We start from the raw sequence: 56,992 nt of genomic DNA, 5'->3' as shown, positions 1-56,992 counted from the left end.
ACCAATGCGACGGAAGTGGCGATGGCCTGTGCAACGTTCGGTCTGGTGCTGGGCGGCTTGATTGGCGGTCCGGTGGCGCGCTATCTGGTGAAACACTCCACCACGCCGAACGGTATTCCGGATGACCAGGAAGTCCCGACGGCGTTTGAAAAGCCGGATGTGGGCCGCATGATCACCTCGCTGGTGCTGATTGAAACTATCGCGCTGATTGCTATCTGCCTGACGGTGGGGAAAATTGTTGCGCAACTTTTGGCTGGCACTGCTTTTGAACTGCCGACCTTCGTCTGTGTACTGTTTGTTGGCGTGATTCTGAGCAACGGTCTGTCAATGATGGGCTTTTACCGCGTCTTTGAGCGTGCGGTATCCGTGCTGGGTAACGTAAGCCTGTCGTTGTTCCTGGCGATGGCGCTGATGGGGCTGAAACTGTGGGAGCTGGCTTCGCTGGCGCTGCCGATGCTGGCGATTCTGGTGGTACAGACCATCTTCATGGCGTTGTATGCCATCTTCGTTACCTGGCGCATGATGGGCAAAAACTACGATGCGGCAGTGCTGGCTGCGGGTCACTGTGGTTTTGGCCTCGGTGCAACGCCAACGGCAATCGCCAACATGCAGGCGATCACTGAACGCTTTGGCCCGTCGCACATGGCGTTTTTGGTGGTGCCGATGGTCGGTGCGTTCTTTATCGATATCGTCAATGCGCTGGTAATTAAGTTGTATTTGATGTTGCCGATTTTTGCCGGTTAACCGATGAAGCGGCGGTAGAAGTGCCGCCGCAACAAAGACAAATGCCTGATACGCTTCGCTTATCAAGCCTGCGTATTGATTCATAATTTATTGAATTTGTAGGGTGATGAATCGCATCCGGCAGGAAGGTAGGGTAACCTGAAATGGCGGTCTTCTCACTGCCGCCTTTTACGCATTCGAGTAACGTTCCGTCTCCGGCATCCAGCGTTCTATCAGGGCTTTTGCCTGTTGTGGGTAACGTTCGTGAATATGGCGTGCCAGGCGCTGAACTTCCGGGATCATCGCCTGATCGCGCAGTAAATCCGCCACTTTAAATTCAGCATTACCCGTCTGACGCGTGCCTAACAATTCGCCAGGGCCGCGAATCTCCAGATCTTTTTGCGCAATCACAAAACCGTCGTTACTGTCGCGCAGCACTTGCAGGCGAATTTGCGCCGTTTTAGAAAGCGGCGTTTTGTAGAGCAGCACGCAGTGAGAAGCCACCGCGCCACGACCTACGCGCCCGCGCAGCTGGTGTAACTGCGCCAGACCCAGACGCTCCGGGTTTTCGATAATCATCAGACTGGCGTTAGGCACATCAACGCCGACTTCAATAACGGTTGTGGCAACCAGCAGGTGTAGCTCACCTTGTTTAAACGACGCCATCACCGCCTGTTTCTCGGCAGGTTTCATCCGCCCGTGTACCAGGCCAACGTTCAACTCTGGTAGCGCCAGTTTCAACTCTTCCCAGGTAGCTTCCGCCGCCTGCGCTTCCAGCAATTCCGACTCTTCAATCAACGTACAAACCCAGTATGCCTGACGACCTTCAGTTATGCAGGCGTGGTGCACGCGGTCAATGATGTCGGTACGGCGGGTATCAGGAATAGCGACCGTAGTCACTGGCGTGCGGCCTGGCGGCAGCTCATCTATCACCGAGGTATCGAGATCGGCATACGCAGTCATTGCCAGCGTGCGGGGGATCGGCGTGGCGGTCATGATCAACTGATGCGGATGGAAGCCCTGCTGCTGGCCTTTCTCCCACAATGCCAGACGCTGATGCACGCCAAAACGATGCTGTTCGTCGATAATCACCAGCGCCAGGCCGTTAAACTGCACCTGTTCCTGGAAGATGGCGTGTGTACCGACAATCATCTGCACCTGACCGCTGGCGATGGCTTCCTGCTGTGCCAGCCGTGCTTTACCTTTCTGCTTACCGGCGAGCCAGCCCACTTCGATACCGAGCGGTGCAAACCAGTTGCGGAAGTTATTGGCGTGCTGCTCGGCGAGTAATTCGGTTGGTGCCATCAATGCTACCTGTTTGCCGTGGGCAATCGCACGCAACGCGGCGAGGGCGGCGACCAGCGTTTTACCGGAACCTACATCGCCCTGCACCAGACGCATCATCGGCACATCCAGCGCCATATCGCGCTCGATCTCCGCCACTACGCGTGCCTGTGCGCCCGTTGGCTTGAACGGTAAGGCGGCGAGGAGTTTATTTTTCAGCGTGTCATTGGCGCTCAGCGGCTGGGCATGAAAACGCTGTGCTCCGGCACGTAAGGCTAACATGCTGAGGTTGTGCGCCAGCAGTTCTTCCAGAATCAGACGACGTTGCGCCGGATGCTGCCCGGTTTCCAGATCGCTAAGCTGTAGCGTCGGTGGCGGGCGGTGCAAAGTGCGCAACGCTTCCGGTAGCGTCATCATTCCTTGTGACAGTTCCGGCGGCAGGAGTTCTTCAATGGCGCAGGTGTCGAGCAGATCCAGCGCCTGGTCGGTTAATTTACGCAGCGTGGCCTGCTTTACGCCTTCCGTTGTTGGATAAACCGGCGTGAGCGTTTCCTGTAATTCTGGCGTGCTGAGATCGCCCTGCACGCGGTATTCCGGGTGGATCATCTCCGCACCATATTTACCGCGCTTTGCTTCGCCATAAGCCAGTACACGGCGGCCCGCCGCCAGGCTATTTTTCATTGCCGCGCTGAAATTGAAAAAGCGCATGGTGAGGATGCCGGAACCGTCGCTGATCTGGCAGGTCATCATCCGCCGACCGCCGAAGGAGATATTGCAGTTCAGCACTTCGCCTTCCACCGTGGCATAAACGCCCGGCAGTAGTTCTCCGATGGGGTAGAGATGGGTGCGATCTTCGTAGCGCAGGGGAAGGTGTAAGAGTAGATCCTGCACGGTATGCAGGTTGATTTTCGCCAGTTTGTTACTAAGTGCTGCGCCAACGCCCGTTAGGGAACTGAGTGGGACAGCATCTAACAGGCGACCTTTCATGGCACTTACCCTGCAGCCTGCATAGTAGCCCACCAGTCGGCATCAGCTTCGATCTCGCCTTGCTGATTGACGTGGGGATAAGGCAGGCCTTTGCGTTTTGCGACTTTCGCCAGCACCGGATAGCCGCCTTCAAACAACAGGCGTTGTTGCTCTGCTTCCGGCAACATGCTGTTTTCACGCAGGTACATGCCTGCATTTTGCCGCTGACGCTGGGCTTCGTAAAGAATGAGGGCTGAGGCAACGGAAACATTCAGCGACTGCACCATGCCGATCATCGGAATGATGATGTCCTGATCCGCCAGGGCCAATGCTTCCTGCGTGATGCCCGTTTTCTCCTGTCCCATCAAAATGCAGGTCGGGCGAGTGTAATCAATTTCGCGGAAATCGACAGCGTTATCAGAAAGATGGGTTGCCAGAATCTGCATGCCCTGGCCTTTGAGATGAGCGACGGCATCGCCAATGGTGCGGTGTGTTTTCACCTGTACCCAGCTGTTACTACCCGCCGCTGCCGAAGCCATGGTGCGCATGCGGCTACCAGGCCAGACGGCGTGAACTTCATGTACGCCAACGGCATCTGCGGTACGAATAATCGCAGAAACGTTATGAGGTTTGTGGACCTGCTCCATGCAGACGGTCAGATCAGGCTGCCGCCTGGCGAGCATTTCGCAGATGCGTGCATAACGTGTTGGGTTCATAAAACATTAATTTCGGTTTCGGGTGACTTTAATCACGTCTGGCATCACGCGGATTTTGCGCATGATATTCGCCAGATGCACACGGTCACGAGCGGTCAGACGAATAAAGGCGCTGTAGACGCGACCATCTTTCTCTTCCGTATTCAAACTTTGAATATTCGAAGTCGTGGTGTTAATTGCCGCCGTCAGGTTTGCCAGCGCACCCTGATGATTGAACATCTCCACCTTGATTTCGGTGATGAACTCCTGCGCCGTCTCTTTATCCCATTCCACAGCCATAAACTTCTCTGGCTCTTTCTGGTAGCCACGGATATTACGGCAGGATTCATGGTGGATCACCAGACCTTTACCGGGGCTGACGTGGGCGATAATCGGGTCGCCAGGAATAGGGCGGCAGCATTTCGCAAAGGTGATCAGCACGCCATCGGCACCTTTAATGGGCAGATGTCCGTGGCTTTGGGTTGCCGGTGGAATGGAGGCGTCCCCATGTTGCAGATTTTTCGCGACCACCACGCTCATTGCGTTACCAAGTCCGATTTCTGCCAGCAGATCGTCAAGCGTTGCCAGCTTCATGCGATCCAGCTCGCGCTGAATATTTTCCTGCGGGATTTCATTCAGCTTACGGCTACCACCCAAAGCATGGTTGAGCAGACGACGGCCCAGGCTTACAGAATCATCACGCTTGAGGTTTTTCAGCAACTGACGAATTTTGGCGCGCGCTTTCGAGCTAACGACAAAGTTCAGCCACGCGGCATTCGGGCGAGCGCCCGGAGCGGTAATGATTTCAACGGTTTGACCGCTGGTAAGCGGCTGCGACAGCGGGTAAGGCTGGCGGTCAACGCGTGCGCCCACGCAGGCATGGCCGATATCGGTATGCACTGCATAAGCGAAGTCGACGGGCGTTGCACCGGCAGGCAGCTCGACAATGCGCCCTTCCGGTGTGAAAACGTAAATCTCATCCGGGAAGAGATCGGATTTAACGCTCTCGATAAATTCAAACGAACTACCGGCGCTCTGTTGCAGCTCCAGCAGGCTTTGCATCCAGCGCTGGGCGCGGATTTGTGCGGTAGTACTGGTTTCGCCGTGCTCTTTATAAGCCCAGTGCGCGGCAACACCCATCTCCGCCATCTGGTCCATATCTTCGGTACGGATCTGGACCTCAACCGGCACACCGTGCGGGCCGATCATCGAGGTGTGCAAAGACTGATAGCCGTTCGCTTTTGGAATGGCGATATAGTCTTTCACGCGGCCCGGACGCGGCTTGTACAGGCTGTGCATCTGGCCCAGCACGCGATAACAGGTGTCAGAATCATTGACGATCACGCGGAAAGCGTAGATGTCCATGATCGAGTGAAAACGCTGCTCTTTGAGCACCATTTTGCAGTAAATCGAATAAAGATGCTTCTCGCGACCACTGACGCGGCACGGTATTCCCGCTTCCTGCAAACGCCCTTCGATTTCAGAAAGAATCTTCTGGATCATCTCTTTACGGTTGCCGCGCGCGGCTTTCACCACTTCTTTGATTACGCGATAACGGTTGGGATACAGCGCCTCAAAACCCAGCTCTTCGAGTTCGGTTTTAATGTGGTGGATACCTAAACGGTGCGCCAGCGGGCTATAAATTTCGAGAGTTTCACGGGCGATGCGGCGACGTTTGTCCGGGCGAAGTGAGCCCAGCGTGCGCATGTTGTGGGTACGGTCGGCAAGTTTGATGAGGATGACGCGGATATCCTGCACCATCGCCATAATCATCTTGCGAAAGTTTTCGGCCTGCGCCTCTTTCTTATCGCGGAACTTGAGTTTATCAAGTTTCGACACCCCCTCTACCAGCTCGGCGACGCTTTTACCAAAAAGCTGTTCCATATCCTGGTAGGTGGCGGGAGTATCTTCAATCACGTCATGCAGCAGCGCCGCCATCAGCGTTTCATAGTCGAGTTTCATCTCGGCCAGAATGCAGGCAACCGCTACCGGGTGCGTGATATAGGGTTCACCGCTTGAACGTGTTTGCCCCTCGTGAGCATCACGTGCAACGAGATACGCCTGCCGCAGACGCTTGATTTGGTCTTCCGGCAGGTAGGTTTGAATCAGTTGATTCAGGCTTTCAAACAGATACAAGGGCGACCCGCTTTGTGATTAACGACGACCTTCAGCAATAGCGGTAACGGCTTGTAATTCAGCGGCTTCCTGCTCTTGCTGTTCCTGGCGTTCGCGAACGTCGAGGATCTGGTTGTTGATCAGACCTTCTTCGATTTCGCGCAGCGCGATTACAGTGGTTTTATCGTTTTCTTCCGGTACCAGCGGATCCTTTCCGCCTACCTGCATCTGACGAGCGCGACGCGCGGCGACCAGTACCAGGTCAAAACGGTTACCAATTTTCTCTACAGCGTCCTGAACAGTTACGCGTGCCATACTTAAAAAGCTCCACAGGTGAAGAAATGACTGGGCATGATACTGAAATCAGGTTCAGTCTGCCAACAATTTGCTGATTAAAGCGTCATGACGCTGCTTTTGGCGGCTCATGCGCAGACGTTCGGCGCGAATAATGGTCTTCAAATCGGTCAACGCGGTATCGAAGTCATCATTCACAATCAGGTAATCATATTCGGCGTAATGGCTCATTTCTGCAACAGCTTGCGCCATACGCTTTGCAATGACCTCTTCGCTGTCCTGACCGCGACCGCGTAGACGGCGGTCCAGTTCAATTTTAGACGGCGGTAAAATAAAGATACTCCGCGCGTGCGGCATCTTCTGGCGAATTTGCTGCGCGCCCTGCCAGTCGATATCGAGAAAAACATCGACACCGGTCGCCAGTACTTGCTCAATGGCCTCACGCGAAGTGCCATAGTAATTACCAAAAACTTCTGCGTGTTCGAGGAACGCATCTCTGCTAATCATTTCTTTAAATTCATCATGATTAACAAAGAAATAATGTTCACCGTGGACTTCACCAGGACGCGGTTGGCGTGTGGTGTGTGAAACAGAAACCTGGGTGTCATACAACGGTTGGGTTTTTAATAAAGCCTGAATCAGGCTGGATTTACCCGCGCCACTGGGGGCAGAAACAATATAAAGCGTGCCTTGAGCCATGAGTATCTTTCGTATGTGATTAGCGAAATAAAGCCTACATACGAGCTTATTATACACGGCGCGGCCATGTGACGTAGCCCTTGCTCACACTTTTTGCGCAAAGTTGTTGCGTTTTGCGTAGCTGCTTCCGCATTTGCCTGTCATTCACTGCAATAAAGACGATTTTCAGGAAGCGTCCTCGCAGACTCCGTTTTTGCCACTCGGCTTTGCTTTCATCACGTTGTATATCTGCCTGACTACCTACAGCGGAGGTGATGATGAAAGTATGGATGGCGATATTAATAAGTATCTTGTGCTGGCAATCATCTGTGTGGGCGGTCTGTCCGGCCTGGTCGCCAGCCAGAGCACAGGAAGAAATTTCCCGCCTGCAACAGCAAATAAAACAGTGGGACGATGACTACTGGAAGGAAGGAAAAAGTGAGGTGGAAGACGGTGTTTACGATCAGTTAAGCGCCCGTCTTACGCAGTGGCAACGCTGCTTTGGGAGCGAGCCCCGCGACGTGATGATGCCGCCTTTAAATGGTGCGGTTATGCATCCGGTTGCCCATACGGGTGTACGCAAAATGGTGGATAAAAACGCATTAAGTCTGTGGATGCGAGAACGTAGCGATCTTTGGGTGCAGCCAAAAGTTGATGGCGTTGCGGTAACCCTGGTTTATCGGGACGGGAAACTGAACAAAGCAATCAGTCGCGGTAATGGCCTGAAAGGCGAGGACTGGACGCAGAAAGTTAGCTTAATTTCCGCTGTGCCGCAAACCGTTAGCGGGCCTTTAGCCAACAGTACGCTTCAGGGGGAAATATTTCTCCAGCGCGAGGGGCATATCCAACAACAAATGGGGGGAATAAATGCCCGCGCAAAAGTTGCTGGCTTGATGATGCGCCAGGACGATAGCGACACGCTGAATTCTCTGGGCGTTTTTGTCTGGGCATGGCCGGATGGACCGCAGTTAATGTCTGATCGTTTAAAAGAGCTGGCTACCGCAGGTTTTACTCTAACGCAGACGTATACCCGTGCGGTGAAAAATGCTGATGAAGTTGCGCGCGTACGCAATGAGTGGTGGAAAGCGGAATTACCCTTCGTCACCGATGGCGTAGTTGTACGAGCGGCGAAAGAGCCAGAATCCCGCCATTGGCTACCGGGCCAGGCAGAGTGGCTGGTGGCCTGGAAATATCAACCTGTAGCTCAGGTTGCCGAAGTGAAGGCAATTCAGTTTGCGGTGGGTAAGAGCGGTAAAATATCGGTGGTTGCGTCACTCGCACCTGTCATGCTGGATGATAAAAAAGTCCAGCGGGTGAATATTGGTTCCGTCAGGCGCTGGCAGGAGTGGGATATTGCGCCTGGTGATCAGATTCTCGTCAGCCTTGCCGGTCAGGGTATTCCTCGCATTGATGATGTGGTGTGGCGCGGTGCAGAACGTACAAAACCGACACCGCCAGAAAACCGCTTTAACTCGTTGACCTGCTACTTTGCTTCTGATGTTTGTCAGGAACAGTTCATTTCACGCTTAGTCTGGCTGGGGGCAAAACAGGTTCTTGGGCTGGATGGCATTGGTGAGGCCGGCTGGCGCGCTGCATCAGACTCATCGCTTTGAGCATATCTTTTCCTGGCTTTTATTAACGCCAGAGCAATTACAGAACACGCCGGGGATCGCGAAAAGTAAAAGTGCGCAGCTATGGCATCAGTTTAATCTGGCTCGTAAGCAGCCTTTTACTCGCTGGGTGATGGCAATGGGAATACCGCTAACCCGGGCGGCGCTTAATGCCAGTGATGAACGGTCCTGGTCGCAACTTTTATTTAGCACGGAGCAGTTCTGGCAGCAGCTGCCGGGCACTGGATCGGGGCGCGCCAGACAGGTTATTGAATGGAAGGAAAATGCGCAAATCAAGAAGCTGGGCAGTTGGCTGGCTGCCCAGCAGATCACAGGTTTTGAACCTTAGTGTCCTTCGTGGCTGTAGTAAAAGACCGGTAATCCCAGCTTAAGGCGTAGCGCCAGTAAGCGGGCAAAAAAGCCGAATACCAGGGTGGAGATAATTACCACATCATGATTAGAAACATAGTGTTGCAGCGCGATGTACAGCACGGCGGAGGCAAATGAGACACCGGCATACAACTCTTTCTGGAATACCAGTGGGATGCGTTTACAGAACATATCGCGCAAAACGCCGCCAAACACGCCGGTGGTTACCGCCGCGACAACGGCAATAATTGGGCCGTGCCCCATATCCAGTGCAACCTGTGCCCCGATGATAGAAAAGACCACCAGTCCGAGCGCATCGAGCACCAGAAACACTTTGCGCAGGTAAGGCATTACAGGAGCAACGATAGTGGTGAGTACTGCGGCGGTAGCGACGATAATCACATATTCCGGGTGTTTGACCCAGCCGAGCGGATAGTGGCCCAGCAGAATATCGCGCACTGACCCTCCGCCAATTGCGGTGGCGGTCGCAATAATAATTACGCCAAATGTATCCATGCGCCGTCGTCCGGCCGCCAGCGCCCCCGTCATGGCTTCGGCAGTAATGCCAACCAAATACAAAATGTGTAACAGCATGGTTCTCTCCCTAAAAATCTGTCTGGCAGGGTAGCGATTTGTGCGCATTGTCACGATTGAGATTTTTTAAGGTGAGGGGAAATTGATAACTTGTAGTTATGTGAAATCGCTATTTTCTGTAGCAGAGATGCATTCTTCTGACTTCTTGTCTGAGAAAATGCATAAGAAAAAATAGGTTAAAACTGAGGGGGGAAAAGAAAGGTGCAATATTTAGCCATTGTGTTCACTGCACCTGGACCTTGGCTTACGCATCGGGTGTCTCAATCAACAAAAAGAGTTTTTAGTTTCTGCTATTTCTTCTCTGTAATTTTTACACTGTTTTCCAACTGCTTGATGCTGACCTGCGGGGTCGGCAACTCCTCAGGCATGGTTCCGCCAAGTTCCTGAATGGTTTGCCTCACCTTGCGACCCACGTCAAAGTGTGTGGTGTTTGCTTGCTGTTTTGAATTCACGCCATCCCGCTTGAGTTTTTCTTCTGTTTGGGTAGCTCGAAAGAGATTAGCCGCCAGTTCTGTTGAACCCATATGATCCAGGATCTTCTGATTCTTTTTCAGCCCCTTCCGCTGATGAATAGCTTTCTGATCTAATCCACCATACAGCCCCCGGTAACCATGATTCTGAAATATGGCGAAATCGATAGCTGTCGCTCCCCCAGCTTGCTGCGCTGCCTCAACCAATTGTTTGTTATGTTCTTTCAATTCATTTCTCAGAAAAAGACGCTTTTCGTCTTCACGAAGTTGCCTGAAAGCTTCATCGTCAGCCAGCTCCTGCCGTCGGGTCTGGATAGCAAAATAAGTTTGCCCTGCCGCAATAACCGGTTTCGCAGGGTCGCCGTTTTGTACTACCAGGTAACAGGCATAGCGGGAGAGATGAACATCTTCAAGTTCTCGTTGAGCCCCTGAACCTAATACAACCATTTTGGTGGTTTCAACGAAATGGTCAGATGCAGCTTGATTGCTGGCTTCGCACGCTTGAGTCGCGCGGGCCAGTACCTTTTGAAAATTGCGCCAGCCCCGATAATCCAGTAACGGTGCCAATTCTCTAGCTGACCAAAATTCTTGCCCTTCAGTGCCATAATGCCGTATTTCTTCAAAAGGTTGATGATGTTCGTTCATTGCCCACTCCATGTGATATCGATTGCAAAGAAAGTAAATCTGTAACTGTATTTATATACAGTTGTGAGTATCTCACGTTCTCAGTGTGCTGGGCAAAAAAACATCGCAAAATCTGGAGCAGGCACGCAAAACAGAATTGAAGTTGCGGGGAAGAAAAATGCCGCTCTGTTTGAGTGGGCGGCATTTGTGAAGGCTGAAAAGTAAGAATTAGTGTTACGAGTTACTCAATATTCTGAATCTGCTCGCGCATCTGCTCAATCAACACTTTCAGCTCGATGGCGGAGTTTGTCACTTCGGCATTGATAGATTTCGACGCAAGAGTGTTCGACTCGCGGTTGAATTCCTGCATCATAAAGTCCAGACGACGACCAACGGCTTCTTTTTTCTTCAGAATGTTGTAGGTCTCTTTGACATGCGCTTCCAGGCGGTCCAGTTCTTCGGCAACGTCAATTCGTTGTGCCAGCAGAACCAACTCCTGCTCCAGACGGTTGTTTTCCAACTGAACCTGAGCATCTTCCAGCTTCGCGACCAGACGCTCACGCTGCCATTGCAGGATTTCCGGCATATGGGCGCGGACTTTGACCACTTCGGCGGTGACGCCTTCCAGACGCTGCTCGATCAATGCTTTCAGTGCCTGACCTTCGGTTTCGCGCGCGACAATAAAGTCGTCCAGCGTACCATCCAGCGCCGCGAGAATTTCAGCGGCAATGGCGTCGAGATCCTGCTCCTGGGCTGCCATCACGCCCGGCCAGCGCAGAATATCAACCGGGTTGATTTCCCCTTCGTCACTCTGCATTTTTACCCAGTTCGCGGCAGTTACCAGCTGTTTAGCCAGTTTTTCATTGAGGATCAGCTCACCTTGTGCGCTAACATCTGGCTCATAGCGCAGGGTACATTCCACTTTACCGCGCGTCAGGCGAGAACGAATACGCTCGCGAACGACAGGTTCAAGGCTACGGAACTGCTCCGGCAGACGAAAGTAAGTTTCCAGATAACGCTGGTTTACCGAGCGCATTTCCCAGGTTGCGCTCCCCCATTCACCCTTGATTTCACGCCGGGCGTAGGCGGTCATACTGCGGATCATAGACGTTCCTGTTTATAAAAGGAGAGGTGGAAGGATTATAGCCATCGATGCCTTGTCAGGATAGGAATAACCGCCGGAAGTCCGTATAATGCGCAGCCACATTTGTTTCAAGCCGGAGATTTCAATATGCGTCCAGCAGGCCGTAGCAATAATCAGGTGCGTCCCGTTACCCTGACTCGTAACTATACAAAACATGCAGAAGGCTCGGTGCTGGTCGAATTTGGCGATACCAAAGTGTTGTGTACCGCCTCTATTGAAGAAGGCGTGCCGCGCTTCCTGAAAGGTCAGGGCCAGGGCTGGATCACCGCAGAGTACGGCATGCTGCCACGTTCTACCCACACCCGTAACGCTCGTGAAGCGGCGAAAGGTAAGCAGGGTGGACGCACAATGGAAATCCAGCGTCTGATCGCCCGTGCTCTTCGCGCGGCAGTAGATTTGAAAGCGCTGGGTGAGTTCACCATTACGCTGGACTGCGACGTGCTTCAGGCTGATGGTGGCACGCGTACCGCGTCGATTACGGGTGCCTGCGTGGCGCTGGCAGATGCGCTACAGAAGCTGGTGGAAAACGGCAAGCTGAAAACCAACCCGATGAAAGGGATGGTAGCCGCAGTTTCTGTCGGTATTGTAAACGGTGAAGCAATTTGCGATCTGGAATACGTTGAAGACTCAGCCGCAGAGACCGACATGAACGTAGTGATGACCGAAGACGGGCGCATCATTGAAGTGCAGGGGACGGCAGAAGGCGAGCCGTTCACCCATGAAGAGCTACTCACCTTGTTGGCGCTGGCCCGAGGGGGAATCGAATCCATTGTAGCGACGCAGAAGGCGGCGCTGGCAAACTGATTTTTAAGGCGACTGATGAGTCGCCTTTTTTTTGTCTGTAGAAAAGTAAGATGAGGAGCGAAGGCATGAAACCATATCAGCGCCAGTTTATTGAATTTGCGCTTAGCAAGCAGGTGTTAAAGTTTGGCGAGTTTACGCTGAAATCCGGGCGCAAAAGCCCCTATTTCTTCAACGCCGGGCTGTTTAATACCGGGCGCGACCTGGCACTGTTAGGCCGTTTTTACGCTGAAGCATTGGTGGATTCTGGCATTGAGTTCGATCTGCTGTTTGGCCCTGCTTACAAAGGGATCCCGATTGCCACCACTACCGCCGTGGCGCTGGCGGAGCATCATGACCTTGACCTGCCGTACTGCTTTAACCGCAAAGAGGCAAAAGACCACGGTGAAGGCGGCAATCTGGTTGGTAGCGCGTTACAAGGACGCGTAATGCTGGTAGATGATGTGATCACCGCCGGAACGGCGATTCGCGAATCGATGGAGATTATTCAGGCTAATGGCGCGACGCTTGCTGGCGTATTGATTTCGCTTGATCGTCAGGAACGGGGGCGCGGCGAGATTTCGGCGATTCAGGAAGTTGAGCGTGATTACAACTGCAAAGTGATCTCTATCATCACCCTGAAAGATCTGATTGCCTATCTGGAAGAGAAGCCGGAAATGGCGGAACATCTGGCGGCGGTTAAGGCCTATCGCGAAGAGTTTGGCGTTTAAAGAAACTCGCCGGATGAAAAGTCATCCGGCGTCATATTACTGCAACTGCGCGGCAATTAGCGGCCAGCGGGCGTCAAAATCATCCGTCGGGCGGTATTTAAATTCGCTGCGGACAAAACGTGACAGCATACCTTCACAGAAGGCCAGGATCTGGCTTGCCAGCAGGGTTTCATCGGTGGTGTAACCTTCACCCTCACGCATTCTCTTTTCACGCAATACCTGACGCAGCTGCGCTTCAATACGCTCGAACAGCTGGTTGATACGCCCTTGCAGGCGATCCTGTTCAAACATCAGCGCATGACCAGTGAGGATGCGGGTCAGGCCAGGATTACGCTCACCAAAACCGAGAAGCAGCAACACAATCAGACGCAGGCGCGCTGTGGTGTCTTTCTCATCTTTCAGAATCAGGTTGATGCGAGTAATCAGGCTATCTTCGATAAACTCAATCAGGCTATCGAACATGCGGGTCTTACTGGGGAAGTGGCGATACAGTGCCGCTTCGGAAACGCCGACAGAGGCGGCCAGTTTTGCCGTCGTGATACGTTGGCTTCCATCGCTGGATTCCAGCATCAGCGCCAGAGACTGAAGTATTTCCTCGCGACGGTTCCTTTTCGCAGTTTGTTTTTCTGCCATGTTACAAAATACCCCTGAAAATAAGCACTTGCCAGGCGGCACCCACGCTATGACCGCAAACGAAATGTTTGCGGCTATGTTATGACGTTATTCGGATGCGTATGTGTTACTGACGACCAGAGTGACCAAAGCCGCCTTCACCGCGGTCGGTGGCGTCGAAATCTTCCACCAGATTAAATTCAGCCTGTACTACCGGAACAAAAATCATCTGGGCGATGCGTTCGCCAGGTTGAATGGTGAAGCTGTCCTGACCACGGTTCCAAACGGAAATCATCAACTGGCCCTGATAGTCAGAATCGATCAATCCTACCAGGTTACCAAGCACGATACCGTGCTTATGTCCCAATCCGGAGCGCGGCAGCATCATTGCCGCCAGTGAAGGATCGGCAATATGAATCGCCAGCCCGGTCGGAACCAGCGTAGTGTCACCCGGAGCCAGTTCTACGGCGTCGTCGAGACAGGCACGCAGGTCAAGTCCGGCAGAGCCAGAGGTGGCATAAGTCGGGAGCGGAAATTCCTTCCCAACGCGCGGGTCCAGAATCTTAACGTCGATTTTTTTCATCATAACGGGTCACGATCTCGTCGAGTAATAATTGGCCAAGGAGCTCTTTGCGCTCAAGCGGTAAGACTTTATCTCCGTCCTGCCAGAAAAGGTGTAATGCGTTGTTGTCGCTGTTAAATCCTTGAGTTGGCTGGGAAACATCGTTCGCGCAGATCAGATCAAGGTTTTTACGGATACGTTTTTGCCGGGCGTATTCTTCCACATTATTTGTTTCGGCGGCAAATCCAACGACGTAGGGTCGATGGTCTTTTAGTGCGGCAACGCCTGCGACGATATCGGGGTTTTTAACCATTTTTATTGTTAATTCATCACCCTGCGTGGCCTGCTTTTTGATTTTTTCTGGGGCCACGGTAGCTGCGCGATAATCCGCCACGGCGGCGCAACCGATAAAAATATTTTGCTGCTGTACAGAAGCATTCACGGCGGCTTCCATTTCCAGCGCGGTCATCACATCAACACGTTTAACAAACGGTGGCGTCGGTAGTGAAACCGGACCTGATACCAGCGTGACGTTCGCGCCACGACGGGCAGCGGCGGCGGCGATAGCAAAACCCATCTTGCCGGAGCTGTGATTAGAGATATAACGCACCGGATCGAGCGGTTCACGCGTCGGGCCGGCGGTAATCATAATGTTCAGATGTTTCAGGTCGTTGACGGGCGAAAAATGCGCTACCGCCATATCCACAATGGTTAATGGATCGAGCATTCGCCCTGGGCCGATATCACCACAAGCCTGACTGCCACTGTCTGGCCCCCAGATCAGCAAACCACGGGAAGCAAGCACCTCTAAATTATGCTGCGTGGCAGCGGCACGGTACATCTGCTGGTTCATGGCGGGGAGCACGGCTACAGGCGCAGGTGTAGCCAGACAAATCGTCGATACCAGGTCATTCGCCATTCCGGCAGCAACACGGGCAATCAAATCTGCCGTGGCAGGGGCGAGAATCACTAAATCAGCCCATTTACCCAGCTCAATATGGCCCATAGCGGCTTCGGCTGCCGGGTCCAGCAGACTGTCGGAAACGGGATAACCAGAAACCGCCTGCAAGCTAAGTGGGGTGATAAAGGCTTTTGCCGCTTCGGTCATGGCTACGCGGACGTCGGCCCCGCGATCGCGCAAACGACGCACCAGTTCAGGGGTTTTATAGGCAGCAATACCGCCGCTAACGCCGAGAACGATTTTTTTACCGGCCAGGCTCATGATGATTTTTCCTGTTGGGTGACACCAGAAGTTGGCGATTTTATCACAATACTTTTGTTGTCGTGCCTTCACCTGAGATTCACTTTGCGAGGCTCTTTCCAGGATTGAAAACTGGCCGTCGATTTAACGGAACGACTATGACAGGATGCGAGCACCACAAAGGAGGTGAAGGTGAAAAACAATGCACAGCTGTTGATGCCGCGCGAAAAAATGCTGAAGTTTGGTATTAGCGCCTTAACGGATGTCGAGCTGCTGGCGCTATTTCTGCGTACCGGAACGCGCGGTAAAGATGTATTAACCCTGGCAAAAGAGATGCTGGAGAATTTCGGCTCTCTTTATGGCTTGTTAACCTCTGAATATGAACAATTTAGTGGTGTTCATGGAATTGGCGTAGCGAAATTTGCCCAGTTAAAGGGGATTGCTGAACTGGCGCGACGTTACTACAACGTGCGGATGCGTGAAGAAAGCCCTTTACTCAGCCCGGAGATGACGCGGGAATTTTTACAAAGCCAGCTCACGGGTGAGGAGCGGGAGATCTTTATGGTGATCTTTCTCGACTCCCAACACCGGGTTATAACGCATAGCCGTCTTTTTTCCGGCACGCTAAACCATGTTGAAGTCCATCCTCGGGAAATTATCCGCGAAGCGATAAAAATAAACGCCTCGGCGCTGATCCTTGCACATAATCATCCTTCGGGTTGTGCTGAACCCAGTAAAGCGGATAAACTCATTACTGAACGGATAATAAAGAGTTGTCAGTTCATGGATTTACGCGTGCTCGACCATATCGTGATTGGGCGTGGAGAGTATGTTTCTTTTGCCGAACGCGGCTGGATTTAACCCGCTATGCGCGATCCTTCGGGATCTTTGTCTGTTCGGGACTTGAGCACATCGCTGAGTCAGCGTATACTACGCCACCTTTGAGAATCTCGGGTTTGGCATTTGGGCCTGGCAATCGAGAGTTCACATAGAACTGCGATGACCGGGCTGTAAAGCCTGACGAGGCGCCAATACCCCATACGAAGCTCGAGCTAATTTGATTTTTGGAGAATAGACATGTCCCGAGTCTGCCAAGTTACTGGCAAGCGTCCGGTGACCGGTAACAACCGTTCCCACGCACTGAACGCGACTAAACGCCGTTTCCTGCCGAACCTGCACTCTCACCGTTTCTGGGTTGAGAGCGAGAAGCGTTTTGTCACCCTGCGCGTATCTGCTAAAGGTATGCGTGTAATCGATAAAAAAGGCATCGATACAGTTCTGGCTGAACTGCGTGCCCGTGGCGAAAAGTACTAAGTACTTAGAGGAAATAAATCATGGCTAAAGGTATTCGTGAGAAAATCAAGCTGGTTTCTTCTGCTGGTACTGGTCACTTCTATACCACTACGAAGAACAAACGTACTAAGCCGGAAAAACTGGAACTGAAAAAATTCGATCCAGTTGTTCGCCAGCACGTGATCTACAAAGAAGCGAAAATCAAATAATTCTCGCTTTGATGTAACAAAAAACCTCGCTCCGGCGGGGTTTTTTGTTATCTGCTTGCCCCCATATTGATTGCATCTGTTCATTCCTGGAGATGCTATGCCTGAATTACCCGAAGTTGAAACCAGCCGTCGCGGCATAGAACCGCATCTCGTTGGTGCAACCATTCTTCATGCAGTGGTGCGCAACGGACGCTTGCGCTGGCCGGTTTCAGAAGAGATCTACCGTTTAAGCGACCAACCAGTGCTTAGCGTGCAGCGGCGGGCTAAATATTTGCTGCTGGAGCTGCCTGAGGGCTGGATTATCATTCATTTGGGGATGTCTGGCAGCCTGCGCATCCTTCCAGAAGAACTTCCCCCTGAAAAGCATGACCACGTGGATTTGGTGATGAGCAACGGTAAAGTGCTGCGCTACACCGATCCGCGCCGCTTTGGTGCCTGGCTGTGGACCAAAGAGCTGGAAGGGCATAATGTGCTGGCCCATCTTGGACCGGAGCCGCTCAGCGACGATTTCAATGGTGAGTATCTGCATCAGAAGTGCGCGAAGAAAAAAACGGCGATTAAACCGTGGCTGATGGATAACAAGCTGGTGGTAGGGGTAGGGAATATCTATGCCAGCGAATCACTGTTTGCGGCGGGGATCCATCCGGATCGGCTGGCGTCATCACTGTCGCTGGCAGAGTGTGAATTGTTAGCTCGGGTGATTAAAGCGGTGTTGCTGCGTTCGATTGAGCAGGGCGGTACAACGCTGAAAGATTTTCTGCAAAGTGATGGTAAACCGGGCTATTTCGCACAGGAATTGCAGGTTTACGGGCGAAAAGGCGAGCCGTGTCGGGTGTGCGGTACGCCGATTGTGGCGACTAAACATGCGCAGCGGGCAACGTTTTATTGTCGGCAGTGCCAGAAGTAATTCATGCGCGCCGGATGGCATACCATCCGGCATAAACGCTACGCTAACTTCGCCATCAGCGCCTGATGGACATTCTCCGGCAGGAAATGGGTGACATCGCCCTGATGGCGCGCCACCTCTTTCACCAACGATGAAGAGATAAACGACCACTCTTTCGACGGCATCAGAAACACACTTTCCAGTTCCGGCATTAAGTGGCGATTCATATGCGCCAGCTGCATTTCATATTCAAAATCCGCCACCGCACGCAGGCCACGAATCAGCACCGTAGCGTGTTGATTACGGGCGAAGTTCGCCATCAAATCACTAAACCCGACCACTTCCACGTTCCCCAGATGCGCGGTTGCCTGCTGTGCCAGCGCCACACGCTCTTCCAGGGTAAACATCGGTTTTTTACTGGGGCTGGCGGCAATCGCCAGAATAACGTGATCGAACATTTGCGTGGCGCGCGTCACGATATCGATATGACCATTGGTAATGGGATCGAAAGTACCCGGATAAATCGCCCGTTTTTGCATAACAACCTCAATGCGTTTTCGGTGGCAGGTAAGGTTCCAGCAGTTGAAGCAGACGCTGTAGCGCGCCCTGGTTTTGATACAGTACTTCAACGGCATGACGGCCATAGAAACTACGGTAATCGGCGTCGGTGAGTAAAGAGGAAACCTCTTTTGCAAGCGACGTGGCATCGGTAACGGTAATCAGCCCGCTTGCCTGCTCCAGCCGCGCGCAAATGTCTTTAAAGTTAAAAGTATGCGGCCCCATCAATACCGGAATAGCGTGTGCGGCAGCTTCCAGCGGATTATGCCCACCACGTTCAACCAGTGAACCGCCAACAAAGGCGAGATCGGCAATGCCGTACAGTAACATCAACTCGCCCATCGTATCGCCCACCACAACCTGCGTGCTGGTGGAGGGGACTTCCCCTGAAGAGCGTGTGATATAGCTTAGTCCAGCCTGGCGGACAAGATTAATCGCATCCGGGAAGCGTTCTGGATGACGGGGTACCAGGATGAGCAATAAATTCGGGAATTGCTGTAACAATGCCTGATGTGCGGCGATCACCACACTCTCTTCGCCTTCGTGAGTGCTGGTGGCAATCCATACCGGGCGGTGTGGTGCCCACTGGCGGCGCAGCGTCACGGCTTTAGCAGCCAACTGCGGCGTTACAGAAATATCGAATTTCAGGCTACCGGTAACGGTTACCTGGTTATTTTTTGCGCCCAGCGCCACAAAACGTGCACCATCTTCTTCATTTTGGGCGGCAATCAGCGTAATACGACGCAGCAAGCGACGGACGAATTTACCCAGTTTGGCATAACCTGCGGCCGAGCGGGCAGAGAGTCGCGCGTTAGCGATCACCAGCGGAATTTTACGTTTATGTAGCGCCGCAATCAGGTTAGGCCATAGTTCGGTTTCCATAATCAACACCAGTTTAGGGTCGACTTTATTCAGGAAACGGTTGAGCGCATCGGGCAGGTCATACGGCAGATAAACGTGCTGAACATCCTTCCCGAAAGCCGATTGTACGCGCTCCGAACCGGTTGGCGTCATGGTTGTAACGGTAATCGGTAAATCAGGATAACGATGACGCAGCGCGCGCACCAACGGGATCGCCGCCAGAGTTTCACCGACGGAGACGGAGTGCAGCATAATGCCGCCTGGTTTTAGCGGATGGCGGTAAAAACCGTAACGTTCACCCCAGCGTTTTCGATAGGCCGGAGCCTTACGTCCGCGCACCCAGAGCCGTATCCAGATCAGCGGCTGAATAAGGTAGAGAAGGGCGGTGTAAAGCAATTCGAGCATAGTAAATAGCTGACTTATGGATGTGCTGGGGATTCTATGTATTTAGCTGTGGCTTTACCATTACTTTTCCCGTTTTTGACTTAAATAGCAATTTACCCGCCAATTCTTGCTGAACATCTATACTTTTTTTGTATTTTTATGCGATTCATTGATTTCTGCTGTACGTGCAGGAAGGAATCGCAGAGCAACAGTGAAAGAATATGGTTGCTAATGATTTTATTTGATTGATTTCTTTATTGAAAATCAACAATGTGCTTAAAAATCATTCGGGTCGGATTGCCGCGAAAGAAGTGATACACTAGCGCGTCAATATCAGTGCGGTATCAGTATTCAGGTAGCTGTTGAGCCTGGGGCGGTAGCGTGCTTTTTCTGCTTCACCTTAATCGGATAATCTCAACAAAAAGAGTTACTTGTGGATAAGCCATTTCGAAGAATTTTGCTCATTAAGATGCGTTTTCATGGGGATATGTTATTAACTACTCCCGTCATTAGTTCGCTGAAAAAAAATTACCCTGACGCAAAAATCGATGTGCTGCTTTATCAGGACACCATCCCGATCCTGTCTGAAAATCCAGAGATTAACGCGCTCTACGGCATAAAAAATAAAAAAGCAAAAGCCTCAGAAAAAATTGCCAACTTTTTTCATCTCATCAAGGTATTACGTGCCAATAAGTATGACCTTATCGTCAATCTTACCGATCAATGGATGGTTGCTATACTGGTTCGCTTATTAAATGCCCGTGTGAAAATTTCCCAGGATTATCATCATCGGCAGTCTGCTTTTTGGCGTAAAAGTTTCACCCATTTGGTGCCGTTGCAGGGTGGAAATGTGGTGGAAAGTAACTTATCCGTGCTGACACCATTGGGACTTGATTCGTTGGTGAAGCAGACAACCATGAGTTACCCGCCTGCAAGCTGGAAACGTATGCGTCGCGAACTTGATCACGCTGGTGTTGGACAAAATTATGTGGTTATCCAACCTACGGCGCGGCAAATCTTCAAATGCTGGGACAACGCCAAGTTTTCCGCTGTGATTGATGCCTTACATGCTCGTGGTTATGAAGTCGTTCTGACGTCCGGCCCAGATAAAGACGATCTGGCCTGCGTCAATGAAATTGCGCAGGGATGCCAGACGCCACCAGTAACGGCGCTGGCTGGAAAGGTGACCTTCCCGGAACTTGGTGCGTTAATCGATCATGCGCAGCTATTTATTGGCGTTGATTCCGCACCGGCGCATATTGCCGCAGCAGTTAATACGCCGCTGATATCGCTGTTTGGTGCGACAGACCATATTTTCTGGCGTCCCTGGTCAAATAACATGATTCAATTCTGGGCGGGAGATTACCGGGAAATGCCAACGCGCGATCAGCGTGACCGAAATGAGATGTATCTTTCGGTTATTCCGGCGGCAGATGTCATTGCTGCTGTCGATAAATTACTGCCCTCCTCCACGACAGGTACGTCGTTATGATCGTTGCTTTTTGTTTATATAAATATTTTCCCTTTGGCGGTTTGCAGCGCGATTTTATGCGTATTGCTCAGACAGTCGCCGCCCGAGGTCATCATGTTCGGGTTTATACCCAGTCGTGGGAAGGCGAATGCCCTGATGTATTTGAACTGATCAAAGTACCGGTTAAATCGCATACCAATCACGGGCGCAATGCGGAATATTTTGCCTGGGTGCAAAAACATTTACGCGAACATCCCGTCGATAAAGTCGTTGGATTCAACAAAATGCCGGGGCTGGACGTTTATTATGCCGCTGATGTTTGTTATGCCGAGAAAGTAGCGCAGGAGAAAGGCTTTTTCTATCGCCTGACGTCACGTTATCGCCATTATGCCGCCTTTGAGCGGGCAACCTTCGAACAGGGTAAGCCGACACAGCTGCTGATGCTGACAGATAAGCAAATCGCCGATTTCCAGAAACATTATCAGACTGAAGCGGAGCGTTTTCATATTCTGCCACCGGGGATTTATCCTGATCGTAAATATAGCCAGCAGCCAGCCAATAGCCGTGAAATCTTCCGTAAGAAGAATGGAATAACCGAACAACAATATTTATTGTTGCAGGTCGGTTCAGACTTCACGCGTAAAGGTGTCGATCGTTCCATTGAAGCACTTGCTTCGTTACCGGATTCGCTGCGCCACAACACATTGCTATATGTTGTTGGGCAGGATAAACCGCGAAAATTTGAGGCACTGGCAGAAAAACGCGGCGTGCGCAGTAATGTTCACTTCTTCTCGGGGCGCAACGATGTCTCGGAATTAATGGCGGCGGCGGATTTATTACTGCATCCTGCCTACCAGGAAGCGGCGGGAATTGTGCTGCTGGAAGCGATTACTGCAGGATTACCGGTACTAACAACAGCCGTTTGTGGCTATGCGCATTATATTGTCGAGGCCAATTGCGGCGAGGCTATTGTTGAGCCATTCCGCCAGGAAACATTGAATGAGATTTTACGCAAAGCGTTAACGCAATCTTCATTGCGCCAGGCCTGGGCGGAAAATGCGCGACATTATGCTGATACACAAGATTTATACAGTCTGCCAGAGAAAGCGGCGGATATCATAACGGGTGGTCTGGATGGTTGAACTTAAAGAGCCGTTTGCCACGTTATGGCGCGGTAAAGATCCTTTTGAGGAAGTTAAAACCTTGCAGGGTGAGATATTTCGTGAACTGGAAACTCGCCGTACTCTGCGCTTTGAAATGGCGGGCAAAAGCTATTTTCTCAAATGGCATCGCGGCACGACCCTGAAAGAGATAATCAAAAATTTACTCTCATTGCGGATGCCAGTATTAGGCGCAGACCGCGAATGGAATGCGATTCATCGACTGCGGGATGTCGGCGTTGATACTATGTATGGGGTGGCATTTGGCGAAAAAGGCATGAATCCGCTGACCAGAACTTCATTTATTATTACCGAAGATCTGACACCAACCATAAGTCTGGAAGATTACTGTGCTGACTGGGCGACTAACCCTCCAGATGTTCGCGTAAAGCGTATGCTTATTAAGCGTGTCGCGACGATGGTGCGCGATATGCATGCTGCGGGCATTAACCACCGTGACTGTTATATCTGTCATTTCCTGCTGCACTTGCCTTTTTCCGGTAAGGAAGAGGAGTTAAAAATTTCGGTAATTGACCTGCACCGGGCGCAGCTTCGCACGCGCGTTCCACGTCGTTGGCGCGATAAAGATCTTATTGGGCTTTATTTTTCTTCGATGAATATCGGCCTGACTCAGCGGGATATCTGGCGGTTTATGAAAGTGTATTTTGCCGCCCCGCTTAAAGACATTCTCAAGCAGGAACAAGGGCTGCTGTCGCAAGCAGAAGCAAAAGCCACAAAAATCAGGGAAAGAACGATTCGAAAATCGTTGTAATTTCCGGAGAGAAATATGAGTGCCCACTATTTTAATCCACAAGAGATGATCAATAAGACAATCATCTTCGATGAAAGGCCAGCGGCGTCAGTGGCATCATCATTCCATGTTGCTTATGGCATTGATAAAAACTTTCTTTTTGGTTGTGGTGTTTCAATCACGTCAGTTTTGTTACATAACAACGACGTGAGTTTTGTTTTCCACGTTTTTATTGATGATATTCCTGAAGCCGATATCCAGCGTTTAGCCCAATTGGCGAAAAGCTATCGTACCTGTATCCAGATCCATCTAGTAAATTGTGAACGGCTTAAGGCATTACCGACGACCAAAAATTGGTCTATTGCCATGTATTTCCGTTTTGTAATTGCAGATTACTTTATTGATCAACAAGATAAGATCCTTTACCTGGATGCTGATATCGCCTGTCAGGGAAACTTAACGCCGCTGATAACAATGGATCTTGCCAATAACGTTGCTGCTGTTGTTACTGAACGCGATGCTAACTGGTGGTCGTTACGGGGTCAAAGTCTGCAGTGTAATGAACTTGAAAAGGGTTACTTTAATTCAGGTGTCCTGTTAATTAATACACTAGCGTGGGCGCAGGAGTCCGTTTCTGCTAAAGCGATGTCGATGCTTGCTGATAAAGCCGTCGTTTCCCGTTTAACCTATATGGATCAAGATATACTTAATCTTATCCTGTCAGGGAAAGTTAAATTCATTGATGCTAAATACAATACACAATTTAGTTTAAATTATGAATTAAAAAAATCATTTATTTGTCCAATTAATGATGAAACCGTATTAATTCATTATGTCGGCCCGACAAAACCCTGGCATTACTGGGCCGGTTATCCAAGCGCGCAACCATTTATCAAAGCAAAAGAAGCATCGCCCTGGAAAAATGAACCGTTAATGCGGCCAATTAACTCAAATTATGCTCGTTATTGCGCTAAGCATAATTTTAAACAAAACAAACCAATTAACGGGATAATGAATTATATTTATTATTTTTATTTAAAGATAATAAAATGATATTGAGAAAAACTAAATGAATGAATTTATAAAAGAACGGTTTTCGTATTTAGCAGATAATAAAAAAGAAAACGCCCCAGAGCTAAATGTTTCCTACGGTATCGATAAGAATTTTTTGTATGGTGCTGGCGTTTCAATTTCTTCCGTTTTGATTAATAATTCAGATATTAATTTTGTCTTTCATGTTTTCACTGATTATGTGGATGATGATTATTTAAAGTCATTTAATGAAACAGCAAAACAATTTAATACCTCAATTATTGTATATTTAATTGACCCAAAATACTTTGCTGATCTGCCTACGTCACAGTTTTGGTCGTACGCGACATACTTCAGGGTATTGTCCTTTGAATATCTGAGTGAAAGTATTTCCACACTGCTGTATCTGGATGCCGATGTCGTTTGTAAAGGAAGCCTGAAACCTCTCACAGAAATTATATTTAAAGATGAGTTTGCTGCGGTCATTCCTGACAATGATAGTACGCAGGCGGCATGTGCAAAACGGCTCAACATTCCCAAAATGAATGGACGTTATTTCAATGCAGGCGTTATCTATGTCAATCTTAAAAAATGGCATGAAGCAAATTTGACACCGTATTTACTCAAACTTTTACGAGGGGAAACTAAATATGGCTCTCTTAAATATTTAGATCAGGATGCGTTGAATATCGCATTTAATATGAATAATATCTACCTTGCGAAGGATTTTGATACTATTTATACCCTGAAAAACGAACTTCATGATCGTAGTCATCGAAAGTATCAGCAAACCATTACCGATAAAACAGTGTTGATTCACTATACAGGGATAACTAAACCATGGCATAGCTGGGCTGGATATCCGTCTGCATCATACTTTAATATCGCGCGTGAACAATCTCCCTGGAAGAAATATCCTCTTAAAGAGGCGCGGACTGTTGCAGAAATGCAGAAACAATATAAGCATCTGTTTGCCCATGGTGAGTATATAAAAGGCATAACTTCATTAATTAAGTACAAGCTTAAGAAATAAATTACTCTTATGATTACAAGTATACGTTATCGCGGCTTCTCATTTTATTACAAAGATAATGATAATAAATATAAAGAAATCTTTGATGAAATACTGGCCTATAATTTTAAAACAGTAAAAGTATTACGTAATATTGATGATACCAAAGTATCGTTGATTGATACGAAATATGGTCGCTATGTTTTTAAAGTCTTTGCTCCGAAAACGAAAAGGAATGAACGTTTTTTAAAATCTTTTGTAAAAGGTGACTACTATCAGAATTTGATCGTTGAAACCGATCGTGTCAGAAGTGCAGGTCTTACTTTTCCTAATGATTTTTATTTTCTGGCTGAGCGTAAAATTTTCAACTATGCCAGTGTTTTTATCATGCTTATCGAGTATGTCGAGGGCGTAGAGCTCAATGATATGCCGATTATTCCAGAAAATGTTAAAGCAGAAATTAAGGCTTCAATGGAAAAATTGCATGCCTTAAATATGCTATCGGGCGACCCACACCGGGGTAACTTTATCGTTAGTAAAGATGGTGTCAGGATAATTGACCTATCCGGTAAAAGCTGTACGGCAGAGCGTAAAGCTCGTGATCGTCTGGCCATGGAACGTCACCTGGGTATTGCCAACGAAATAAAAGATTATGGCTACTATTCAGTAATCTACAGAACCAAACTACGCAAATTTATTAAAAAATTAAAAGGCAAAGCGTAAACCACACAGTCAAAACGGAACCAACATGGATTTATTAGCTGAGAGTATTACTGAAGTCGCTGTCTCTGGGGAAATTGCTAACACCGATCGTGTGTTAAATATCGCTTACGGTATTGACCGTAACTTTTTATTTGGTGCGGCAGTATCTATGCAATCAGTTGTTATGCATAACCCGGACCTTGCGGTTAAGTTTCATCTCTTTACCGACTACATTGATGAAGATTATCTACAACGTGTTAATGCTTTTACCAGCAAAAATGCTAACGTTGAAGTAAGAATTTATAAAGTCTCCAATGCCTTTATTGATATCTTCCCCAGCCTGAAACAGTGGTCTTATGCAACATTCTTCCGTTTAGTTGCGTTCCAGTATCTGAGTGAAACTATTGAAAATCTGTTATATATCGATGCTGATGTCATCTGTAAAGGCTCATTAGCTGGATTGTTTGATATTAATTTTGATGGCGATAAGTTCGCAGCTGTTATTAAAGATGTGCCTTTTATGCAGGAAAAACCAGCGAAGCGTCTGGCTATAGAGGGACTTCCAGGAAATTATTTCAACGCCGGTGTAGTATATCTGCAGCTTGAAGCATGGGCGAAAAATGATTTTATGAATAAAGCCATTGCTATGCTGGCAAGTGACCCGCAGCACACGAAGTATAAATGCCTTGATCAGGATATTTTAAATATTCTGTTCTTTGGTCATTGTATTTTTATTAGCGGCGATTATGATTGCTTTTATGGCATTGACTATGAGTTAAAAAATAAAAGCGATGAAGATTATAAAAAGACCATTACCGATGATACTAAGCTGATTCATTATGTTGGCGTAACGAAGCCCTGGAACGACTGGACGAATTATCCCTGCCAGAAGTATTTTAATGAGGCTTATCAGGCTTCTTGCTGGAATGATGTGGCGTTTATTCCAGCCACGAATGAAAAGCAGTATCAAGTGAAATATCAACATGCAAAGAAAAATGGTGATACGTTTAACGCTTTTATTTACTTCATTAAATTTAAATTAAATAAGTATAAAAGAAAACTATTTGGATAATAATAAAAATCATGGATGTCTGAGTTACAATAATAATTAAGGATGAGTACTATCATATATTTTATTAGTTCAGGCAAGAGAACACGATGAGCAATGATTACCCTTTAGTATCCATAATAATACCGACGTATAATTCATCTGATTACATTACTGAAACTCTAACGAAATTAGAAAAACAAACTTACCCAAATTTTGAAATTGTTATTGTTAATGATGGTTCTAAAGATAACACATCAAACGTTTTGAGAGAGTATGGGTTAACCCACTCTCGATTAATTATTATCAATAAAGAAAATGGCGGTGTTTCGTCTGCCAGGAATACAGGTATCCGCAAGGCGCAAGGACAGTTTATATGTTTTATGGATGATGATGATGAGATAGATCCTAACTATCTGCTGAAGATGTATACCAGACAACATGAGACGGGAGGGGATGCGATTTATTGTGGGCTTTATGGCCATTATATAAAAGATGGAGTTACTTACTCACCTATAAATACAGAGTTTAATGAAGGACCTTTACTTTTCGACTTTTTTTATAAAAAGGTTAGATTCCATATAGGGTGCTTGTTTATAAGAAAACAACTTCTGGAAGAGAATAATCTTTTTTTTGATGAAGATTTACGACTAGGAGAAGATCTGGATTTTATCTATCGACTGCTAATTACATGCGATATGTATGCGGTTCCATATTATATGTATAAGCATAACTATAGAGAAAATTCCTTAATGAACTCATGTAGAACCATCACTCATTATCGACATGAGTCATTTGCGCACGAAAGAATCTACTCTTCTGTGATGCAGTTATACAAAGGTAACCGGAAAGAAGAAATTCATACATTATTGAGTCAAAATAGAGCTTATCATAAAACTCGTTATTTATGGAATGTTCTACTTAATGGTGATTTTAAACTATTGAATCAATTAGTTGAAAGCAATGAAAAAGAATTAAGAGATTGTAATCTTCCTGGCAAGAGAGATAAGAGACGAGCAAAAATATTAGCATCAAAAAATTATATTCTCTGGAGGATGGTAAGACTGGTAAATAGAAAAAAGAATAAACGTTAGATCTTGCATTAAATAACCCATCCTCGTAGCATAGGTTGAAACTATATGTCGTTTTGTTGGAATGAAATTAATTCTGGTATAAAGTCTTTAATTCTCACATTATGTATTTTTTCTTTAATGACTTTGTCTTTATGGGATGATGTTGCAACAAAGTTTCTTCATGCAGCTGGAATTATATCTGCATTGTATTTTCTTGCGACACCAAAAAAAACAATAACTAATAATCCTACTTTGTTAATTTTCATCTCATTATGTCTTTTGGGTATCGTAAATATCATCTGGTATTCACATTATAAAGTTTCAGGCTCTGTTTATACCAATGCATATCGTGGCCCAATGGAAACTGGAAAAATTGCCTTGTGTAGCGCTTTTATTTTCTTAGTTCTTTTTGCTAAAAATGAGATGAGAACAAAAATAAAATTTGGGAAACTAATTCTGTTCGCATCCCTGGCAACGCAGTTACTTTTTTTTGCGCATGCCATGTGGCAACATTTCTATTTAAACGTCGACCGTGTTGCATTATCAGCTTCCCACGCTACAACAGCAGGCTACATCATCCTTTTTCCTTCTTTACTGGCATCAATTCTCATTTTAAAATCCGACTTTAGACATAAAACAACATTATATACAATTAACTTCATGCTTAGCTTATGTGCTGTCATAGTAACTGAGACGCGTGCAGCCATATTAGTGTTTCCATTCTTTGCGTTAATATTAATCGTAATGGATAGTTATATTAATAAGCGAATTAATTATAAGTTATATTGTTTTATTGCGATTGCATTATTAGCAGGTGTATTTTCTTTTAAAGATACATTGCTTATGAGAATGAATGACTTAAATAACGATTTAGTTAATTATTCGCATGATAACACCAGAACTTCAGTCGGTGCCCGTCTGGCAATGTATGAAGTTGGCTTAAAAACATATTCTCCAATAGGACAATCACTGGAAAAACGTGCGGAAAAAATACATGAACTAGAAGAAAAAGAGCCTAGATTGAGTGGCGCTTTACCCTATGTAGATTCTCATTTGCATAACGATCTCATAGATACGTTATCAACGCGTGGTATTCCTGGAGTTGTATTAACAATTTTAGCCTTTTCAGCAATACTCATATATGCCTTAAGAACTGCTAAAGAACCTTATATTTTAATCTTGCTTTTTTCACTACTGGTAGTAGGCCTAAGTGATGTAATACTCTTTTCTAAACCGGTTCCGACTGCTGTGTTTGTCACCATAATATTGCTTTGTGCTTATTTTAAAGCACAATCGGACCAATGTTTATTAGAGAAGTAATGAATATGTGAAATAAAATCAGCAAGGAAGCTGATTTTATTTCAAAATTATCTATTAAAGAGTTGTAATTTAAATCATAGCAGCGTTTTCTTCAATGAACCGCTTAACAGCATTTGCTGTCAATTGAGACAACTCATTCCCCGGAGCCCTACAAACCATCTGATTCTTCCCATACCCACCAATTAATCCCGGATCGGTTGGTCCATAAACCGTGATATTGGGTCTATCCAGTGCCGCCGTTAAATGGCTTAACCCCGTATCCACTGAAACCACAAACTTAGCCCCGGCCAGCACGCGGGCAACGCCTTCCAGACTCATCTTCGGCAATACTTCAACATAAGCAAATCCTTCCGCCAGTCGTTTCGCCCGTTCTTCCTCATGCGGCGCGCCCCACGGAAGTTTAATCCGTATTCCTGAATCAGCCAGTAAACCAATCAATTCTCGCCAGTGTTCTTCCGGCCAGTGTTTATCATCACGGGTCGTCGCATGAAGAAATACGGCATATTCGCCAGCATCTGTAGGCAGGTTCGTCAGGAAATGCTGTGCGATAGCATAATCGCCCTGGGTTTGCGGTTTGCTATAGCCCAAACTTTTGGCAAACAGTTCGCGGGTGCGTTCTACGGCGTGCTGCTGTTTTGCAATATGATGCTTACGATTGTAAAACAGACTGGCTAAAGGTTCGCGAGCGGTTTGCCAGTCCATTCCATGCTTTACGCCATGCGCCAGACGCGTCACCAGCGCCGCGCTTTTTACCAGCCCCTGAGCGTCGATAACTGCGTCATAGTTCTCTGCTTGTAGCGCTTCACGAAACGCTTTGCGTTCCGCTTTTATGGGGGCCGAGAACCAGGCTTTACGCCAGCGACGTATTGCCACAGGAATAACTCGCTCAACGGCAGCGTGCCAGGAAGGAATCTGTGCGAACCCTTCTTCCACCACCCAGTCAAATTTAATCCCTGGGATTGCCTGCTGGGCATCAGTGAGTGCGGGCAACGTATGGAGAACATCGCCCATCGACGATGTTTTAACGATCAAAACCCGCATCCGTCAGGCTTCCTCTTGTAACAATAGCGCGTTGAGTTCTTCCAGTACGCGCTGGGGAGTAATGTCGATTAAGCTCTGGTGATAACCCTCCGCAGCGTCACCTTTACGCACTTTGTGATAGCCGGTAATCAGACGGATCACGCGCGCTTTATGGGATAGCGGCGGTGTGAAGTCCGGGCTACTCGGACCATACAGGGCAACCAGCGGACGATTGAGCGCCGCCGCAACGTGCATTAGGCCAGAATCGTTAGTGACAATGGCTTTACAGGCTGCAATCAGGATAACCGCTTGATCAAGCTGTGTTTCCCCCGCCAGGTTCCGACACCATGCCTGCTGCTCGGTATTCAAAGCGGCAAGAATCTCATTGCCCGCTTCATGATCTTTCGCAGAGCCAAACAGAACCACCTGATAACCTTCATCAATCAGCTGCTTTGCCAGCTCCGCATAGTGGTAGTGTGGCCAGCGTTTTGCCGGACCAAACTCCGCACCCGGGCAAAAGCCAATCATCGGACGTTCTGATGAAAGCGAAAATTGATTACAGGTATATGATTTTTCACCTTCGCTCACCTGCAACTGCGGCCATAACAATGGCTGCGGCAGATCTTGTGCGGTACGCATAATGCCTTTGTCATAGGCCAGCGCGACATAGCGTTCCACCATTAGCGGCCAGGCTTCTTTATCGAGCACGCGTACATCGTTGAGTAAACCGTAGCGCATCTCGCCGCGCCAGCCAGTGCGATGAGGAATACCCGCGAAGAAAGGCACTAATGCAGATTTGAAGGAGTTTGGTAAGACGTAGGCGCGGTCGTAGCGCTTTTCACGCAGGCTATGACCCAGTTTGCGGCGTTCGCCGATTTCCAGCGCTCCGTGACCGAGAGGCATAGGGATAGCTTCGTTAACTTCCGGCATCCGCGATAATAATGGACGGCACCATGCCGGTGCCATCACATCGATTATCGCCTGGGGATAGCGCGCCTGGAGCGTGCGATAGAGACTTTGCGACATCATCATGTCGCCAACCCAAGACGGGCCGATCACCAGTATTTTCATGCAGAGCTCTTATGCGTCGCGATTCAGCCAGGCCATGTATTCCGTTACACCTTCAGCAACGGTTTTGAACGGTTTGTCGTAACCCGCCGCGCGCAGATTTGTCAGATCTGCCTGAGTGAACGCCTGATAGCGGCCTTTCAGTTTATCCGGGAACGGAATGTATTCGATCTGGCCTTTCTTGTGATAAGCCAGCGTAGCATCAGCTACAGCCTGGAAGGATTCCGCACGACCAGTACCGAGATTGAAGATGCCGGAAACGCCATTTTCCAGGAACCACAGGTTTACATCTGCCACGTCGCCCACATAGACGAAGTCGCGTTTGAAGTTCTCGCTACCTTCAAACAGCTTCGGTGATTCACCGTTGTTAAGCTGGGTGTTGAGATGGAAAGCGACGCTCGCCATGCTGCCTTTATGGCCTTCACGCGGTCCATAAACGTTGAAATAGCGGAAGCCAACAATCTGCGAGTTCGCTTCAGGCAGGATTTGGCGAACATATTCATCAAACAGGAATTTTGAGTAACCGTAGACGTTCAACGGTTTTTCGTACTCGCGGGATTCAATAAAGTCGGAGGTGCGTCCGCCGTAGGTGGCTGCGGAAGAAGCGTACAGGAACGGGATTTCGCGCTCCAGGCAGTAGTGCAGCAGCTCCTTGGAGTATTGATAGTTGTTATCCATCATATACTTGCCGTCCCACTCGGTGGTGGAAGAGCATGCGCCTTCGTGGAAAATCGCTTCGACATCGCCGAACTCTTCGCCAGCCATAATCTGGATCAGGAAGTCTTCCTTATCCATATAGTCCGCGATATCCAGATCCACCAGGTTCACAAACTTGGTGCCGTCTTTCAGGTTGTCCACCACCAGAATATCGGTGATGCCTTTATCATTCAGGGCCTTAACGATGTTGCTGCCGATAAAGCCCGCGCCGCCGGTAACGATGATCATAACTGTAACCTTCGAATTATGGAGTCAGAGACAATCTCAGACACGAATACTTCTATCATATCACTACACGGCGTTGGCTTCAGCCATTCGCCAAAAGTGAGATTGATGGACGTTATTTATCCTGAATTTTGCAGAAGTGTTAACGCGTTATCTCGTCGCGACCTATAAGTTTGGGTAATATGTGCTGGAATTTGCCCTGTCTGGAGAATCGCAATGCGTGGAGAATTTTATCAGCAGTTAACCAACGATCTGGAAACCGCACGGGCGGAAGGGTTGTTTAAAGAAGAGCGCATTATTACGTCTGCGCAGCAAGCAGATATCACCGTGGCTGATGGAAGCCACGTCATTAACTTTTGTGCCAACAACTATCTCGGGCTGGCGAATCATCCGGATCTGATTGCGGCAGCAAAGGCGGGAATGGATTCTCACGGTTTCGGCATGGCTTCGGTGCGTTTTATTTGCGGCACTCAGGACAGCCATAAAGAGCTTGAACAAAAACTGGCGGCATTCCTGGGGATGGAAGATGCGATTCTCTACTCTTCCTGCTTTGATGCTAACGGTGGCCTGTTTGAAACGCTGCTGGGCGCGGAAGACGCCATTATCTCCGACGCACTGAACCACGCGTCTATTATTGATGGTGTGCGTCTGTGTAAAGCTAAACGCTATCGCTATGCCAACAACGATATGCAGGAGCTTGAAGCTCGTCTGAAAGAAGCGCGTGAAGCCGGTGCGCGTCATGTGCTGATTGCCACCGATGGTGTGTTCTCGATGGACGGCGTGATTGCCAATCTGAAGGGCGTTTGCGATCTGGCAGATAAATACGATGCCCTGGTGATGGTAGACGACTCCCACGCGGTCGGTTTTGTCGGTGAAAATGGTCGTGGTTCCCATGAATACTGCGATGTGATGGGGCGTGTCGACATCATCACCGGCACGCTCGGTAAAGCGCTGGGCGGGGCTTCTGGTGGTTATACCGCGGCGCGCAAAGAAGTGGTTGAGTGGCTGCGCCAGCGTTCTCGTCCGTACCTGTTCTCCAACTCGCTGGCACCAGCGATTGTCGCCGCTTCCATCAAAGTGCTGGAGATGGTTGAAGCGGGTAGCGAGTTGCGTGACCGTCTGTGGGCGAACGCGCGTCAGTTCCGTGGGCAAATGTCGGCGGCGGGCTTTACCCTGGCGGGAGCCGATCACGCCATTATTCCGGTCATGCTTGGTGATGCGGTAGTGGCGCAGAAATTTGCCCGTGAGCTGCAAAAAGAGGGCATTTACGTCACCGGTTTCTTCTATCCGGTCGTTCCGAAAGGTCAGGCGCGTATTCGTACCCAGATGTCGGCGGCGCATACCCCTGAGCAAATTACGCGTGCAGTAGAAGCATTCACGCGTATTGGTAAACAACTGGGCGTTATCGCCTGAGGATGTGAGATGAAAGCGTTATCCAAACTGAAAGCGGAAGAGGGCATCTGGATGACCGACGTTCCTGTACCGGAACTCGGGCATAACGATCTGCTGATTAAAATCCGTAAAACAGCCATCTGCGGGACTGACGTTCACATCTATAACTGGGATGAGTGGTCGCAAAAAACCATCCCGGTGCCGATGGTCGTGGGCCATGAATATGTCGGTGAAGTGGTAGGTATTGGTCAGGAAGTGAAGGGCTTCAAGATTGGCGATCGCGTTTCTGGCGAAGGCCATATCACCTGCGGTCACTGTCGCAACTGTCGTGGCGGTCGTACCCATCTGTGCCGCAACACGATCGGCGTCGGCGTTAACCGCCCGGGCTGCTTCGCCGAATATCTGGTGATTCCGGCGTTCAACGCCTTCAAAATTCCCGACAATATCTCCGACGACCTGGCTTCCATTTTTGATCCCTTCGGTAATGCCGTGCATACCGCGCTGTCGTTCGATCTGGTTGGCGAGGATGTGCTGGTTTCTGGTGCAGGCCCGATTGGTATTATGGCAGCGGCGGTGGCGAAACACGTTGGTGCACGCAATGTGGTGATCACTGATGTTAACGAATACCGCCTTGAGCTGGCGCGTAAAATGGGTATCACCCGTGCGGTTAACGTCGCCAAAGAAAATCTCAATGACGTGATGGCGGAGTTAGGCATGACCGAAGGTTTTGATGTCGGTCTGGAAATGTCCGGTGCGCCGCCAGCGTTTCGTACCATGCTTGACACCATGAACCACGGCGGCCGTATTGCGATGCTGGGTATTCCGCCGTCTGATATGTCTATCGACTGGACCAAAGTGATCTTTAAAGGCTTGTTCATTAAAGGTATTTACGGTCGTGAGATGTTTGAAACCTGGTACAAGATGGCGGCGCTGATTCAGTCTGGCCTCGATCTTTCGCCGATCATTACCCATCGTTTCTCTATCGATGATTTCCAGAAGGGCTTTGACGCTATGCGTTCGGGCCAGTCCGGGAAAGTTATTCTGAGCTGGGATTAACACGAACAAGGGCTGGTATTCCAGCCCTTTTATCTGAGGATAATCTGTTAAATATGTAAAATCCTGTCAGTGTAATAAAGAGTTCGTAATTGTGCTGATCTCTTATATAGCTGCTCTCATTATCTCTCTACCCTGAAGTGACTCTCTCACCTGTAAAAATAATATCTCACAGGCTTAATAGTTTCTTAATACAAAGCCTGTAAAACGTCAGGATAACTTCAGAGGTCGTCGGTAATTTATGATGAACAGCACCAATAAACTTAGTGTTATTATTCCGTTATATAATGCGGGCGATGATTTCCGCACTTGTATGGAATCTTTAATTACGCAAACCTGGACTGCTCTGGAAATCATTATTATTAACGATGGTTCAACGGATAATTCTGTTGAAATAGCAAAGTATTACGCAGAAAACTATCCGCACGTTCGTTTGTTGCATCAGGCGAATGCTGGCGCATCGGTGGCGCGTAATCGTGGGATTGAAGTGGCAACGGGCAAATATGTCGCTTTTGTCGATGCTGACGATGAAGTCTATCCCACCATGTACGAAACGCTGATGACCATGGCGTTAGAGGACGACCTCGACGTGGCGCAGTGCAACGCTGACTGGTGTTTTCGTGAAACGGGAGAAACCTGGCAATCCATCCCCACCGATCGCCTTCGCTCAACCGGCGTCTTAACCGGCCCGGACTGGCTGCGGATGGGGCTTTCTTCGCGCCGTTGGACTCACGTTGTCTGGATGGGGGTTTATCGCCGTGATGTTATTGTTAAAAATAACATTAAATTTATTGCCGGATTACATCATCAGGATATTGTCTGGACAACAGAATTCATGTTTAACGCGCTGCGTGCGCGATATACCGAGCAATCATTATATAAATATTATCTGCATAATACGTCAGTGAGTCGGTTGCATAGACAAGGGAATAAAAACCTTAATTATCAACGTCACTATATTAAGATTACCCGCCTGCTGGAGAAATTAAATCGAAATTATGCCGACAAAATTATGATTTATCCGGAATTTCATCAGCAAATAACTTACGAGGCATTGCGTGTTTGCCATGCGGTGCGCAAAGAGCCGGATATTCTTACCCGCCAACGGATGATTGCCGAGATATTTACTTCCGGTATGTATAAGCGCCTGATTACCAATGTGCGCAGCGTGAAGGTCGGTTACCAGGCGTTACTGTGGTCTTTCCGCTTATGGCAATGGCGCGACAAAACGCGGTCGCACCATCGCATTACGCGTAGCGCCTTTAATTTGCGCTAGCGTTAAACTTCGCCGCTTCGGGCTGTTTGCCCCAGCCTTGCCACTGATGCTGGAAGTAAACGATCAGCGTGCTCTGGCTGATGCTTTCGCTTAATACTTCAAAGAAGCGATTAGCATAAACAGGTTCTATCGGTTTCTTCGGTTTGCACAGCTTCACGCCACGGAACGGATTACGCGGTGCATCAGGCACAGCGTTTTTCGGCGGTGTAGAAGTATCAACCTGCGGTTCATTCAGCAAGCTGCTGGCTTTCACCAGCGTAATGTCTGGCGGCAGGTTATAAACCATCTGTTGTAGCACGCGTACCGTTGAAGGGTGAGGATGCCCAATGGCAATGGTTGAACCGTTGCGACGCGCCAGATCAATTGCGCGATTAAATTGCACACGGATGTCCGCTTCGTTCTGCGAATCGTCGAGGAACACCTTCCGTTTGATCACCTTCACGCCAGTACCTTGCGCGGCGCGCATCGCCTGGGTATTACCGATGGTTACGCTGTCGAGGAAGTAAAGATTGTAACGCTCCAGTGCCTGCATCACTTTCTGCATACCAAACAGGTTAGAGGTCATCTTGCTGCCCATGTGGTTGTTGATCCCCACGGCATAGGGCACGTTATTGACCGCACTACGAATAATGCGCTCAATTTCGTCGCTGCTCATCTCCGGGCGTAGCGTATTTTTCTCCAGCGGCTGTTTACTCAACGGTGCCATCGGGAGATGAATCAACACTTCGTGACCGCTGTTATGCGCTTTGGTCGCCATCTCTCTGGCGTGCGGTGAATCGGGTAATACAGCGACGGAGATAGCGGAAGGCATCGCCAGCACCTGGTTTTCGTTGTGCGGGCGATACCCAAAATCATCAATGACGATGGCAAGTTTGCCAGCAAGTACGGGGGAGGAGAGCGCCAACAGAGCGGCAAATGCAAGAACGTTACGACGAAATGGAAACAAAACTTATCTTCCCAACCACGGCTGTGGATTGACCGCCTGACCCTGGCGGCGAATTTCGAAATAGAGTGAAGGCCGACCCTGACCGCCACTGCTGCCCACCAGTGCAATTGGCTGGCCCGCGCGAACCTGCGAACCAACGCTCACCAGTGCGCTCTGATTATAGCCGTAAAGACTCATGTCGCCTTTACCATGCTCAACCACCACCACCAGACCGTAGCCTTGCAGCCAGTCAGCCAGAATCACCCGACCGTCGGCAATCGCTTTAACTTCAGTACCTTCAGAGGCACCAATCACCATCCCTTTCCAGCGTAATTCACCCTGAAGCTGTTCGCCATAGCGATGCAGCGTCGGCCCGCGAACCGGCCAGAATGCCTGACCACGCGGCGCGCCCAGGCCACCAGTTCGGGACATCAGCGATTTTTCGCTTTCGGTCGGTTTATAGGTGGTGCCTTTGCGCGTCGCTTCTTTCTGGCGGTCGCGAACCGCCTGGGCCTCACGCGCTTCTCGTTCAGCACGCGCTTTCGCCGCGGCTTCCGCACGGGCAATGCTGTTACGCAGACGGGATTCGTTGGCACGCAGTTCACTTAGCTGCTGCTGACCTTGCTGGATGGAAGATTCCAGCCCCGCCAGCGTCTTTTTACGCTCGTTCAGAGCCTGAGTCAGTTTCGCCTGTTGGGCGCGCTGTTCATATAACAGCGTTTGTTGCTCGCTTTGTTTCTCTTCCAGTTCAGCACGCTGCATGGCGACTTCTTCACGCGTTTGCTTCAACTGGGCAATGGTTTCTTGTCGCGCCTGGTTGAGATAGCCGAAATAAGCCTGTAAACGCTGTCCACGCTGGCTTTCTTCACCGCTGAGAATTAGCTGAATACCGGTATGCTCGCCCTGACGGAATGCGGCATCCAGTTGTGCGGCGAGGCTGCGCTCCTGGGCGGCTTTTTGCTGCTCCAGTTTGGCAATCGACGCGTTCATCTCATCAATCTGTTTATTGAGTTGATTGAGCGTGTTTTGCGTTTCGCGCAGTTTGCGAGTGGCTTCAGAGATCGCTTCTTCCTGCTTTTTCAATTGTGCGAGCAGGCTTGCGCGTTGTTGTTGCTTTTGGCGTACCGCGCGCTCTTTTGCGGCGATGTCAGCCTGAATAGATTTGAGTTGGTCACGCTCATCCGCGTGGGCGGAAAAGGCGCACAACAATACGCCAGCGCTAAGAACGCTGGCGTAGATGATGGGCCTGATTGCAAACCTGCGCGGTTTCACGGCCCGTGTCATGGTATTAATCGCCTTTCCCCTCATGGGGAGGGATTATTCCACGATGAACAGCGGCTTACCAGTCATCTCTTGCGGGATTTCCATACCCATCAGCGACAACATGGTCGGCGCGATGTCAGAAAGTTTGCCGCCTGCAACCGCTTTCACGTTCTTATCACCAACGTAAATCAGCGGAACTGGCAGGTTGGTGTGTGCCGTGTGTGCCTGACCCGTTGCCGGATCGCGCATCTGTTCAGCGTTACCGTGGTCAGCGGTGATCAGCAGTTGTCCACCCACGGACTCAACCGCTTTCGCGACTTCTTCCACGCAGTGATCCAGCGCTTCAACTGCTTTAACCGCCGCTTCCATCACCCCGGTGTGACCTACCATGTCGCCGTTCGGATAGTTACAGATAATGGTGTCGTATTTGCCGCTCTTGATTGCCGCAACCAGTTTTTCGGTCAGCTCTGCGGAGCTCATTTCCGGTTGCAGATCGTAGGTAGCCACTTTCGGTGAGTTGATCAGAATGCGATCTTCGCCTTTGAACGACTCTTCTACGCCACCGTTGAAGAAGAAAGTAACGTGGGCATATTTTTCGGTTTCGGAAATACGCAACTGAGTTTTGTCGTTTTTCGCCATCCACTCGCCGAAGGTGTTAACCAGGGAAGCGGGTGGGTAAGCAACCGCAGTTTTGATGTCAGCGGCGTATTCGGTCAGCATCACGAAATCGACGTTAACCACTTTCTTACGCGCGAAGCCGTCGAAATCTGCGTTTACGAATGCACGAGTGATTTCGCGCGCGCGGTCAGCACGGAAGTTCATGAAAATCAGCGCATCGCCGTCTTCCATTGCCGCATCTGGCTGACCTTCTGCACGAATAACGGTCGCTTTCACGAACTCGTCGTTTTCGTCGCGAGCATAAGCTGCCTGCAAACCAGCAACGGCAGTATCGGCCTGGAACTCACCCTGCGCCAGAGTCAGCAGGTCATAGGCTTTTTCAACGCGATCCCAACGGTTATCGCGGTCCATCGCGTAGTAACGACCAATGATGGACGCTACGCGGCCTTTACCCAGCGCAGCAAATTTCTCTTCAAATTTTTTCAGCGAGGATTCAGCACTGCGCGGCGGGGTGTCGCGACCGTCAAGGAATGCGTGCAGGTAGATTTTTTCTGCGCCGCGTTCAGCTGCCAGTTCTACCATCGCCATGATGTGATCTTCGTGGCTGTGTACGCCGCCTGCGGAGAGCAGACCCATAATGTGTACTGCTTTACCTGCGTTTTTCGCTTTATCTACCGCGCCAGTCAGCACTGGATTAGCAAAGAAAGCGCGATCTTTGATTTCAACGTCCAGACGAGTCAGGTCCTGATACACGATGCGGCCGGCACCCAGGTTAACGTGGCCTACTTCGGAGTTACCCATCTGACGGTCAGGCAGACCGACTTCCAGACCGGAAGCGTCGATCAGGGTATGCGGACGATTGGCCCACAGTGCATCCATTACCGGGGTTTTAGCACTAAAAATGGCGTTATCCTGCTGTTCTTCACGATAGCCATAGCCATCCAGAATCACCAGTACCATAGGTTTTTTAGAAACCGACATTGCGACAACCTCATACTCAAGAGTCAAAATTTGCGTAATTTTACTACAGCTGAATCGATAAAATAGCCTCTGAAGATCAAAATATACGACCGCTCGCGGCAAGCCGATGCCAGATTTGCGCTTTTTTTTCGTCGTGCCCCGCAAAATTGCATTCCAGTTAACACGCTGGCTGTATTTGCCGCACCGCGCAGGTATACTCCTTTCCTGGTTTTTTTAATCACTACGTCGGGAGTTGTTACCCCCCATGCAAGAAATTATGCAATTTGTTGGCCGTCATCCCATACTGAGTATCGCCTGGATCGCGTTACTGGTGGCGGTTCTTGTGACTACGTTTAAGAGCCTGACCTCGAAAGTGAAGGTGATTACTCGTGGTGAAGCTACGCGTCTGATCAACAAAGAAGACGCTGTGGTTGTGGATTTACGTCAGCGTGATGACTTCCGTAAAGGCCATATCGCAGGTTCTATCAATCTGTTGCCGAGCGAAATCAAAGCCAACAATGTTGGTGAGCTTGAGAAGCACAAAGACAAACCGGTTATCGTGGTAGACGGTTCTGGCATGCAGTGCCAGGAGCCTGCAAACGCGCTGACGAAAGCTGGTTTTGCGCAAGTATTCGTGCTGAAAGAGGGCGTTGCTGGCTGGGCTGGCGAAAACTTGCCTCTGGTGCGCGGCAAATAATTTACCTGTCGTCTTTCATGATGCAGGCCGTTAGCTGCAATTAGGCCCCCAGCGACTTATTGTTATAAGCTTCTGGGGACACTCCATTTTGCAGCCGCCCTGCAACATGAAATTTCAGGGTAAAAAAACAGGAGCTAAATTATGGCCAATGTTGAAATCTATACCAAAGAAACCTGCCCGTATTGCCATCGTGCAAAAGCACTGCTGAGCAGCAAGGGCGTGAGTTTTCAGGAGTTGCCGATCGATGGCAATGCCGCCAAGCGTGAAGAGATGATCAAACGCAGCGGTCGCACCACGGTTCCCCAGATTTTTATTGACGCACAGCACATTGGCGGCTGTGATGACTTGTATGCATTGGATGCACGTGGTGGACTGGATCCCCTGCTGAAATAACGTGTGAACGTTGGCATTACATTGCGCAGTATTTAAGGACAACACTTAAGGGTTTTCTACACATGTCAGAACAAAACAACACTGAAATGACTTTCCAGATCCAACGTATTTATACCAAGGATATCTCTTTCGAAGCGCCGAACGCGCCGCACGTTTTCCAGAAAGATTGGCAACCAGAAGTTAAACTTGATCTGGATACGGCATCTTCCCAACTGGCAGATGACGTATACGAAGTGGTACTGCGTGTTACCGTAACGGCCTCCCTGGGCGAAGAAACCGCGTTCCTGTGTGAAGTTCAGCAGGGCGGTATTTTCTCCATCGCGGGTATCGAAGGCACCCAGATGGCACATTGCCTGGGCGCATACTGCCCGAACATTCTGTTCCCGTATGCTCGTGAGTGCATCACCAGCATGGTATCCCGCGGTACATTCCCGCAACTGAACCTTGCGCCGGTTAACTTCGATGCGCTGTTCATGAACTATTTGCAGCAGCAGGCTGGCGAAGGTACTGAAGAACATCAGGATGCCTGATGAACCAACGTAATGCTTCAATGACTGTGATCGGTGCCGGCTCGTACGGCACCGCTCTTGCCATTACCCTGGCAAGAAATGGCCACGAGGTTGTCCTCTGGGGCCATGACCCTGAACATATCGCAACGCTTGAACGCGACCGCTGTAACGCCGCGTTTCTCCCCGATGTGCCTTTTCCCGATACGCTCCATCTTGAAAGCGATCTCGCCACTGCGCTGGCAGCCAGCCGTAATATTCTCGTCGTCGTACCCAGCCATGTCTTTGGTGAAGTGCTGCGCCAGATTAAACCGCTGATGCGTCCTGATGCGCGTCTGGTGTGGGCGACCAAAGGGCTGGAAGCGGAAACCGGGCGTCTGTTACAGGACGTGGCCCGCGAGGCGTTAGGCGATCAAATTCCGCTGGCGGTTATCTCTGGCCCAACGTTTGCGAAAGAACTGGCGGCAGGTTTACCGACAGCTATTTCGCTGGCCTCGACCGATCAGACCTTTGCTGATGATCTTCAGCAGCTGCTGCACTGCGGCAAAAGTTTCCGCGTTTACAGTAACCCGGATTTCATTGGCGTGCAGCTTGGCGGCGCGGTGAAAAACGTCATTGCCATTGGTGCGGGGATGTCCGACGGTATCGGTTTTGGTGCGAATGCGCGTACGGCGCTGATCACCCGTGGGCTGGCTGAAATGTCGCGTCTTGGCGCGGCGCTGGGTGCCGATCCTGCCACCTTTATGGGCATGGCGGGGCTGGGGGATCTGGTGCTTACCTGTACCGACAACCAGTCGCGTAACCGCCGTTTTGGCATGATGCTCGGTCAGGGCATGGATGTACAAAGCGCGCAGGAGAAGATTGGTCAGGTGGTGGAAGGCTACCGCAATACGAAAGAAGTCCGCGAACTGGCGCATCGCTTCGGCGTAGAAATGCCAATAACCGAGGAAATTTATCAAGTATTATATTGCGGAAAAAACGCGCGCGAGGCAGCATTGACGTTATTAGGTCGTGCACGCAAGGACGAGCGCAGCAGCCACTAACCCCAGGGAACCTTTGTTACCGCTATGACCCGGCCCGCGCAGAACGGGCCGGTCATTATCTCATCGTGTGGAGTAAGCAATGTCGTGTGAAGAACTGGAAATTGTCTGGAACAATATTAAAGCCGAAGCCAGAACGCTGGCGGACTGTGAGCCAATGCTGGCCAGTTTTTACCACGCGACGCTACTCAAGCACGAAAACCTTGGAAGTGCACTGAGCTACATGCTGGCGAACAAGCTGTCATCGCCAATTATGCCTGCTATTGCTATCCGTGAAGTGGTGGAAGAAGCCTACGCCGCTGACCCGGAAATGATCGCCTCTGCGGCCTGTGATATTCAGGCGGTGCGTACCCGCGACCCGGCAGTCGATAAATACTCAACCCCGTTGTTATACCTGAAGGGTTTTCATGCCTTGCAGGCCTATCGCATCGGTCACTGGTTGTGGAATCAGGGGCGTCGCGCATTGGCAATCTTTCTGCAAAACCAGGTTTCTGTGACGTTCCAGGTCGATATTCACCCGGCAGCAAAAATTGGCCGTGGCATTATGCTCGACCACGCCACGGGCATCGTTGTGGGTGAAACGGCGGTAATTGAAAACGACGTATCGATTCTGCAATCTGTGACGCTTGGCGGTACGGGTAAATCTGGTGGTGACCGTCACCCGAAAATTCGTGAAGGTGTGATGATTGGCGCGGGCGCGAAAATCCTCGGCAATATTGAAGTTGGTCGCGGCGCGAAGATTGGCGCAGGTTCCGTGGTGCTGCAACCGGTGCCGCCGCATACAACCGCCGCTGGCGTTCCGGCTCGTATTGTCGGTAAACCAGACAGCGATAAGCCATCAATGGATATGGACCAGCATTTCAACGGTATTAACCATACATTTGAGTATGGGGATGGGATCTAATGTCCTGTGATCGTGCCGGATGCGATGTAATCATCTATCCGGCATACAGTAACTAATCTCTCAACAACGCTCCCGGATATCCCAGCTGCCGCCAGGCTTCATACACCACAACTGACACCGCATTGGACAGGTTCATGCTGCGGCTGTCCGGCACCATCGGAATGCGAATTTTTTGTTCAGCGGGCAGGGCATCAAGAATGCTCGCTGGCAGGCCGCGTGTTTCCGGGCCGAACATCAGATAATCGCCATCCTGATAGCTTACGGCGCTGTGAGCAGGCGTACCTTTCGTGGTGAGGGCAAACAGGCGCTGGGGATTTTCTGCTTCGAGGAACGCGCGAAAGTCATGATGACGCGTAACGGCGGTAAACTCGTGATAGTCCAGCCCCGCGCGGCGCAGGCGCTTATCGTCCCAGGCAAATCCCATCGGTTCGATGATATGCAGACGAAAGCCGGTATTAGCGCAAAGACGGATGATGTTGCCAGTATTTGGCGGAATTTCTGGTTCGTAAAGTACGATGTTTAGCATACTGCCCCCTTAGTGCGGGGGCAGGATAGCAGAAAATTGGTGAGCAGTGCGGCCTTTTCCCCTCACCCCGGCCTCCCCCTGTCTCTTGATCAGGAGATCTGATCAAGAGACAGCTCCCTGAGGGAGAGGGTTAGGGGGAGGGGGCGCAAACGACTATGCCGCATTCCCTTTCGCCATCGGGGCCAGTGCCGCAGGCAACTCTTTACCCAGCCCCTGCACCAGCGAATCTTGCGTAATTTCGCTGATCGATTTCGCGCCAGTCAGCGTCATCGCCACTTTCATCTCTTTTTCGATCAGATTTAGCAGGTTAGCTACACCCGCCTGGCCCGCTGTTGCCAGCGCATACAAGAAAGCACGACCCAGCAGTACGGTGTCGGCACCGAGCGCAATCATACGCACGACATCAAGCCCGTTACGAATTCCGCTATCCGCCAGAATGGCTATATCACCTTTCACCGCATCTGCAATAGCAGGCAGTGCACGGGCAGAAGAGAGTACACCGTCCAGCTGGCGGCCACCGTGGTTAGAAACCACAATTCCATCAGCACCAAAACGTACTGCATCGCGCGCATCTTCCGGATCGAGGATCCCTTTGATCACCATCGGGCCATCCCAGAAATCGCGGATCCATTCAAGGTCTTTCCATGAGATGGACGGATCGAAGTTATTCCCCAGCCAGCCGATGTAATCTTCCAGTCCGGTCGGTTTGCCGAGATAAGCTGAGATATTACCTAAATCATGTGGACGACCGTTCAGGCCCACATCCCACGCCCATTGCGGATGTGTCACCGCTTGCAAGTAGCGGCGCATTGCCGCGTTCGGGCCGCTCATACCTGAATGCGCATCACGGTAGCGTGCGCCCGGTGTCGGCATATCCACGGTGAAAACCAGCGTCGAACAACCCGCTGCTTTTGCTCGCTCCAGCGCGTTACGCATAAAGCCGCGATCGCGCAGTACATAAAGCTGGAACCACATTGGGCGCTTGATGGCTGGCGCGACTTCTTCAATCGGGCAAACGGAAACCGTCGAGAGAGTAAACGGAATACCATGCGCGTCCGCCGCTTTGGCTGCCTGAACTTCGCCACGACGCGCATACATGCCACACAAACCCACCGGAGCCAGTGCCACCGGCATCGACAATTTCTCATTAAACAGCGTCGTTTCCAGGCTTAAGTCGGACATGTTTTTCAGAATACGCTGGCGCAGCGCCACTTCTGACAAATCTTCCACGTTGCGGCGCAGCGTGTATTCAGAATATGCACCACCATCCATATAGTGGAACAGGAACGGCGGCAGAATGCGTTGCGCTGCGGCGCGATAATCGCTGGCTGCGGAAATAATCATGCGTTTTTCTCCCTCGAATGCTCATTATGCTCACCGGGCAGGCGGGTAATCCGTGCGTGGCGAGCCTGATCTTCATCGAATCGTTTCATGGTGGTGTGAACAAAACTAAGGTGCGCCATCATTGCTTTACGCGCCCCGTCAGCATCACCGGCAAAAATGGCGTCAATGACAGCCTGATGTTGTTCGGTCAGTTGTGAAAAAACCGGTGGCACCAGATACATCCGCTGACGGCTATGCTTCACTGAGGATTGCAGGACATCGAAGAAACCGCGCATGGTTTGCAGCAGCACGATGTTATGTGAGGCTTCGGCAATCGCCAGATGAAAACGAACGTCCGCTTGTGAGGCGATATCCGGGTCTTCACTTAGCGTTGCTTCAAAGCAAAGCTGAATCTTTTCTTTGTCGCCAGGTGTGGCGCGCATTGCCGCATGCCATGCGGTGCTGGCTTCAATGGCGTAGCGGGCTTCCAGAATATCGAAACTGTAATCCGGATCATCGGCCATCAGTGTTTTTAGCGGCTGGACGATGTTTTGCTCCGACCATGTGTCATGACGCCAGCGAATAAACGTCCCGCCGCCGCGTCGACTGAGCAGCACGCCTTCACTCACCAGTTTTGCCAGCGCCTCGCGCAGTGAATTACGTGATACGCCGAGTTGCATCGCCAGTTGGCGCTCAGCGGGCAACTTCATGCCCGCTTCCAGGTTTTTTTCATCAATCAGCGCCCGCACACGATCGGCAACCTCGTCTGACAGGCGTCTGGGTAAAACAATCATTAAGGAATCATCCACGTTAAGACATAAGCCTGAAGCGTGGTGATCACGCCCACCATACAGGTGAAGATCAGGCTGTGTTTGACAGTAAAGCGGAACAAATCAGACTCTTTGCCCACCAGGCCTACCGCCGCACAGGCGATAGCGATAGATTGCGGGGAGATCATCTTACCGGTGACGCCACCGGTGGTATTGGCGGCAACCAGCAACAGATCAGAGACGCCAATTTGTTGTGCTGCGGTGGCTTGCAGCGCGGCGAACAGGGCGTTAGATGAGGTATCCGACCCGGTCAGGAATACCCCCAGCCAGCCGAGGAACGGCGAGAAGAAGGTGAATGCATGACCGGTGTGCGCCAGTGCCAGCGCCAGGGTTGATGACAGTCCGGAATAGTTCGAAATAAAGGCGAATGCCAGCACCATACCGATGGAGTAGATGGGCAGAGCCAGTTCTTTCAGCGTGCTGCCGAAGGTGCTGATAGCGTCAGACGGTTTCATCTTCAGCCAGACAATCGAGAGCAGTGCAGCAAACAGAATGGCGGTGCCGGTGGCAGAGAACCAGTCAAACTTAAACACGGCGGCATAGGCTGTAGCCTCGCTGACCACTGGCGGCATACGGGCAACCAGTTTATCGAGGTACGGCACCGGAATATTGATCACCCACTCATACAGCGCGCCACCCGATGCGAACAGGGCTTTAAACGGCGGGATACTCCACAGTGTTACGGTAGCTGTCAGGAACAGGAACGGTGTCCAGGCACGTAACACCTGACCCGCAGTGTAACCGGTGTGGGCCAGCGTCATATCAACCTGTGACGCCCCCAAATCACCAAAACGGAATACACGCACTGGCTGCCAGCGTTTGAGGAACAGCGTCAGGCAGAGCAGTGATACCAGCGAAGAGATAATGTCCGGCAGCTCCGGCCCAATGAAGTTAGAGCTAAGGTACTGAGCGATGGCAAACGAGCCGCCCGCAACCACGACCGCAGGCCACGTCTCTTTGATACCGCGCCAGCCGTCCATAATCGCCATGATCCAGAACAGCACGATAATGGTCATAAACGGTAGCTGCCGCCCCACCATCTGACCAATCTCAAAGCTGTCGATACCTGTTACCTGTCCGGCAACCAGGATTGGAATGCCCATCGCACCAAATGCCACTGGCGCGGTGTTAACAATCAGGCACAGCCCGGCGGCGTACAGCGGTTTAAAACCCAGGCCGACCAGCAATGCGGCGGTAATTGCTACCGGTGCGCCAAAGCCTGCGGCTCCTTCAAGGAACGCGCCGAAACAGAAACCGACGATCAGCATTTGCAGACGCTGGTCAGGGGTTATCGAAAGAATAGACGAGCGAATGATGTCAAACTGCCCGGTTTTCACCGAGATCTTATAGACGAACACCGCTGCAATAATGATCCACGCGATGGGCCACAACCCGTAGAAGAAACCATAAACCACCGAGGCCAGCGCGTTAGCGACCGGCATTTTATAGAACAGCAAAGCCACGGCAAGGGCGATTGCCACCGTCCACGAGGCGGCGACGTATCCTTTCAGTTTGAGCTTAATCAGCGCAAAGAAGAAAAACAGGATGGGAAGCGATGCTATCAGACTGGAAAGCCAGATATTCCCGGCGGGATCGTAGTTTTGTTGCCAGAGATTCATTGCAGGTCTCCTGGAGTCCACGCACATCGTGTAATGAGTCTGTTGCTCATCTCCTTGTCACACGTTGTGTAAAAGTGGCACTGCCAATTGTGTTGTGTAGGGATAATGACAATGAATGGTTAACTAAATGTTATGTATTGGCAACATTGATGTGAGTTTTAATTGGGAAATTGTGAACCAGAGGTCAGATAAGCGAAGAATTGGTAGGGCCAATTCTTGTGGGGGGAGATGTCTGGTAAAGAAAAGGGCAATCCTCATCAGAGAATTGCCCTTAGGTTGTTGATCCAGAGCGCCTTATCTTGCCGGATGCGGCGTGAACACCTTACTCGGCCTATAGGAATGTGCAGAATCACCCTGTAGATACTGTGTTCTTAAAACGCGGTCTTTGAAAACCCAGTCATCTCCTGCAGGCCCATTTCGCGGCCCAGTGTGGTCATTGGGTGCACAACGACCAGTCCGCGAACACTTTTCTTCAGCTTGCCCATATCAGCCTGCTCTTTTTTGGTAATTGCGCGCTGGAATGGCATCTTCATCAGCTTCTGTGCTTCTTTACTCAGTTTTTGGCTATGAACTTCACGCAGGCGAGCAATTTCTGCTTCCAGCGTGGCTTTCTCTTTTTCCAGCTCGGCATATTTGTCTGCGGCTTCAACCAGCGAAAGATCGGCCTGCTGGTGGCGGATGGCGTCCAGGCGATCGCTGAGACGTTTGATTTCGTTTTTTTCGACTTCTTTCATGTGATGGCTTCTGATAAAGATAAATTTATAGCCCCTAGTATGCGCGACCAGGTGCTTTGTTCACAACTAATGACATTGTAATAGTTCTGTAACGTAATCATTAACATGCTCAAAAACTACGCAATTCGTTGATTAATTAAGAAATCTATAGAAAAAAGATAATAAACAGCAGCGGATGATTATTGAGGATTCAGCACGTTTTCCTTAATGTCATCTTTACCGGGAACCTAAACTAAAATTGGCGGCCGCGCATTCCCGGCGCGGGGTAATACGGAGATATCATCATGGGCAAATTAGGTGAAAACGTTCCGCTTCTTACCGATAAAGCCGTAGATTTCATGGCATCAAGCCAGGCGTTCCGGGAGTATCTGAAAAAACTTCCTCCCCGTAACGCGATTCCGTCCGGAATACCCGATGAAAGCGTGCCGTTATATCTACAACGTCTGGAGTATTATCGTCGGCTTTATCGGCCGAAGCAGGTAGAGGGGCAGTAAGCAGACGTTGCTTACTTTTGAAAGGCTTTTTTTAAGCTGATTTTGGAAATCAGCTCAGTCAGTGAAAGGACCATTGTTGATCGCACAGCCTGTTGATAGCGCTGAATTTGCATTGCATACAAACTGGAGTCTGCTGGTTCAAACTGTGGCGGCGGTGGTAACGCCGCCACGCAGTGCAGTTCACCAAAGGGTCCAAGGATTTCGTCGTCGGTAAAGGCGTACTCGTTGCCGTCGTGATTTAGCTCTTCACGCAATGCCATCAGCAGTTCCGCATCTTCGTATTCCTGGCGGTTAATGACGCCCAACCCGTAAATGAGTTTTAAACGCACAGAAAGATCGCCCAGCGGACCATCGCCGTCGAGTAACGGTTCTACAGCATACTTCACCGCGTAATCGTCTTTGCGGAATACCTGAAGCACCAGAAGATTTACCGCCTCGGTCAGGAGCTCGACGGCGGTGATCAGAAAGCTTCGCACGGTTTTGCCAGCATTCAGACGCTCAAGCACACGGTTTTCAAAGGCCTGGGTTTGTTCCATTGTTGCCTGCATATCTGACAATCTGTTATTCGGGCGCAGGGTGTCCTGCGCCTGGTCCACCATTATTGCATTGCTTTATAAGCGGTTACCGCCTCGGATACAACCTCGCTGTTGGCATCAAGACCGGAAATCTGTGCCAGCGCCGCCTGCGGACCTTTGTCAGCGATCAGTGCTGCCAGTTCCTGAGCCTGCGGATCATCTTCACTGCGGAAGTGCATTGCAGCGGCAATACCTTCAATCAGGTTTTTATGTGGCAGACCATATTCCAGCGTACCGAGCAGTGGCTTGATCAGACGGTCGCCAGCACTCAGTTTACGCAGTGGCTGACGGCCTACGCGCTCTACATCATCTTTCAGATACGGGTTCTCAAAACGGCCGAGAATTTTCTGGATGTACGCCGCATGCTTGTCAGCGTCAAAGCCGTAGCGCTTGATCAATACTGCACCACTTTCTTCCATCGCACCTTTTACCACCGCGCGGATTTTCTCGTCGAGAATCGCGTCACGAATGGTCTGATGACCGGCCAGTTTTCCGAGGTACGCGGTTATAGCATGACCCGTGTTCAGGGTGAAGAGTTTACGTTCGACAAATGCCATCAGGTTGTCGGTTAACTCCATGCCTGGGATGTTCGGCAGTGCGCCTTTGAACTGCGTTTTATCGACAATCCATTCGCTGAAGGTTTCTACCGTCACTTCCAGCGGATCGTTAGTTGCCGAAGCCGAAGGCGGTACGATGCGGTCAACGGCGGAATCGACAAAGCCAACGTGTTCTTCTACCCACGCTTTGGCGTCTTCCGGCAGGGCGTTCATCACATGGCCTTTCAGCTGCGTGGTACCGCGTACCATGTTTTCACAGGCGATGATGTTCAGCGGGGATTCATTACCTTGTTCTTTACGTTTCACCAGCCCTTTGGCGATTGCCGGAGCAATACGTTCCAGCACAACCGGGCCAACGGCGGTAGTGACTAAATCAACCTGAGCAATCAGATCAACGACATCATCACCAATGCTGCTGACAGCATTGACGCCGGAAACGGTATCTACCTGCTCGGTTTCACCAACCACATGTACCTGATAGCTATGACGGGCATTCAGGGCATCAAGTACCACCTGATTGACATCGGCAAACGTCAGTTGGATACCCGCGTCTGCCAGCAGTTTACCGATAAAGCCACGACCGATATTACCTGCGCCAAAATGTAATGCTTTCATAGTATTAACCTTCATCAATGTTTTTACCCGAGAGGGCTGGGGTGAGGCTTTTCCCTCACCCAAACCCTCTCCGTGAGGAGAGGGGCAGCGCCGGATGCGGCGTAAGCGCCTTATCCGGCCTACAAGAACGTGCAAATTCAACAAATTGTGATGCATCCTGTAGGCCTGATAAGCGTAGCGCATCAGGCAATTAACCCCACCTTCTCCATGTGGAGAGGGTGGGATTGGATTACTTACGACCTGCCAGCAGTTCCAGCACTTCATCCACGCTGGTGGTGTGTGCCAGACGCTCGATGACGGACTCATCATCCAGTGCATTGGTCAGGCTGGTGATAACCTGAATGTGCTCGTTGTTACGGGCAGCAATACCAATCACCAGACGGGCAATGTCATCTTCTTCTTCACCGAAGCGCACGCCTTCCGGGTACTGGCAGAACACGACGCCCGTTTTCAGTACGCGATCTTTCGCTTCAACCGTACCGTGTGGCACCGCGATAGACTCACCCAGATAAGTCGGGGTCAGTTTTTCACGATCCAGCATCGCCTGAACGTATTCCGGCTCAACGTAACCGCCTTTCACCAGCTGCTCGCCAGCAAAACGAATCGCTTCTTCTTTGGTTGCCGCTTTGCGACCGAGGAAGATGTTCTCCGCGCCTAGCTTGAACAGGTTAGCACTGGAATCGTCAAAGCTGTCTTTCAGGCTGTCTTTTACTTTCTCTTCGTTTGCCGTGTGGCGTTGGGCAGCAACCAGACGTTCGGTCAGGCTGGTGTACAGGCCGCTGTCGAGGAAGTTGGTCAGCGAAATATGCTGTGCCTGCGGAACCTGGCGCATAGCGCGTTCGGTCAGGTCACGGTGAGTGATGACGAGGTCCACATCTGGCGGCAGGTTGTTGATCGCGCTGTTAGTAACAGAAATCTGCGACAGACCTGCATCCTGAATTTTCTTACGCAGAACGCCTGCGCCCATCGCACTGGAACCCATACCGGCGTCACAGGCAACGATGATTTTACGTACGTGGCTCAGGTCGTTAGTCACATCGCCAGCAGACAGCGGAGATGCGCCTTTAGACTCAGCTTTCATGTCCTGCATACGACGAGTTGCTGCTTCAATATCATCTTCTTCTTTCACTTTGCTGGTTTTCAGCAAAATAGCAGAGACAACGAAGGAGACAGCCATCGCCGCACACACACCCGCGATGTTAGCGAAGTAAGCACCTTTTGGTGTCATCGCCAGTACAGCAAGGATAGAACCCGGAGATGCCGGAGAAACCAGACCACCGCCCAGGATAGTCAGCGTGAACACGCCAGTCATACCGCCGAGGATGACTGCGAGGATCAGACGCGGATTCATCAGCACATACGGGAAGTAGATTTCGTGGATACCCCCCAGGAAGTGGATGATTGCCGCACCGCCCGCAGACTGTTTAGCGCTACCACGACCAAAGAACATGTACGCCAGCAGCACGCCCATACCTGGACCTGGGTTAGCTTCAATCAGGAAGAAGATTGATTTACCCAGTTCATGGGACTGCTGAATACCCAGCGGCGAGAAGATACCGTGGTTAATGGCGTTGTTGAGGAACAGGATTTTCGCCGGTTCAACAAAGATAGACGCCAGCGGCAGCATGTCATGGACAACCATGAAGTTAACGCCCGCAGCCAGCATTTTGGACAGGGCTTCAACAATCGGGCCAATGCCGAGGAATGCCAGAATAGCGAGGATCATCCCGATGATGCCTGCGGAGAAGTTATTCACCAGCATCTCAAAACCGGATTTGATCTTACCGTCTACCCAGCGGTCGAAGTGCTTAATGCACCAGCCGCCCAGCGGACCTGCAATCATAGAACCGAGGAACATCGGCATGTCTGCGCCGACGATAACGCCCATGGTGGTGATGGCACCGACTACGCCGCCACGTTCGCCGCCTACCAGCTTACCACCGGTATAACCGATCAGCAGCGGCAGGAGATAAGTGATCATCGGCCCGACCAGCTTCGCCAGCGTCTCGTTCGGTAACCACCCTGTTGGAATAAATAACGCGGTGATGATACCCCACGCGATAAACGCGCCGATATTTGGCATCACCATGTTGCTGAGGAAACGACCAAAGCTTTGCACTTTGATCTTAATATCGGATGACATAAAAACACCCCTTCTTATGTTTGCTGTCGCGCAGGCTGGAAGCCCGAGGTTTTTTGTTAATGTGGCGGCAGAGGTAGCCGGACCTTGTAGATACTGCGAAATCTGGCACTGAATCGGTTAACTGTCCAGTCGACGGCCTTTTGTGTGATATCAATCACATAAATATAGGGGGTAGAGAGGTAATTGACGTGACGTTCATCACAAAACGCTTGTGTAAAAAAGCAACAAGGCGGCGATTTTCGCTAAAAATGGCATTTAAATGTGAGTAGTGTCACATTTTTGTTTTGATGGTTTGTTGAATCTTTGTGATCTGAATCACAAGATATTTTCTTACGGCGTTCACCTGATGTGATCTACAGCATGTTATGCCTTCGTCATACAATCGTTATGTAACTAAGCAACTCATCACCTCTAAAAATTATTCTTTGGTGTTATGGCGAGAATCGCGAACCCGGATTATTGTCAAAATATCAGCCTGACTCCCTTCTGGCTGCCAGCCCAAAAACAACACTGATAAACGTGAATCCGAGGCAGATATGTTTCTAAACTATTTCGCGTTGGGAGTGCTGATCTTCGTCTTTCTGGTGATTTTTTATGGAATCATCGCGATACATGACATCCCTTATCTGATTGCCAAAAAGCGCAACCATCCCCATGCCGACGCTATTCATACGGCGGGCTGGGTGAGCCTGTTTACTCTGCATGTTATCTGGCCGTTTCTGTGGATCTGGGCGACGCTCTATCAACCGGAGCGTGGCTGGGGTATGCAGTCACATGTTGCGTCGCAGGAGAAAGCGACTGACCCGGAAATCGCCGCACTTTCTGACCGAATTTCCCGGCTGGAGCATCAACTCGCCGCCGAGAAAAAGACTGACTATTCCACGTTCCCGGAGATCTAATTATGGATCTATTGATTGTTTTAACTTACGTGGCGCTGGCGTGGGCGGTCTTTAAAATCTTTCGTATTCCGGTGAATCAGTGGACGCTGGCGACGGCGGCGCTGGGTGGCGTGTTTCTGGTGAGTGGTTTGATTTTGTTGATGAACTACAACCACCCTTACACTTTTACCGCGCAAAAGGCAGTGATAGCGATCCCCATCACGCCACAGGTGACGGGAATTGTTACTGAAGTCACTGACAAGAATAATCAGCTTATTCAAAAGGGCGAGGTGCTTTTTAAGCTCGACCCGGTTCGTTACCAGGCGCGAGTTGACAGGCTTCAGGCTGACCTGATGACGGCGACGCATAATATAAAGACTCTGCGCGCGCAGCTCACAGAAGCGCAGGCCAACACCACCCAGGTTTCAGCGGAGCGCGACCGTCTGTTTAAAAATTATCAACGTTATCTGAAAGGCAGCCAGGCGGCGGTGAATCCGTTCTCGGAACGTGACATCGACGATGCGCGGCAAAATTTCCTCGCGCAGGATGCGCTGGTGAAAGGCTCGGTGGCGGAGCAGGCGCAGATCCAGAGCCAGCTCGACAGTATGGTTAACGGCGAGCAATCGCAGATTGTGAGCTTAAGAGCGCAACTTACTGAAGCAAAATATAATCTTGAGCAGACTGTCATTCGCGCACCAAGCAATGGCTACGTCACTCAGGTACTGATCCGCCCAGGCACATACGCAGCTGCCTTGCCGTTGCGTCCGGTGATGGTTTTCATCCCCGAGCAAAAACGGCAAATTGTCGCCCAATTTCGGCAAAACTCGCTGTTACGTCTGAAACCTGGTGATGATGCAGAAGTGGTGTTTAACGCGCTACCTGGGCAGGTGTTCCACGGCAAACTGACCAGTATTTTACCTGTCGTGCCAGGCGGTTCTTATCAGGCGCAGGGGGTATTGCAATCATTAACGGTCGTGCCCGGCACGGACGGTGTGCTGGGAACCATTGAACTGGACCCTAACGATGATATCGATGCCTTACCCGACGGCATCTACGCCCAGGTGGCGGTTTACTCCGACCATTTCAGCCATGTTTCGGTGATGCGGAAAGTGCTGCTAAGAATGACCAGCTGGATGCATTATCTTTATTTGGATCATTGAGGGGGAGGGGGGAGATTATGGAACTTTGCTCCTTGTAAGGACTAATTATTTTTGCATATTACTTCATTAGCTGCGATGATTTTTCTTTAATATTCATTATGTTAATAAGTTCTGGATGAGTGTGCTCTCATTGGATTTTTTATCCGTCTTGTTCTGCCGCAGGATGAGACTATACATCGTCGAGATCGCAATGATGATATGAGTTGTTCCTCCTGCGACGGCTCTAATCAAAAAAGAGCAGGAGTGCTTTTCCATCTATTGCGATGATGGCTTTATTATCTGAAGGATGACAGTCACATTTAAAAAATATTTAATCTATAGATCACAATGTAGGGTCATGGAATATATGTATACAACTATTTTCTTCTTCACTTTTAATTATCGTATTTATTATAAAACTAAGTTAAAAAAACTCCTGGAGAGTGAGTTATTAATATATTTTTAAATAAAATTAAGTTATCATTCATCGATGCACTTTATAGAATCATCAATGGCCATAATAGTACTATTAACTCTCAATTTTATATTTTTATCATCACTACAAATATTAACTGAATTTATATCAATGATTTTTTTATTCTTATCTTTTATTTTATTTACTGTTTCAATGCAATCAGCGGCAAGTTGGAGTGGATTTAGATTTTTCAGATATGGTCTTATGATCTTTCCCTTACTTAATAAATAGCATGTATAGGATTCGGAAAGTCCAGCATCTATTTTGTACCTCATTATATTAGATAAGGATGTGAGAAATTCCTTGTTATCATTCGCAGCCATATATGCCAGTCCGAGTTCAGCCTCTGCGGCCTTACAGGCAAAATAGCTTAGTGAACACGCTTTTCGTCCCTCTTTAGTACTGGCTGATATTAGTGCCCATAATATTGCTTTGTCTGCCAAATCTAACTCTCTCTGAAATTGTCTTGCAGTAACTGCACTCGCAGAAATAGAGAAAAAAATACAATTGTTAATAACCTTGCCATATTTTTTAGTCCGTAACTGTTAATGTGCTATCTGGCTCTGAAAATATTAACTCATTTAATTTTTGCATGTCATTAGATAAACCAGTTATACAACCCTCGGAACAGAATCGAGGTCCTAAAGACGGACCAAAAGCGTTTAAACAACTATGTATTGAAAATCCATTGCGATTATAAGTTCCTGTATTAACTGACGGTACTAATCGTATGCCGTCAGGTTTTCTATTGCTTGCTCCCGGGTCATTAACATTCCAACTCCATAGGCTTTGAGGTATTGGCCATCTATTTATAAATGTGTACAACGGGGATTATTTTTACATTGCATATTATTACCAGAAGCGACTGGAATACTAAGCACATCATAAAAATTATCATCACATGGTATATCTGAAACACACGAAAGCATACCTAAAGTTATGCTGTATAAACAGGTGGCTAATCCCAAGGGGATCGATTCCAGAAATCGGGTTCAACGGATACTGATAAAAATTCCACCTACCTTCCAGCCCAATCGGAGCCTGAGTGTTATACCGCCCCTGCTGCGGTTAATGTTACCGATAATAGTTATAGTACAGCCCTGATTCATCATCATACTACTGCTGCGGCAGTCTGATGAACTATTGCTTTTACGGATTCTCCTTATTCTTCCTTCTATCCATTCGCTTTAGCTTTTTGAGCTCTTGAAGTTTGCTCTTTGCATCAATATTACCGTTATTTACAGCGAATTCCATCCAATAAATAGCTCTATTCAAATTATAATATTCTGATAATGTTGGATTTGTATCTGATAAAAAGACCCCATAATTAAACTGCGCTGTAACATTCCCCTGAGATGCTGATCTTTCCAAGAATCGCAATTGTTTATCAATATTATTTTTAGTAAAGCAGTAATATTGATATAGTCGAAATGATGCCTCTGAATCACCATGTTGTGATTTATACTTCAGTTTCATCAGCTTTTCTTCACTTAAATCATAGGTCATTGCTGTAGATCCCATCACACTTTCGTTTTCTTTTATTTTCACATCAGCACCATGCAATTGACCAATAAGAGAAAAATAAAAAAATAGTAACAAGCATGCTTTCATACATCTACAACCTATCTTATATCACTGGGTTTTTCTGGCGTACCTTGCATATTAGAAATGGGGTGCCCAGATGGCCCATATGTTAGGTAATGACTCCAACTTACTGATAGTGTTTTATGTTCAGATAATGCCCGATGACCTTGTCATGCAGCTCCACCGATTTTGAGAACGACAGTGACTTCCGTCCCAGCCTTGCCAGATGTT

Annotated in this window: 56 protein-coding genes and 4 pseudogenes (1 of these 60 cut by a window edge); 28 read left to right on the top strand and 32 right to left on the bottom strand. The window is 49.6% G+C overall.

What is annotated here, in order from left to right:
* Nucleotides 1–744, top strand: partial view of a sodium/glutamate symporter gene (gltS, locus tag K0778_RS07240; RefSeq protein ID WP_000468836.1) — the 3' portion only. Its footprint begins 462 nt before the window's first position; 744 of the gene's 1,206 nt are visible here — the last part of the coding sequence; its start codon lies beyond the left edge, outside the window; the stop codon is at nt 742–744.
* Nucleotides 745–912: 168 nt separating this feature from the next.
* Here the strand turns inward: gltS and recG are convergent, their stop codons facing one another.
* From recG to gmk, 5 genes are read right to left on the bottom strand one after another with little or no spacing between them, the layout of a single operon-like run.
* Entirely contained in the window at nt 913–2,994 is a 2,082-nt protein-coding gene (recG, locus tag K0778_RS07235) for an ATP-dependent DNA helicase RecG (RefSeq protein ID WP_000678419.1), read from the bottom strand.
* Nucleotides 2,995–2,999: 5 nt separating this feature from the next.
* The gene (gene trmH / locus K0778_RS07230) at nt 3,000–3,689 is read right to left on the bottom strand and encodes a tRNA (guanosine(18)-2'-O)-methyltransferase TrmH (protein ID WP_001070177.1); all 690 of its coding nucleotides are present in this window, start codon (nt 3,687–3,689) and stop codon (nt 3,000–3,002) included.
* 6 nt (nt 3,690–3,695) lie between these two features.
* Nucleotides 3,696–5,804, bottom strand: coding sequence for a bifunctional GTP diphosphokinase/guanosine-3',5'-bis pyrophosphate 3'-pyrophosphohydrolase (gene spoT / locus K0778_RS07225; RefSeq protein ID WP_000280488.1), 2,109 nt, complete (start codon nt 5,802–5,804; stop codon nt 3,696–3,698).
* A gap of 18 nt (nt 5,805–5,822) precedes the next feature.
* Nucleotides 5,823–6,098, bottom strand: a complete 276-nt coding sequence (rpoZ, locus tag K0778_RS07220; protein ID WP_000135058.1) for a DNA-directed RNA polymerase subunit omega — start codon at nt 6,096–6,098, stop codon at nt 5,823–5,825.
* 54 nt (nt 6,099–6,152) lie between these two features.
* Entirely contained in the window at nt 6,153–6,776 is a 624-nt protein-coding gene (gmk, locus tag K0778_RS07215) for a guanylate kinase (RefSeq protein WP_001295237.1), read from the bottom strand.
* A gap of 257 nt (nt 6,777–7,033) precedes the next feature.
* Here gmk and ligB point away from each other — a divergent pair.
* Nucleotides 7,034–8,714, top strand: a pseudogene (gene ligB, locus K0778_RS07210) (NAD-dependent DNA ligase LigB).
* On the opposite strand, the gene K0778_RS07205 reads toward ligB, so the two are convergent.
* The 3 genes from K0778_RS07205 to K0778_RS07195 form a co-directional block, all read right to left on the bottom strand.
* Nucleotides 8,711–9,328 carry a trimeric intracellular cation channel family protein gene (locus K0778_RS07205; protein ID WP_000924289.1) on the bottom strand — a complete coding sequence of 206 codons (618 nt, stop codon included), beginning with the start codon at nt 9,326–9,328 and terminating at the stop codon, nt 8,711–8,713. The pseudogene ligB and the gene K0778_RS07205 sit on opposite strands and share 4 nt — an antisense overlap.
* Nucleotides 9,329–9,618: 290 nt before the next feature.
* Nucleotides 9,619–10,443 carry a DNA damage-inducible protein D gene (gene dinD / locus K0778_RS07200; RefSeq protein ID WP_063084829.1) on the bottom strand — a complete coding sequence of 275 codons (825 nt, stop codon included), beginning with the start codon at nt 10,441–10,443 and terminating at the stop codon, nt 9,619–9,621.
* Between the two features lie 220 nt (nt 10,444–10,663).
* A complete protein-coding gene (locus K0778_RS07195) occupies nt 10,664–11,527 on the bottom strand; it encodes a YicC/YloC family endoribonuclease (protein WP_000621336.1) in 864 nt (287 codons plus the stop codon).
* A 126-nt stretch (nt 11,528–11,653) separates the two neighbouring features.
* On the opposite strand from K0778_RS07195, the gene rph reads away from it, so the two are divergent.
* On the top strand, nt 11,654–12,370 hold the full coding sequence (gene rph / locus K0778_RS07190) for a ribonuclease PH (protein ID WP_001247089.1): 717 nt from the start codon (nt 11,654–11,656) through the stop codon (nt 12,368–12,370).
* Nucleotides 12,371–12,435: 65 nt separating this feature from the next.
* Complete coding sequence (gene pyrE, locus K0778_RS07185; RefSeq protein WP_000806177.1) at nt 12,436–13,077, top strand: orotate phosphoribosyltransferase; 642 nt, start codon at nt 12,436–12,438, stop codon at nt 13,075–13,077.
* Nucleotides 13,078–13,113: 36 nt separating this feature from the next.
* On the opposite strand, the gene slmA is transcribed toward pyrE, so the two are convergent.
* The 3 genes from slmA to coaBC form a co-directional block, all read right to left on the bottom strand.
* Nucleotides 13,114–13,710, bottom strand: coding sequence for a nucleoid occlusion factor SlmA (gene slmA / locus K0778_RS07180; RefSeq protein ID WP_000818601.1), 597 nt, complete (start codon nt 13,708–13,710; stop codon nt 13,114–13,116).
* Between the two features lie 106 nt (nt 13,711–13,816).
* Nucleotides 13,817–14,275: a dUTP diphosphatase gene (gene dut, locus K0778_RS07175; protein ID WP_000976070.1), complete on the bottom strand. Its 459-nt coding sequence runs from the start codon at nt 14,273–14,275 to the stop codon at nt 13,817–13,819.
* On the bottom strand, nt 14,253–15,473 hold the full coding sequence (coaBC, locus tag K0778_RS07170) for a bifunctional phosphopantothenoylcysteine decarboxylase/phosphopantothenate--cysteine ligase CoaBC (protein ID WP_000050139.1): 1,221 nt from the start codon (nt 15,471–15,473) through the stop codon (nt 14,253–14,255). Before coaBC ends, dut begins: the two co-directional genes overlap by 23 nt.
* 171 nt (nt 15,474–15,644) lie before the next feature.
* On the opposite strand from coaBC, the gene radC reads away from it, so the two are divergent.
* From radC to mutM, 4 genes are all read left to right on the top strand, one after another.
* Nucleotides 15,645–16,313, top strand: coding sequence for a DNA repair protein RadC (gene radC, locus K0778_RS07165; RefSeq protein WP_001297375.1), 669 nt, complete (start codon nt 15,645–15,647; stop codon nt 16,311–16,313).
* A 216-nt stretch (nt 16,314–16,529) separates the two neighbouring features.
* Complete coding sequence (gene rpmB, locus K0778_RS07160; RefSeq protein WP_000091955.1) at nt 16,530–16,766, top strand: 50S ribosomal protein L28; 237 nt, start codon at nt 16,530–16,532, stop codon at nt 16,764–16,766.
* 20 nt (nt 16,767–16,786) lie between these two features.
* Entirely contained in the window at nt 16,787–16,954 is a 168-nt protein-coding gene (rpmG, locus tag K0778_RS07155; RefSeq protein WP_001051798.1) for a 50S ribosomal protein L33, read from the top strand.
* 97 nt (nt 16,955–17,051) lie between these two features.
* Nucleotides 17,052–17,861 carry a bifunctional DNA-formamidopyrimidine glycosylase/DNA-(apurinic or apyrimidinic site) lyase gene (gene mutM / locus K0778_RS07150; protein ID WP_001114533.1) on the top strand — a complete coding sequence of 270 codons (810 nt, stop codon included), beginning with the start codon at nt 17,052–17,054 and terminating at the stop codon, nt 17,859–17,861.
* Between the two features lie 38 nt (nt 17,862–17,899).
* Here mutM and coaD read toward each other — a convergent pair whose 3' ends face one another.
* Together coaD and waaA are read right to left on the bottom strand one after the other, a co-directional pair.
* Complete coding sequence (coaD, locus tag K0778_RS07145; protein WP_001171866.1) at nt 17,900–18,379, bottom strand: pantetheine-phosphate adenylyltransferase; 480 nt, start codon at nt 18,377–18,379, stop codon at nt 17,900–17,902.
* Between the two features lie 7 nt (nt 18,380–18,386).
* Nucleotides 18,387–19,664, bottom strand: coding sequence for a lipid IV(A) 3-deoxy-D-manno-octulosonic acid transferase (waaA, locus tag K0778_RS07140; protein ID WP_000891562.1), 1,278 nt, complete (start codon nt 19,662–19,664; stop codon nt 18,387–18,389).
* A 412-nt stretch (nt 19,665–20,076) separates the two neighbouring features.
* On the opposite strand from waaA, the gene rfaQ reads away from it, so the two are divergent.
* From rfaQ to K0778_RS07095, 9 genes are all read left to right on the top strand, one after another.
* Nucleotides 20,077–21,135: a lipopolysaccharide core heptosyltransferase RfaQ gene (gene rfaQ / locus K0778_RS07135; RefSeq protein WP_000360402.1), complete on the top strand. Its 1,059-nt coding sequence runs from the start codon at nt 20,077–20,079 to the stop codon at nt 21,133–21,135.
* Nucleotides 21,132–22,256, top strand: a complete 1,125-nt coding sequence (locus K0778_RS07130; RefSeq protein WP_000634249.1) for a glycosyltransferase family 4 protein — start codon at nt 21,132–21,134, stop codon at nt 22,254–22,256. Before rfaQ ends, K0778_RS07130 begins: the two co-directional genes overlap by 4 nt.
* On the top strand, nt 22,249–23,046 hold the full coding sequence (rfaP, locus tag K0778_RS07125) for a lipopolysaccharide core heptose(I) kinase RfaP (RefSeq protein WP_001491387.1): 798 nt from the start codon (nt 22,249–22,251) through the stop codon (nt 23,044–23,046). Before K0778_RS07130 ends, rfaP begins: the two co-directional genes overlap by 8 nt.
* A gap of 15 nt (nt 23,047–23,061) precedes the next feature.
* Nucleotides 23,062–24,078 carry a lipopolysaccharide 3-alpha-galactosyltransferase gene (waaO, locus tag K0778_RS07120; protein WP_032255229.1) on the top strand — a complete coding sequence of 339 codons (1,017 nt, stop codon included), beginning with the start codon at nt 23,062–23,064 and terminating at the stop codon, nt 24,076–24,078.
* Between the two features lie 16 nt (nt 24,079–24,094).
* The gene (locus K0778_RS07115) at nt 24,095–25,090 is read left to right on the top strand and encodes a glycosyltransferase (protein ID WP_063084828.1); all 996 of its coding nucleotides are present in this window, start codon (nt 24,095–24,097) and stop codon (nt 25,088–25,090) included.
* Between the two features lie 9 nt (nt 25,091–25,099).
* The gene (rfaY, locus tag K0778_RS07110) at nt 25,100–25,792 is read left to right on the top strand and encodes a lipopolysaccharide core heptose(II) kinase RfaY (protein ID WP_000633087.1); all 693 of its coding nucleotides are present in this window, start codon (nt 25,100–25,102) and stop codon (nt 25,790–25,792) included.
* Nucleotides 25,793–25,817: 25 nt separating this feature from the next.
* Entirely contained in the window at nt 25,818–26,843 is a 1,026-nt protein-coding gene (locus K0778_RS07105) for a glycosyltransferase (RefSeq protein ID WP_063084827.1), read from the top strand.
* An 86-nt stretch (nt 26,844–26,929) separates the two neighbouring features.
* On the top strand, nt 26,930–27,913 hold the full coding sequence (locus tag K0778_RS07100; protein WP_063084826.1) for a glycosyltransferase family 2 protein: 984 nt from the start codon (nt 26,930–26,932) through the stop codon (nt 27,911–27,913).
* 45 nt (nt 27,914–27,958) lie between these two features.
* Nucleotides 27,959–29,212, top strand: coding sequence for an O-antigen ligase (locus K0778_RS07095; protein ID WP_063084825.1), 1,254 nt, complete (start codon nt 27,959–27,961; stop codon nt 29,210–29,212).
* Nucleotides 29,213–29,281: 69 nt separating this feature from the next.
* Here the strand turns inward: K0778_RS07095 and rfaC are convergent, their stop codons facing one another.
* Genes rfaC through rfaD form a run of 3 tightly spaced genes read right to left on the bottom strand, consistent with a single transcriptional unit; the run spans nt 29,282 to nt 32,245 of the window.
* On the bottom strand, nt 29,282–30,253 hold the full coding sequence (gene rfaC, locus K0778_RS07090) for a lipopolysaccharide heptosyltransferase RfaC (RefSeq protein WP_001264580.1): 972 nt from the start codon (nt 30,251–30,253) through the stop codon (nt 29,282–29,284).
* A gap of 3 nt (nt 30,254–30,256) precedes the next feature.
* Complete coding sequence (rfaF, locus tag K0778_RS07085; protein ID WP_000699228.1) at nt 30,257–31,303, bottom strand: ADP-heptose--LPS heptosyltransferase RfaF; 1,047 nt, start codon at nt 31,301–31,303, stop codon at nt 30,257–30,259.
* Nucleotides 31,304–31,312: 9 nt separating this feature from the next.
* Nucleotides 31,313–32,245, bottom strand: a complete 933-nt coding sequence (rfaD, locus tag K0778_RS07080; RefSeq protein ID WP_000587750.1) for an ADP-glyceromanno-heptose 6-epimerase — start codon at nt 32,243–32,245, stop codon at nt 31,313–31,315.
* Between the two features lie 213 nt (nt 32,246–32,458).
* Between rfaD and kbl the strand changes: the two genes are divergently transcribed.
* The 3 genes from kbl to waaH all read left to right on the top strand — a co-directional run bounded on the left by kbl (nt 32,459) and on the right by waaH (nt 35,963).
* Entirely contained in the window at nt 32,459–33,655 is a 1,197-nt protein-coding gene (kbl, locus tag K0778_RS07075; protein WP_001213837.1) for a glycine C-acetyltransferase, read from the top strand.
* Between the two features lie 9 nt (nt 33,656–33,664).
* Nucleotides 33,665–34,690: an L-threonine 3-dehydrogenase gene (gene tdh / locus K0778_RS07070; protein WP_000646014.1), complete on the top strand. Its 1,026-nt coding sequence runs from the start codon at nt 33,665–33,667 to the stop codon at nt 34,688–34,690.
* 238 nt (nt 34,691–34,928) lie between these two features.
* The gene (waaH, locus tag K0778_RS07065) at nt 34,929–35,963 is read left to right on the top strand and encodes a UDP-glucuronate:LPS(HepIII) glycosyltransferase (protein WP_000982115.1); all 1,035 of its coding nucleotides are present in this window, start codon (nt 34,929–34,931) and stop codon (nt 35,961–35,963) included.
* Here the strand turns inward: waaH and K0778_RS07060 are convergent.
* The 3 genes from K0778_RS07060 to gpmM are packed head-to-tail and all read right to left on the bottom strand — an operon-like array spanning nt 35,950 to nt 39,750.
* Nucleotides 35,950–36,909 carry a divergent polysaccharide deacetylase family protein gene (locus tag K0778_RS07060; protein ID WP_000483856.1) on the bottom strand — a complete coding sequence of 320 codons (960 nt, stop codon included), beginning with the start codon at nt 36,907–36,909 and terminating at the stop codon, nt 35,950–35,952. The genes waaH and K0778_RS07060 overlap by 14 nt on opposite strands.
* A 3-nt stretch (nt 36,910–36,912) precedes the next feature.
* On the bottom strand, nt 36,913–38,172 hold the full coding sequence (gene envC, locus K0778_RS07055) for a murein hydrolase activator EnvC (protein ID WP_000196256.1): 1,260 nt from the start codon (nt 38,170–38,172) through the stop codon (nt 36,913–36,915).
* Between the two features lie 33 nt (nt 38,173–38,205).
* Nucleotides 38,206–39,750, bottom strand: a complete 1,545-nt coding sequence (gene gpmM / locus K0778_RS07050; RefSeq protein ID WP_000116565.1) for a 2,3-bisphosphoglycerate-independent phosphoglycerate mutase — start codon at nt 39,748–39,750, stop codon at nt 38,206–38,208.
* Nucleotides 39,751–39,994: 244 nt separating this feature from the next.
* Here gpmM and K0778_RS07045 point away from each other — a divergent pair, with 244 nt between their 5' ends.
* From K0778_RS07045 to cysE, 5 genes are all read left to right on the top strand, one after another.
* Nucleotides 39,995–40,426 carry a rhodanese-like domain-containing protein gene (locus K0778_RS07045; RefSeq protein WP_001156181.1) on the top strand — a complete coding sequence of 144 codons (432 nt, stop codon included), beginning with the start codon at nt 39,995–39,997 and terminating at the stop codon, nt 40,424–40,426.
* A gap of 141 nt (nt 40,427–40,567) precedes the next feature.
* On the top strand, nt 40,568–40,819 hold the full coding sequence (gene grxC / locus K0778_RS07040; protein ID WP_000024392.1) for a glutaredoxin 3: 252 nt from the start codon (nt 40,568–40,570) through the stop codon (nt 40,817–40,819).
* A 62-nt stretch (nt 40,820–40,881) separates the two neighbouring features.
* Nucleotides 40,882–41,349, top strand: a complete 468-nt coding sequence (gene secB / locus K0778_RS07035; RefSeq protein WP_000003377.1) for a protein-export chaperone SecB — start codon at nt 40,882–40,884, stop codon at nt 41,347–41,349.
* Nucleotides 41,349–42,368, top strand: a complete 1,020-nt coding sequence (gene gpsA, locus K0778_RS07030; protein ID WP_001076194.1) for an NAD(P)H-dependent glycerol-3-phosphate dehydrogenase — start codon at nt 41,349–41,351, stop codon at nt 42,366–42,368. Before secB ends, gpsA begins: the two co-directional genes overlap by 1 nt.
* A gap of 79 nt (nt 42,369–42,447) precedes the next feature.
* On the top strand, nt 42,448–43,269 hold the full coding sequence (cysE, locus tag K0778_RS07025) for a serine O-acetyltransferase (protein ID WP_001277561.1): 822 nt from the start codon (nt 42,448–42,450) through the stop codon (nt 43,267–43,269).
* Nucleotides 43,270–43,321: 52 nt separating this feature from the next.
* Here the strand turns inward: cysE and trmL are convergent, their stop codons facing one another.
* The 5 genes from trmL to K0778_RS07000 form a co-directional block, all read right to left on the bottom strand.
* A complete protein-coding gene (gene trmL / locus K0778_RS07020; protein WP_000932344.1) occupies nt 43,322–43,795 on the bottom strand; it encodes a tRNA (uridine(34)/cytosine(34)/5-carboxymethylaminomethyluridine(34)-2'-O)-methyltransferase TrmL in 474 nt (157 codons plus the stop codon).
* 153 nt (nt 43,796–43,948) lie between these two features.
* Complete coding sequence (gene lldD / locus K0778_RS07015) at nt 43,949–45,139, bottom strand: quinone-dependent L-lactate dehydrogenase (RefSeq protein ID WP_000586962.1); 1,191 nt, start codon at nt 45,137–45,139, stop codon at nt 43,949–43,951.
* Complete coding sequence (gene lldR / locus K0778_RS07010) at nt 45,136–45,912, bottom strand: transcriptional regulator LldR (protein ID WP_000636500.1); 777 nt, start codon at nt 45,910–45,912, stop codon at nt 45,136–45,138. The genes lldD and lldR overlap by 4 nt, the downstream gene beginning before the upstream one ends.
* Nucleotides 45,912–47,567: an L-lactate permease gene (gene lldP / locus K0778_RS07005; RefSeq protein WP_001297977.1), complete on the bottom strand. Its 1,656-nt coding sequence runs from the start codon at nt 47,565–47,567 to the stop codon at nt 45,912–45,914. The genes lldR and lldP overlap by 1 nt, the downstream gene beginning before the upstream one ends.
* Before the next feature lie 371 nt (nt 47,568–47,938).
* Nucleotides 47,939–48,301, bottom strand: coding sequence for a YibL family ribosome-associated protein (locus K0778_RS07000; protein ID WP_024246792.1), 363 nt, complete (start codon nt 48,299–48,301; stop codon nt 47,939–47,941).
* A 284-nt stretch (nt 48,302–48,585) separates the two neighbouring features.
* Between K0778_RS07000 and yibT the strand changes: the two genes are divergently transcribed.
* Nucleotides 48,586–48,795, top strand: coding sequence for a protein YibT (gene yibT / locus K0778_RS06995; protein WP_063084824.1), 210 nt, complete (start codon nt 48,586–48,588; stop codon nt 48,793–48,795).
* An 11-nt stretch (nt 48,796–48,806) separates the two neighbouring features.
* On the opposite strand, the gene mtlR is transcribed toward yibT, so the two are convergent.
* The 3 genes from mtlR to mtlA all read right to left on the bottom strand — a co-directional run bounded on the left by mtlR (nt 48,807) and on the right by mtlA (nt 52,685).
* Nucleotides 48,807–49,394, bottom strand: a complete 588-nt coding sequence (gene mtlR, locus K0778_RS06990; RefSeq protein WP_000228269.1) for a mannitol operon repressor MtlR — start codon at nt 49,392–49,394, stop codon at nt 48,807–48,809.
* On the bottom strand, nt 49,394–50,542 hold the full coding sequence (gene mtlD, locus K0778_RS06985) for a mannitol-1-phosphate 5-dehydrogenase (RefSeq protein ID WP_000645420.1): 1,149 nt from the start codon (nt 50,540–50,542) through the stop codon (nt 49,394–49,396). The genes mtlR and mtlD overlap by 1 nt, the downstream gene beginning before the upstream one ends.
* Nucleotides 50,543–50,771: 229 nt before the next feature.
* Nucleotides 50,772–52,685, bottom strand: coding sequence for a PTS mannitol transporter subunit IICBA (gene mtlA, locus K0778_RS06980; protein WP_000093247.1), 1,914 nt, complete (start codon nt 52,683–52,685; stop codon nt 50,772–50,774).
* Between the two features lie 536 nt (nt 52,686–53,221).
* On the opposite strand from mtlA, the gene K0778_RS06975 reads away from it, so the two are divergent.
* Nucleotides 53,222–53,584: a DUF3302 domain-containing protein gene (locus tag K0778_RS06975; RefSeq protein WP_000479624.1), complete on the top strand. Its 363-nt coding sequence runs from the start codon at nt 53,222–53,224 to the stop codon at nt 53,582–53,584.
* Between the two features lie 2 nt (nt 53,585–53,586).
* On the top strand, nt 53,587–54,723 hold the full coding sequence (locus tag K0778_RS06970) for an HlyD family secretion protein (RefSeq protein WP_000364939.1): 1,137 nt from the start codon (nt 53,587–53,589) through the stop codon (nt 54,721–54,723).
* A 459-nt stretch (nt 54,724–55,182) separates the two neighbouring features.
* Here the strand turns inward: K0778_RS06970 and K0778_RS06965 are convergent.
* The 5 genes and pseudogenes from K0778_RS06965 to K0778_RS06955 all read right to left on the bottom strand — a co-directional run.
* Nucleotides 55,183–55,703: pseudogene (locus K0778_RS06965) on the bottom strand (Imm57 family immunity protein).
* 371 nt (nt 55,704–56,074) lie between these two features.
* Nucleotides 56,075–56,293 (bottom strand): annotated as a pseudogene (locus tag K0778_RS28565) (RHS repeat-associated core domain-containing protein); the annotation flags it as partial.
* Nucleotides 56,294–56,326: 33 nt separating this feature from the next.
* Nucleotides 56,327–56,788 (bottom strand): sel1 repeat family protein, encoded by a 462-nt coding sequence (locus tag K0778_RS06960; RefSeq protein ID WP_000642489.1) that lies wholly within the window; start codon nt 56,786–56,788, stop codon nt 56,327–56,329.
* A gap of 11 nt (nt 56,789–56,799) precedes the next feature.
* Nucleotides 56,800–56,880, bottom strand: a pseudogene (locus K0778_RS28560) (hypothetical protein); the annotation flags it as partial.
* Nucleotides 56,881–56,888: 8 nt separating this feature from the next.
* Nucleotides 56,889–56,992 (bottom strand): IS1 family transposase (locus K0778_RS06955; RefSeq protein ID WP_000496773.1); only part of this gene is annotated, 104 nt, incomplete at its 5' end.

Origin of the sequence: Escherichia sp. XD33, assembly GCF_019375075.1 — a bacterium.
Lineage (GTDB): Bacteria > Pseudomonadota > Gammaproteobacteria > Enterobacterales > Enterobacteriaceae > Enterobacter > Enterobacter flexneri_A.
The sequence above is the reverse complement of the archived record's forward strand: the minus strand, read 5'-3'. Positions and strand labels throughout refer to the sequence as shown.

What these genes read in the sequence shown, in the direction of transcription:
- slmA (WP_000818601.1), bottom strand. Translation starts at nt 13,710, where the DNA reads ATGGCAGAAAAACAAACTGCGAAAAGGAACCGTCGCGAGGAAATACTT.
- waaA (WP_000891562.1), bottom strand. Translation starts at nt 19,664, where the DNA reads ATGCTCGAATTGCTTTACACCGCCCTTCTCTACCTTATTCAGCCGCTG.
- rpmG (WP_001051798.1), top strand. Translation starts at nt 16,787, where the DNA reads ATGGCTAAAGGTATTCGTGAGAAAATCAAGCTGGTTTCTTCTGCTGGT.
- dinD (WP_063084829.1), bottom strand. Translation starts at nt 10,443, where the DNA reads ATGAACGAACATCATCAACCTTTTGAAGAAATACGGCATTATGGCACT.
- kbl (WP_001213837.1), top strand. Translation starts at nt 32,459, where the DNA reads ATGCGTGGAGAATTTTATCAGCAGTTAACCAACGATCTGGAAACCGCA.
- lldR (WP_000636500.1), bottom strand. Translation starts at nt 45,912, where the DNA reads ATGATTGTTTTACCCAGACGCCTGTCAGACGAGGTTGCCGATCGTGTG.
- K0778_RS06960 (WP_000642489.1), bottom strand. Translation starts at nt 56,788, where the DNA reads ATGAAAGCATGCTTGTTACTATTTTTTTATTTTTCTCTTATTGGTCAA.
- rph (WP_001247089.1), top strand. Translation starts at nt 11,654, where the DNA reads ATGCGTCCAGCAGGCCGTAGCAATAATCAGGTGCGTCCCGTTACCCTG.
- cysE (WP_001277561.1), top strand. Translation starts at nt 42,448, where the DNA reads ATGTCGTGTGAAGAACTGGAAATTGTCTGGAACAATATTAAAGCCGAA.
- tdh (WP_000646014.1), top strand. Translation starts at nt 33,665, where the DNA reads ATGAAAGCGTTATCCAAACTGAAAGCGGAAGAGGGCATCTGGATGACC.
- dut (WP_000976070.1), bottom strand. Translation starts at nt 14,275, where the DNA reads ATGATGAAAAAAATCGACGTTAAGATTCTGGACCCGCGCGTTGGGAAG.
- K0778_RS07095 (WP_063084825.1), top strand. Translation starts at nt 27,959, where the DNA reads ATGTCGTTTTGTTGGAATGAAATTAATTCTGGTATAAAGTCTTTAATT.
- rfaC (WP_001264580.1), bottom strand. Translation starts at nt 30,253, where the DNA reads ATGCGGGTTTTGATCGTTAAAACATCGTCGATGGGCGATGTTCTCCAT.
- recG (WP_000678419.1), bottom strand. Translation starts at nt 2,994, where the DNA reads ATGAAAGGTCGCCTGTTAGATGCTGTCCCACTCAGTTCCCTAACGGGC.
- secB (WP_000003377.1), top strand. Translation starts at nt 40,882, where the DNA reads ATGTCAGAACAAAACAACACTGAAATGACTTTCCAGATCCAACGTATT.
- K0778_RS06970 (WP_000364939.1), top strand. Translation starts at nt 53,587, where the DNA reads ATGGATCTATTGATTGTTTTAACTTACGTGGCGCTGGCGTGGGCGGTC.
- mutM (WP_001114533.1), top strand. Translation starts at nt 17,052, where the DNA reads ATGCCTGAATTACCCGAAGTTGAAACCAGCCGTCGCGGCATAGAACCG.
- K0778_RS07115 (WP_063084828.1), top strand. Translation starts at nt 24,095, where the DNA reads ATGAATGAATTTATAAAAGAACGGTTTTCGTATTTAGCAGATAATAAA.
- mtlA (WP_000093247.1), bottom strand. Translation starts at nt 52,685, where the DNA reads ATGTCATCCGATATTAAGATCAAAGTGCAAAGCTTTGGTCGTTTCCTC.
- trmH (WP_001070177.1), bottom strand. Translation starts at nt 3,689, where the DNA reads ATGAACCCAACACGTTATGCACGCATCTGCGAAATGCTCGCCAGGCGG.
- K0778_RS07195 (WP_000621336.1), bottom strand. Translation starts at nt 11,527, where the DNA reads ATGATCCGCAGTATGACCGCCTACGCCCGGCGTGAAATCAAGGGTGAA.
- rpoZ (WP_000135058.1), bottom strand. Translation starts at nt 6,098, where the DNA reads ATGGCACGCGTAACTGTTCAGGACGCTGTAGAGAAAATTGGTAACCGT.
- coaD (WP_001171866.1), bottom strand. Translation starts at nt 18,379, where the DNA reads ATGCAAAAACGGGCGATTTATCCGGGTACTTTCGATCCCATTACCAAT.
- rfaY (WP_000633087.1), top strand. Translation starts at nt 25,100, where the DNA reads ATGATTACAAGTATACGTTATCGCGGCTTCTCATTTTATTACAAAGAT.
- rfaD (WP_000587750.1), bottom strand. Translation starts at nt 32,245, where the DNA reads ATGATCATCGTTACCGGCGGCGCGGGCTTTATCGGCAGCAACATCGTT.
- waaO (WP_032255229.1), top strand. Translation starts at nt 23,062, where the DNA reads ATGAGTGCCCACTATTTTAATCCACAAGAGATGATCAATAAGACAATC.
- gmk (WP_001295237.1), bottom strand. Translation starts at nt 6,776, where the DNA reads ATGGCTCAAGGCACGCTTTATATTGTTTCTGCCCCCAGTGGCGCGGGT.
- gpmM (WP_000116565.1), bottom strand. Translation starts at nt 39,750, where the DNA reads ATGTCGGTTTCTAAAAAACCTATGGTACTGGTGATTCTGGATGGCTAT.
- waaH (WP_000982115.1), top strand. Translation starts at nt 34,929, where the DNA reads ATGATGAACAGCACCAATAAACTTAGTGTTATTATTCCGTTATATAAT.
- rfaP (WP_001491387.1), top strand. Translation starts at nt 22,249, where the DNA reads ATGGTTGAACTTAAAGAGCCGTTTGCCACGTTATGGCGCGGTAAAGAT.
- K0778_RS07000 (WP_024246792.1), bottom strand. Translation starts at nt 48,301, where the DNA reads ATGAAAGAAGTCGAAAAAAACGAAATCAAACGTCTCAGCGATCGCCTG.
- lldP (WP_001297977.1), bottom strand. Translation starts at nt 47,567, where the DNA reads ATGAATCTCTGGCAACAAAACTACGATCCCGCCGGGAATATCTGGCTT.
- envC (WP_000196256.1), bottom strand. Translation starts at nt 38,172, where the DNA reads ATGACACGGGCCGTGAAACCGCGCAGGTTTGCAATCAGGCCCATCATC.
- mtlD (WP_000645420.1), bottom strand. Translation starts at nt 50,542, where the DNA reads ATGAAAGCATTACATTTTGGCGCAGGTAATATCGGTCGTGGCTTTATC.
- lldD (WP_000586962.1), bottom strand. Translation starts at nt 45,139, where the DNA reads ATGATTATTTCCGCAGCCAGCGATTATCGCGCCGCAGCGCAACGCATT.
- K0778_RS06975 (WP_000479624.1), top strand. Translation starts at nt 53,222, where the DNA reads ATGTTTCTAAACTATTTCGCGTTGGGAGTGCTGATCTTCGTCTTTCTG.
- yibT (WP_063084824.1), top strand. Translation starts at nt 48,586, where the DNA reads ATGGGCAAATTAGGTGAAAACGTTCCGCTTCTTACCGATAAAGCCGTA.
- rpmB (WP_000091955.1), top strand. Translation starts at nt 16,530, where the DNA reads ATGTCCCGAGTCTGCCAAGTTACTGGCAAGCGTCCGGTGACCGGTAAC.
- gpsA (WP_001076194.1), top strand. Translation starts at nt 41,349, where the DNA reads ATGAACCAACGTAATGCTTCAATGACTGTGATCGGTGCCGGCTCGTAC.
- K0778_RS07105 (WP_063084827.1), top strand. Translation starts at nt 25,818, where the DNA reads ATGGATTTATTAGCTGAGAGTATTACTGAAGTCGCTGTCTCTGGGGAA.
- pyrE (WP_000806177.1), top strand. Translation starts at nt 12,436, where the DNA reads ATGAAACCATATCAGCGCCAGTTTATTGAATTTGCGCTTAGCAAGCAG.
- mtlR (WP_000228269.1), bottom strand. Translation starts at nt 49,394, where the DNA reads ATGGTGGACCAGGCGCAGGACACCCTGCGCCCGAATAACAGATTGTCA.
- K0778_RS07100 (WP_063084826.1), top strand. Translation starts at nt 26,930, where the DNA reads ATGAGCAATGATTACCCTTTAGTATCCATAATAATACCGACGTATAAT.
- K0778_RS07045 (WP_001156181.1), top strand. Translation starts at nt 39,995, where the DNA reads ATGCAAGAAATTATGCAATTTGTTGGCCGTCATCCCATACTGAGTATC.
- grxC (WP_000024392.1), top strand. Translation starts at nt 40,568, where the DNA reads ATGGCCAATGTTGAAATCTATACCAAAGAAACCTGCCCGTATTGCCAT.
- rfaF (WP_000699228.1), bottom strand. Translation starts at nt 31,303, where the DNA reads ATGAAAATACTGGTGATCGGCCCGTCTTGGGTTGGCGACATGATGATG.
- trmL (WP_000932344.1), bottom strand. Translation starts at nt 43,795, where the DNA reads ATGCTAAACATCGTACTTTACGAACCAGAAATTCCGCCAAATACTGGC.
- coaBC (WP_000050139.1), bottom strand. Translation starts at nt 15,473, where the DNA reads ATGAGCCTGGCCGGTAAAAAAATCGTTCTCGGCGTTAGCGGCGGTATT.
- K0778_RS07130 (WP_000634249.1), top strand. Translation starts at nt 21,132, where the DNA reads ATGATCGTTGCTTTTTGTTTATATAAATATTTTCCCTTTGGCGGTTTG.
- K0778_RS07205 (WP_000924289.1), bottom strand. Translation starts at nt 9,328, where the DNA reads ATGCTGTTACACATTTTGTATTTGGTTGGCATTACTGCCGAAGCCATG.